Below are 50,560 nucleotides of genomic sequence, written 5' to 3' on the forward strand. Positions count from 1 at the left end.
GGCTGTGTGGTGAACGGTCCGGGTGAGGCCCGTGAGGCCGATCTCGGTGTGGCCTCGGGTAATGGCAAGGGGCAGATCTTCGTGAAGGGCGAGGTGATCAAGACCGTCCCGGAGTCGAAGATCGTGGAGACGCTGATCGAAGAGGCGATGAAGATCGCCGAGCAGATGGAGAAGGACGGCGTGATGTCCGGCGAGCCGTCGGTGTCCGTCGCAGGCTGAGTCCGTCGCAGACCGTGCCCCTCACGGGGCCGTGCCCTTCGCAGACCGTGCCGTTCGCAGACCGTGCCCTTCGCGGGCCGAGTCCGTCCGGTGGCCGACGTGTTCGTCCGCGAGAGCCCCGCTGCCGTACGCCCAGAGCCCCGCTCCGCGCCCTTGCGCCGAGCGGGGCTTTCGGCTGAGAGCGACGATCCACTGGGGCGCCAGGTACAGTGCGGAGATCAGCAGACCGTATGGTGAGGCCCCACGTGTTGACGCAGACCACCACCCGGGTCCTCGAACCCGGTGACCTCGGCGCGGCGCTCGCCGTTCTGGAGAGCGAGCCGGTCGCCAACGCCTTCGTGGCCTCCCGTGTGCAGGTCGCCGGGCTCGACCCGTGGCGCCTGGGCGGCGAGATGTGGGGCTGGTACGCGGACGGCCACCTGCGTTCGCTGTGCTATTCCGGCGCAAACCTCGTGCCGATCTGCGCCACCCCCGAGGCCGTGCGCGCCTTCGCCGACCGGGCCCGCCGCACCGGCCGCCGCTGCTCCTCCATCGTCGGCCCCGCCGAGGCGACCGCCCTGCTGTGGAAGCTTCTGGAGCCGCAGTGGGGCCCGGCCCGCGACGTCCGCTCCCATCAGCCGCTGATGGTCACCGAGCGGATGCCCGACGACATAGTCCCCGACCCGTACGTGCGCCGGATCCGCAAGGACGAGATGGACGTGATCATGCCGGCGTGCGTGGCCATGTTCACCGAGGAGGTCGGCGTCTCCCCGATGGCGGGCGACGGCGGGCTGCTCTACCAGGCGCGAGTGGCCGAACTCGTCGGCTCCGGGCGGTCGTTCGCCCGTATCGAGAACGGCAAAGTGGTCTTCAAGGCCGAGATCGGCGCGGCCACCCCGAGCGCCTGCCAGATCCAGGGCGTCTGGGTCGCCCCCGAGTTCCGCGGCCGGGGCCTGTCGGTCACCGGCATGGCCGCCGTGCTCCGCTACGCGCTCGCCGACGTCTCGCCGGTGGTCAGCCTCTATGTGAACGACTTCAACACGGCGGCGCGCGCCTGCTACCGCCGGGTCGGCTTCCGTGAGACGGGGGCTTTCATGAGCGTGCTGTTCTGACAGTAGGGTGCGGCCATGGCAGCTTCCTTCGGGTCCGCCCCGCAGACCCCCGAGGTGGTCGTCGGACCGCTCGACCTCGCCGCCCGCGTCGACGAGGCGCTGGCCGTGCAGGCGGTCGCGTTCGGGCTCAGCGCGGAGGAGGTCGGCGTGCGCCGCCACATCGTGCTGCGCCACCTCGCCAGCCCCGGCGCCCGCGCCCTGGGCGCGACCATGCCGGACGGCCGGCTCGTCGGCTTCGTCTACGGGATGCCCAACAGCCGTACGCACTGGTGGTCCACGGTCGTGGAACCGTATCTGCGCGGCACCGGTACCGACTGGTGGCTGGACGACTCGTTCGTGATCACCGAACTCCACGTCCACCCCGCCCACCAGGGCCGGGGCGTGGGCCGTGAGCTGATCACCAGGATCACGGACAGCGCGGCGCAGCCGAGGTCCATCCTCTCCGCGATCGACACGGAGAGCCCGGCGCGCGGGCTGTACCGGGCGCTGGGGTACACGGATCTGGCGGGGCAGGTCCACTTTCCCAGTGCGCCTCGGCCGTATGCCGTGATGGGCGCGACTTTGCCGTTGCTCCGCGGCTGAGTGGCTCCGGCCGGGGGTCCGGGGGTTGTCCCACGCACGGGCGGCCGTCGCGAAACCGATTACCGCGCGCGCGTGGCGCACGGATAACCTCCTGACACCACCCTTGTACGTACAGGAGAGATCCCCATGGCAGCCGCCCAGGTCCAGCGCATGTCCCGTCTGATGGTCAAGACACTGCGCGACGACCCGGCGGACGCCGAGACGCTCAGCCACAAGCTGCTCGTGCGCGCCGGATACGTGCGCCGCAACGCGGCCGGCATCTGGACCTGGCTGCCGCTCGGCAAGAAGGTCCTGGACAACATCTCGAACGTCGTGCGCGAGGAGATGGACGCGATCGGCGCCCAGGAGGTGCTGCTCCCCGCGCTGCTGCCCAAGGAGGCGTACGAGGCGAGCGGCCGCTGGGAGGAGTACGGCGACCTGCTGTTCCGGCTCAAGGACCGCAAGGGCGCCGACTACCTCCTCGGGCCCACCCACGAGGAGATCTTCACCCAGACCGTCAAGGACCAGTGCACGTCCTACAAGGACCTGCCGGTGATGCTCTACCAGATCCAGACGAAGTACCGCGACGAGGCGCGCCCCCGCTCCGGTGTGCTGCGCGGCCGCGAGTTCCAGATGAAGGACTCGTACTCCTTCGACACGACGGACGAGGGCCTGGCCGAGTCGTACGCGCTGCACCGCGCCGCCTACCAGAAGATCTTCGCCCGCCTCGGCCTCGACTACCGCATCGTGTCGGCGGTCTCGGGCGCGATGGGCGGCTCGGCGTCGGAGGAGTTCCTGGCCCCGGCCGCGGCCGGCGAGGACACCTTCGTGGACTGCCCCGCGTGCGAGTACGCGGCGAACACGGAGGCGGTGACGTTCGTGGCCACGGCGGCGGACGCGTCCGGCGTCGGGCCGGTGGAGGAGCTGGACACGCCGGACACGCCCACGATCGAGTCGCTGGCGGCCCACCTGGGCGTGCCGGCCTCCGCCACCCTGAAGAACCTCCTGGTCAAGGTGGACGGCGAGATCGTGGCGGTCGGGGTGCCCGGGGACCGCGAGGTGGACCTGGGCAAGCTCGGCGAGCACCTGGCGCCGGCCGTGGTGGAGCTGGTGACGGCCGAGGACTTCGCGGACCGGCCCGACCTCGTACGGGGTTACGTCGGCCCGCAGGGCCTGGAGAAGGTCCGCTACATCGCCGACCCCCGCGTCGCGCCGGGCACGGCGTGGGTGACGGGCGCCAACAAGGCGGACACGCACGCCCGCAGCGTCGTCTGCGGCCGTGACTTCGAGGTCGACGACTACCTCGACGTCGTCGTGGTCGAGGAGGGCGACCCGTGCCCCGCGTGCGGCGCGGGCCTGCGGCTCGACCGGGCGATCGAGATCGGCCACATCTTCCAGCTGGGGCGCAAGTACGCGGACACCTTCCAGCTCGACGTCCTCGGCCAGCAGGGCAAGCCGGTGCGGGTGACGATGGGCTCGTACGGCATCGGCATCTCGCGTGCCGTGGCCGCGCTGGCCGAGCAGACGGCGGACGAGCACGGGCTGTGCTGGCCGGCGGAGATCGCGCCGGCGGACGTCCACGTGGTGGCCGCGGGCAAGGCGCTGCAGACCGAGGTGGCGCTGGAGGCGGCGTCCGCGCTGTCCGAGGCGGGTCTGCGGGTGCTGGTCGACGACCGGGCCGGGGTGTCGCCCGGGGTGAAGTTCACGGACGCGGAGCTGCTGGGCGTCCCGAAGATCCTGGTCGTCGGGCGGCGCGCCGCGGAGGGCGTGGTCGAGCTGAAGGACCGGCGGACGGGCGAGCGGGAAGAGCTGCCGCTGCAGGAGGCGGTGTCGCGCCTGCGCGGTTGATTCCCCACCCCGCCCGTTCCCCTAAACCCTCCGGGGGCGGGTGGGGGTGGAGGTGGTTTTCCCGGGGGCTGCGCCCCCGGACCCCTGGCGGGGGCTGCGCCCCCTGCACCCCGCTACGGGGCTGTGCCCCTGCGGGTGGGTGGGTAGCGGGGCTGCGCCCCTGCCCCCGCTACGTTCGTCTGCGGACCGGTGGGGGCTGGTCGCGCAGTTCCCCGCGCCCCTACAGGAGGGCCCGAAGGGCCCATCCAAGGGGCGCGGGGAACTGCGCGAGCAACCCAGCACGGTCTGCAGACGAACGATGGGGGCTGGGGCGGAGCCCCAGGTGTTTGTGTGGGAGTCGGGCCGCTACAGCCAGCCCGCGAACTCCAGTAGCAGCTCCGCGTCCTGGGCGCGCCCCGCCGCTCGCGCCCGCAAGCCCGACTCCACCGCTCGGAACAGGGTCCAGCCGTGCAGACGGTCGCGGTCGACATCCAGCGCGTCGGCCAGTTTGTTGACGCGGCGGCGGGCCACCGACGGGCCGCTCGGGGCCGCGATCAGGTCCTCGACGCGGTCGCGGACCAGGCGGGCCAGGTCGTAGGCCCGTTCCCCGACCACCGGCTCCGGACCCACCGTCAGCCACGGCGCCCGCTCGCCCGAAAGCACCTTGCTCTGGCGGAAGTTGCCGTGCAGGAGCAGGGATTCGGCGGGCGACGACGTCAAGTTGTCGCGGGCCGCCAGAGCCGCCTCCACCAGTGGCGCCAACTCCGGCTCCACCCCCGCCCGCATCGGCACCGCCTGACGTTCCGTCCGCTGCGCGACCGTCTCGAAGGCGTGCTCCACGGGCGGCTCCACCCACAGTCGCCGTACCGTCCCCGACGCCTCAAGCAGCGCCTTCGCCTCGGGCAGCGAGCGCAGCGACACCTCGGGGTGCAGGCGCTCAAGCAGGAGCGATTCCTCGGTCGAAGGAGCGTCCGCGTCGAGCAGTTGCGCCGCGCCCCAGCCCTTCCAGTGCCGCAGCGCCGCCCGCTCCAACTCCGGACGCGCGGCCGGGGGCGCCAGTTTCAGGGCGGCCGGGGTGCCGTCCTCGCACCGTACGAGAAGGACGAGACCGCTGCGGCCGCCGGGCGCCTGCACCCGCTCCACCGTGAGTCCGCGTCGCGCCGCCGTCGCGTCGGCGAGCTCGGGCAGTTGCCCGAGCCAGCGCGCCGCGACGTCGTTCCCGTACGTCTCGCCGAGCGCGCGTACCAGCCGCTCAGGCGGTTCGAAAGCCATGCGTGCGTTGTCCCTTGATCGGCTACCCGGGCGGGCCCGTACGTTCGGCGAGCCCCGGAAAGGCTACGCTGCCGCCTCGCCACCGCCCCGCGCGCACCGCCGCCTCCCGCAGCGCGGCCGCCGCGTCCCGGCGCAGCGGCCCGCCCGCCGCCCGTACGAGGTCGGAGTAGACGCCCGCCACCCGGTCCTCAAGCTCGGCCGCGAGCCGCACCGCGGCCGCCGCGTCCGGCACCGGGAAGGGCAGCGCGTACGCGGGCGCCGCCGCCACGGGAGTGGCGCCCAGGTCGCGCACGGTCCGGGTGAGCGCGTCGCGCCGGGCGCGGTGGGCCGCGTACGCGTCCCGGGCCTCGGCCGAGCGCGCCTCGGCGACCCGGCCGCCCAGCACTCCGTACCCGTACACCGCCGCGTGCTCGGCGGCGAGCGCGGCCTGCGCCGCCTCCAGGGCCGTCATCGCGCGCCGCCTTCCCGCTGCTGGGTCAGGAGGTAGGCGTGGACCGCGCCCGCCGCGGCGACCGACGCGAGCAGCCGCGCGAGCTCCGGCGGCGCGTCGGCGAGCGCCGCCGTGTGCGCGTCGGAGGTCTGCCGGGCCGCCGTCGCCAGCTCTCGCAGCGCCTCCTCCGGATCGTCCGGGACGGCGGGACGCGGTGCGGGCGCGGCCGTCGTGCGCGGGCCCGACAACGCCTCCACGTGCCGCGTCGCCTCCGCGTGCAGCGGTGCCAGCAGGGGGCGTACCACCGGATGGCGTACCGCCACCGCCTCGTATCGGTCGCGCAGCGCGGCGCTCGCCGTCGAGGTGGTCAGCCGCAGCGCGGCCTCCGCCCGGGCCGCCGCCGCGCGCTCCCGTGCGGCCGGGCCGTCGGAGGGGTCCGAGGAGCAGGCGGCGAGGAGTCCGGCCGCCGCCGCGCCCGTCGCCGCCAGCGCGGTCCTGCGTGTGGTGCCCGCTCCCCGGGTCCCGGTCGCCGTGCGCGGCACTGTGTACTCCCTGCGGGCCGGGGGCCTGGCGGCCGCCTGATGATCACCGCAGGCGAGCGTACCCGCGCCCCGGTCCCCGTGGACGGCAACACCCCCCGGGACCGGATACCCTTTGACCTGACAGCGCGGGCGTATGCCGTACGCGACGTTCCCACAACAGCACACGCGGCCGAGGAGTCACCCGGATGAGCACGACCCAGAGCGAGAGGCTGCGCGGACTGCTGGAACCGCTCGTCAGCGCGAAGGACCTCGATCTTGAGGAGATCGAGTTGTCCCGGGCCGGCCGCCGCCGCATGCTGCGGATCGTCGTCGACTCCGACGAAGGCGTGGAGCTGGACACCTGTGCCGAGCTGAGCCGTGCCGTCTCCGACGCGCTCGACGAGAGCGACGTCATGGGTGACGAGGAGTACGTCCTCGAAGTCACTTCCCCCGGCGCCGAGCGCCCCCTCTCCGAGCTTCGCCACTACGTGCGCGCCACCGGGCGCCTCGCCCGGCTGACGCTGACCGAGGGCGGCGACCTGGTCGCGCGCATCCTCGGCGCCGACGAGGAGGGCCTCGACCTCGAAGTGCCCGGTGTGAAGGGCCGCAAGGCCACCACCCGCCGCCTCGCGTTCTCCGAGATCGCCAAGGCGCGGGTCGAAATCGAGTTCAACCGCAAGGACAAGAAGGAAGAGGAGGCGTAGCCATGGACATCGACATGAGTGCCCTGCGGGGTTTGGTACGGGAGAAGGAGATCTCCTTCGACCTGCTGGTCGAGGCCATCGAGTCGGCCCTCCTCATCGCCTACCACCGCACCGAGGGAAGCTTCCGCCGCGCGCGCGTGCAGCTCGACCGCGAGAACGGTCATGTGACCGTGTGGGCGAAGGAAGACCCGGCCGACCTGGAAGAGGGCCAGGAGGCCAAGGAGTTCGACGACACCCCGACCGGTTTCGGCCGGATCGCCGCCACCACCGCCAAGCAGGTCATCCTGCAGCGGCTGCGCGACGCCGAGGACGACATCACCTTCGGTGAGTTCGCCGGGCGCGAGGGCGACGTGATCACCGGTGTGGTCCAGCAGGGCAAGGACCCCAAGAACGTGCTGGTCGACATCGGCAAGATGGAGGCCATGCTGCCGGTGCAGGAGCAGGTGCCCGGCGAGGAGTACACCCACGGACTGCGTCTTCGTACGTACGTCGTTCGGGTGGCGAAGGGTGTGCGCGGTCCGTCCGTGACGCTGTCGCGCACCCACCCCAATCTGGTGAAGAAGCTCTTCGCTCTGGAGGTCCCGGAGATCGCGGACGGTTCGGTGGAGATCGCCGCCATCGCCCGTGAGGCCGGTCACCGTACGAAGATCGCGGTGCGCTCGACCCGCAGTGGCCTGAACGCGAAGGGCGCCTGCATCGGCCCGATGGGCGGCCGGGTGCGCAACGTGATGGCCGAGCTGCACGGCGAGAAGATCGACATCGTCGACTGGTCGGACGACCCGGCCGAGATGGTGGCGAACGCGCTGTCCCCGGCGCGGGTCTCCCGGGTCGAGGTCGTGGACCTCGCGGCCCGTTCCGCGCGGGTGACCGTGCCGGACTACCAGCTCTCGCTGGCCATCGGCAAGGAGGGCCAGAACGCCCGCCTCGCCGCGCGGCTCACCGGCTGGCGCATCGACATCCGGCCGGACACGGAGCAGCCCGCCGACCAGGACTGAACAGACGGCGACGACGGGGTCCGGGAATAGCGCCGGGCCCCTCTGCTGTTGCCGTCATGGCGATCTTTTAGGACAACAGCCGTTCGATTTTTGCCCCAAAGGGGTGAGGTCGGTGCGGGGAGGTAGACTTAAACGTGTCTGGCCGGACGCATGCCCGCGCATGCCCTGAGCGAACCTGTGTGGGATGCCGGGAGCGAGCGGCCAAGTGCGATCTGCTGCGCATCGTGGCGGTCGAGGGCGTTTGCGTCCCCGATCCTCGCGGTACGCTGCCCGGCCGGGGTGCGTACGTACACCCCGCCTCGGTCTGTCTCGACCTGGCGGTTCGCCGCCGGGCCTTCTCCCGGGCCTTCAAGGCCAAGGAGCTGCTCGACAGCGAGGCCGTGCGTCAGCACGTCGAGCAGGCAGCACCGGTCGACAGCGCAACACCGTAAGAAGAAGTACGGCACGGAACACCGTGCGGTCAGGTACCTCGCGAGTTGGAAGTAGGTCGAGATTGCGATGAGCACTCGATGAGTACGCGATGAGTACGCCCATGAAGTAGCGACGGTCCGGCGGTAACCCGGACCTAAAAGGAGCGAAGTGGCTAAGGTCCGGGTATACGAACTCGCCAAGGAGTTCGGGGTTGAGAGCAAGGTCGTCATGGCCAAGCTCCAAGAACTCGGTGAATTCGTCCGTTCGGCGTCCTCGACGATCGAGGCGCCGGTTGTACGCAAGCTGACCGACGCTTTGCAGGGGCCCGGTGGCAACGCCGGCAAGTCCGCTGCCAAGCCCGGCGCGCCCCGCAAGGCGACGCCTGCCAAGCCCGCCGCGCCCTCCCCGGCGCAGGCGGCACGTCCCGCTGCCCCCAAGCCCGGCGCCCCGGCCCCCAAGCCGGCCGCCGCCGAGGCCCCCAAGAGCAGCACCCCCTCCACGGCGCCGGCCCCCGGCCCGCGCCCTGGTCCCAAGCCCGCGCCGGCCAAGCCCGCCCCGGCGGCGCCGGTTCCGGCCGCCGAGTTCTCGGCTCCGGCCGCTCAGGCCCCCGCGCCGCAGCAGCAGGCCCCGCGTCCCGCGGGTGCCACTCCCGGCCCGCGTCCGGCCGCCCGTCCCGCCGCCTCCGGTGGCCAGGGCGAGCGCCGCGACGAGCGTCAGGGCGGCGAGCGTCAGGGTGCCCGTCCGGGCGCCCCGCGTCCGCAGGGTCAGGGCGCCCCGCGACCGGGCGGTGCCCGTCCGGCCGGTCCCCGTCCCGGCAACAACCCCTTCACCTCCGGCGGCTCCACCGGCATGGCGCGCCCGCAGGCGCCCCGTCCCGGCGGCGGCGCGCCGCGTCCCGGCGGCGCCGGTGCCCCCGGTGGTGCCCCGCGTCCGCAGGGCGGCCCCGGCGGCGCCCCGCGTCCCCAGGGCGGCGCTCCGCGCCCGACCCCCGGCGGCATGCCCCGTCCGCAGGGCGGCGCCCCGCGTCCGGGCGGTGCCCCCGGCGGTAACCGTCCGAACCCCGGCATGATGCCGCAGCGTCCCGCCGCGGGCCCGCGTCCCGGCGGTGGCCCCGGCGGCCGCGGTCCCGGTGGCCCCGGTGGCCGTCCGGGCGGCGCCGGTCGCCCGGCGGGCGGCGGCTTCGCCGGCCGTCCGGCCGGTCCCGGCGGCGGCGGTCGTCCCGGTGGCGGCGGCGGCTTCGGCGGTCGTCCCGGCGGTGGCGGCGGCGCTCCCGGTGGTGGCGGCGGCTTCGGCGGCGGTCGTCCCGGCTTCGGTGGTCGTCCCGGCGGCCCCGGTGGCCGTGGTGGCACGCAGGGTGCCTTCGGCCGTCCCGGCGGGCCCGCCCGTCGTGGTCGCAAGTCGAAGCGTCAGAGGCGCCAGGAGTACGAGGCCATGCAGGCCCCGTCGGTCGGCGGCGTGATGCTGCCCCGCGGCAACGGCGAGACCGTTCGCCTGTCGCGCGGTGCGTCCCTCACCGACTTCGCGGAGAAGATCAACGCCAACCCGGCGTCGCTCGTCGCCGTGATGATGAACCTCGGCGAGATGGTCACTGCCACGCAGTCCGTCTCCGACGAGACCCTCCAGCTCCTCGCCGGCGAGATGAACTACACGGTTCAGATCGTCAGCCCGGAGGAGGAGGACCGCGAGCTCCTTGAGGGCTTCGACATCGAGTTCGGCGAGGACGAGGGTGGCGAGGAGTTCCTCGTCGCGCGTCCGCCGGTCGTGACCGTCATGGGTCACGTCGACCACGGTAAGACCCGACTGCTCGACGCCATCCGCAAGACGAACGTCGTCGCGGGCGAGGCCGGCGGCATCACGCAGCACATCGGTGCGTACCAGGTCGGTACCGAGGTCAACGGCGAAGACCGCAAGATCACCTTCATCGACACCCCGGGTCACGAGGCGTTCACCGCCATGCGTGCCCGTGGTGCGAAGTCGACCGACATCGCGATCCTCGTGGTCGCGGCCAACGACGGCGTCATGCCGCAGACGATCGAGGCGCTCAACCACGCCAAGGCCGCCGGCGTCCCGATCGTCGTCGCGGTCAACAAGATCGACGTCGAGGGCGCGGACCCGGTCAAGGTGCGCGGTCAGCTGACCGAGTTCGGTCTGGTGGCCGAGGAGTACGGCGGCGACACGATGTTCGTCGACATCTCCGCCAAGCAGGGTCTGCACATCGACTCGCTGCTTGAGGCCGTCGTCCTCACCGCCGACGCCTCGCTCGACCTGCGGGCCAACCCGGAGCAGGACGCTCAGGGTATTGCGATCGAGTCCCACCTCGACCGCGGCCGCGGTGCCGTCGCGACCGTCCTCGTCCAGCGCGGAACGCTGCGCGTGGGCGACACGATGGTCGTGGGCGACGCCTACGGCCGAGTCCGCGCGATGCTCGACGACAAGGGCAACAACGTCGAGGAAGCGGGTCCGTCGACCCCCGTCCTGGTCCTGGGTCTCACCAACGTCCCCGGCGCCGGCGACAACTTCCTGGTCGTCGACGAGGACCGTACGGCCCGTCAGATCGCCGAGAAGCGGGCGGCGCGCGAGCGCAACGCCAACTTCGCCAAGCGCACCCGCCGGGTGTCCCTCGAGGACCTCGACTCGGTGCTCAAGGCCGGTCTGGTCCAGGAACTCAACCTCATCATCAAGGGCGACGCGTCCGGTGCGGTCGAGGCTCTCGAGTCCTCGCTGCTCCAGCTCGACGTCGGTGAAGAGGTCGACATCCGGGTCCTGCACCGCGGTGTGGGTGCGGTCACCGAGTCCGACATCGACCTGGCGATGGGCTCCGACGCCATCGTCATCGGCTACAACGTCCGTGCGGCCGGCCGTGCCGCGCAGATGGCGGAGCGCGAGGGCGTCGACGTCCGGTACTACTCGGTGATCTACCAGGCCATCGAGGAGATCGAGGCGGCCCTCAAGGGCATGCTCAAGCCGGAGTACGAGGAGGTCGAGCTCGGCACCGCGGAGATCCGCGAGGTCTTCCGCTCGTCCAAGCTCGGCAACATCGCGGGTGTTCTCATCCGCTCCGGCGAGGTCAAGCGGAACACGAAGGCCCGCCTCATCCGCGACGGCAAGGTCATCGCGGAGAGCCTCAACATCGAGGGTCTGCGCCGCTTCAAGGACGACGTCACCGAGATCCGCGAAGGCTTCGAGGGCGGTATCAACCTCGGAAACTTCAACGACATCAAGATCGACGACGTCATCGCGACGTACGAGATGCGCGAGAAGCCGCGAGGCTGATCGTCACCTTCGGTCGGGGCCGGTCGGCGGAGATTATTTCCGTCGATCGGCCCCGGCCGTTGCGTGTACGGTTCTGGTGTCCCCGCCAAGTGGTCGGCGGGGTCACCTACCCCGGACCGGCGGGATATCCGGACACCTATGTATGTGGGGACGCTGTCCTTCGATCTGCTCCTCGGCGACGTACGGTCGCTGAAGGAAAAACGCTCCGTCGTCCGGCCGATCGTCGCCGAGCTCCAGCGCAAGTTCGCGGTGAGCGTGGCGGAGGTCGGTGACCAGGACCTCCATCGCAGGGCCGAGATCAGCCTGGCGGTGGTCTCCGGTGACACGGGGCACCTCACGGACGTACTCGACCGGTGCGAGCGCATGGTCGCCGCCCGGCCCGAGGTGGAGCTGCTGTCGGTGCGCAGAAGGCTCCACAGTGACGAAGACTGAATTCTGAATTTGAGCAAGGCAAAGAAGGAGAAGGACCAGTGGCCGACAACGCGCGGGCGAAGAAGCTGGCGGACCTCATCCGGGAAGTGGTCGCCCAGAAGCTGCAGCGCGGCATCAAGGACCCGCGCCTCGGTACGCATGTGACCATCACGGACACCCGGGTCACCGGCGACCTGCGGGAGGCCACGGTCTTCTACACGGTCTACGGCGACGACGAGGACCGGGCCAGCGCGGCCGCGGGCCTGGAGAGCGCCAAGGGCATCCTGCGCTCCGCGGTCGGGGCGGCGGCGGGCACCAAGTTCACGCCGACCCTGACGTTCGTGGCGGACGCGCTGCCGGAGAACGCCAAGACGATCGAGGACCTGCTCGACAAGGCGCGGGCCTCGGACGCCGCGGTGCGCGAGGTCTCCTCGGGCGCCAAGTACGCCGGCGACGCCGACCCGTACAAGAAGCCCGGTGACGAGGACGACGAGGGTACCGCCGCCGAATGAGCCAGAACCGGACGCCGGACGGACTTGTCATTGTGGACAAGCCGTCCGGCTTCACTTCGCACGACGTCGTGGCCAAGATGCGCGGGATCGCCAAGACCCGCCGGGTCGGCCACGCCGGAACGCTGGACCCGATGGCGACGGGCGTGCTCGTCCTGGGCGTCGAGCGGGCCACCAAACTGCTCGGGCACCTCGCCCTGACCGAGAAGGAGTACCTCGGTACGATCCGGCTCGGCCAGGACACCGTCACCGACGACGCCGAGGGCGAGATCACCTCGTCCACGGACGCCTCCAAGGTGACCCGCGAGGGCATCGACGCCGGTGTCGCCGCGCTGACCGGCGCCATCATGCAGGTGCCGTCGAAGGTCTCCGCGATCAAGATCGACGGCAAGCGCTCCTACGCGCGCGTGCGCGGCGGCGAGGACTTCGAGATCCCGGCCCGGCCGGTCACGGTGTCCTCCTTCCGGGTGTACGACGTGCGCGAGGCCGTGGCCGAGGACGGCACGCCCGTCGTCGACCTGGTGGTCTCCGTCGTCTGCTCGTCGGGCACCTACATCCGCGCCCTCGCCCGTGACCTGGGCGCCGGGCTCGGCGTCGGCGGCCATCTGACGGCGCTGCGGCGCACCCGGGTCGGTCCGTACGGCCTGGACGCCGCGAAGACGCTCGACCAGCTCCAGGAGGAGCTGACCGTGATGCCGGTCGCCGAGGCGGCCGACGCGGCGTTCGCCCGCTGGGACGTGGACGAGCGGCGCGCCGGGCTGCTGCTCAACGGCGTACGCCTGGACATGCCCGAGGTGTACGAGAGCGGCAAGCCGGTCGCCGTGTTCGGCCCCGACAGCCGGCTGCTCGCGCTGGTGGAGAGCCAGCGGGGCAAGGCGAAGAGCCTGGCGGTCTTCGGCTAGGCGGTGCGCTGAGATTCAGTGGGGGGCCGGGACTCGTCCCGGCCCCTTAAACGTGTGGCGGGCTCTTTACGAGCCCGCCACGCCGCTTTTCACCCGTGCGAGCGGGCGCTCGGAGTCGAGAACGGGTGCACTCGGGGGCGCAGTCGTCTCGCGTTCTTCTCGGGCGGATCATCCCAGAACTACCGTTTCGGACATGGGACGCGGGGACGGCGACGGGGGCCGGGAGACGCTGGTGCGGATCTGTGATCTGGCGGGACGCACCCGGGGGACCGGCTTCGCGGCCGACGACCGGGGCACCGTCATCACCAGCCACGAGGCCGTGGACGGGCTCGCCAGGGTGGTGCTGCACGCCCCCGGCGAGCGCACCTGCCTCGCCGAGGCCGACGCCGTCACCCCGCTGCCGGAGGCCGGTCTCGCCCTGGTGCGGACCGAGGGCCTTCAGGTGCGGCCGCTGCCGGTCGCCGCGCGCGAACACGTCGGCGCGGGTACGTACGTACGGATCGCCGCGCACGGCTGGCGCGAGGCGCGGGTGCTGGGCGAGGCGCCCGTGACGTACACGGCCACCGACCGCTTCCATCTCCTCGGCGCGGCCCTTGAGCTCGCGATCGGCACCGAGGGCGCCGACGCGCTGCGCCTGGGCGGTGAGGCGGCCGGCGGGCCGGTTCTGGACGCGGCGACCGGGGCGGTCCTCGGGGTGCTCGGCACCGCGCTGCACGCGGCGCACCGGGCGGCCGGGTTCGCGGTGCCGCTGCGCCGCGACGGGGGCCCGCTCGAAGAGCTGCTGCGGCGCAACGCCGCGACCGTACCGGCGTACGGCGAAGACCTGAACCTGGCGGGCGCGCTCCAGCTCACCGCCACCTCGGTGGGCTCGGTCGGCGGCCCCAGCAGCTGGCAGGACCCGGTCGAACGGCGGCTCACGGTACGGCAGTTCGGCGACTTCGCGGCCGGGGACGCCTTCGTCCTCGGTCTGGTCGGCGATCCTGGCACCGGCCGCACCACCGAGCTCACGGCGCTGGCCGCCCGGCGCGCCCAAGGCGCCGAGCCCGCCCCGACGCTGTGGCTGCGCGGCGCCGATCTGCGCGCGGGCGACGCCTCGCTCGCCGACGCCGTGGCGCGGGCGCTGGCCCAGGCGGGCCGGATCGTCGCGGCCGCGGGCGCGCCCGGCGAGATGACCTGCGCCACCCCGGACCGGGTGGCCCGGCTCGCGCGGGACGCCGGGCGCCCCCTGCTCGTCCTGCTCGACGGGCCCGAGGAGATGCCGCCCGTGCTCGCGCACCGGCTGACCGAGTGGACGGCCGGTACGGCGGCGTGGCTGCGGGCGGCGGGGGCGCGGCTGGTGGTGGCGTGCCGGCCCGAGCACTGGGAGCAGGCCGGGGCGCTGTATCCGCCCGACGCGCTGCATCCGGCCGAGGCGCCCCGGCTGCCCGCCGCCGTGCTGATCGGCGATCTGTCCCGCAAGGAGGCCGCGCGCGCCCGCGAGCGGTACGGCATCCCCGACGGCGCGCTCGCCGAGCGGGCGAGCCGCCATCCGCTGACGCTGCGGCTCTTCGCCGAGGTGCGCGAGGCGCTGCCGGGGGAGGTGGCGGGCCGGCCCGGGCGCGAGGACGTCTTCGCCGCGCATCTGGACCTGATGTGCCTGCGGATCGCGGTACGGGTCGCGGCCGCCCGGCGGCCCCCGCCGCGCGGCACGGCGGTGCGCCGACTCGCCGCGCGCGTGGCGGGCCGGGTGCACGAGGCGGCCCGGCGCTGTCTGGGCCCCGGTCAGGGTGAGCTCGACCGCGAGAACTTCGAGGAGATCTTCCCCTGGCGCACCGGCTGGGCGTCGGCGGTGCTCACCGAGGGCCTGCTCGTCCCGGCGGGCGAGGGCTACCGCTTCGCACACGAGGAGCTGGCCGACTGGATGCAGGCCGCCCACCTGGACCTGGACGGGGCCCTGCACACGCTGGTGCACCGCTGGTGCGACGAGGTGGCCGACGCCACCGGACCGCACGCCCCGGGCCGGCTGCCGTCCCGCCGGGGCAGCGCCCCGGCCGCCCCGGGCCGCGAACTGGCCTACGTGCCGCCCCCACCGGGAGCCCGTACGGCGCCCGCGCCCGGCGACGACGCGCCCCCGGAGGACCACGTGGAGCCGCTGCCCGTGCCCCGGCACCGCATCGGGCCCGTACTGCAGGCGCTGCTCCTGCTCGACCGGGAGCACGGTCCCGCCCGGCTCGCGCCCCGCCTTGAGCGGCTGGTGGACGCGCTCGACCGGCTTCCGGCCGACAAGGACGGGGGCCGGGCGGACGACGCGCGCTGGTGGGCCGTGCGGCTGCTCGGGCAGACGCTCCTGAAGGTGCCGGAGCCACGGGCGTACCTCTCGGTGCTGCGGCTGCTCGCGGACCGGATCAGCGAGCGGTCGGTGCGCGAGGGCGGGCCCCGGCGCCTCGGCGGGCTCGGCGAGTTCGGGCCCTGGTTCTGGCAGCGGGTGCGGGTCGGCGACGACCGGCGCATCGAGCTGCTGCGCCGCCTGGTGCCCGCCGACGGGGCGCCGGGCGAGGCGCCCGAGTGGGAGCGCTACCTGGACGCGGTGGACCGGCGGCTCGCGGCCGAGCCCCGGGCCGTACAGCCGCTGCTGTGCCGGTGGTTCACCGACGAGCGGCCGCTGCCCGCGCCGCCCGGCTCCGACCTGTGCCCCACCGTCGCGGGCGCGGCCCAGGCCCTGCTGTACGCGCGCCGGTCGCTGGCCGTCGACGATCTCACCGAGGCGCTGGTCGCCACCGCGCATATCCGCGCCGACGAACTGCTCGCCGCGCTCGCGGAGGACGAGCCGTCCGCGCTCTGCCGGGCCGTGGACCGCTGGGCGCACGACGACCGTCCCGAGCGGCGGGTGGCGGCCGCCGCCTACGGGCCGCGCGTCGCGCCGTACGTCACCACCGGCGCCGACCGCGATCTGCTGCGCTACGCGGCCCTCGCCCTGCTGGCCCGGTCCGCCGACACGCCGCTGCACGGCGCGGCGCTCGGCCTGCTGGTGCGCGATCCGCGCAGCCGCTCCCGCTATCTCGACAAGACGCTCGCCCGGTACGGGGGCGGCGACCCGCGGCTGCCCAGCTCCGCGCTGGTCGCCGCGCTCACCACCCACCCCGAGCCGGTGCTCGCCGCCTTCCGGGCGCGGCTGTTCCAGCCGGGGGAGGGCGCGGCCGAGGTGCTGCGGGCGCTCGCCGAGATCAACACGCCCGCGCTCGCGCGCCGCGCGGCCGCGCTGGTACGCGAGTACGCGGCGCGCCGCCCCGAGGGCGCGGCCTGCACCGCCGCGTTCGTGGAACGCCGTCTGGAGTACGGACCGGCGGCGCGGGCCGTGCTGTTCCCGTTGGTCACCTCCGTGCTGCGGGATTGTCAACCGCAGGTGCGCCGGGCGCTCGCGCCGGTGCTCGCGGCCCCCGGCAGCCGCACCTCGCGCCCGCTGCGGGCCGAGCTCCTGGACGTACTCCTGGCGTTCGAGCGGTACGAGTCGCGGGACGGGGGCGTGCTGGACGCGCTGCTGCGGGCCGCCGCGCTGGGGGCCGGGCAGCGCCCCGAGGCGCGCACCCGCGACCTGGTCCACCGCACCGGGCTGCTGCTCGTGCGCACCCCGGAGGGGGCCGCCTGTTTCGACCGGCAGATCGTCGAGCTGTCCAGGGAAGTACCGGAATTCGCCGTTCAGGTAGCGGGGTGGCTGGTCCAGGCGCCGCACGAGTGGGCGGCGGTGATCGGGCCGAGCACCCGCCGCACGGTCGAGACACTTGCTGTGCCCATGCCGATGCGGGCCGCGCACGCCGGGCATGGCAGTCTTAGACCTGCGTGAGACGTTCTCTCATGCGCACACGGGTTCGGATTTCGGGCGAGTTTCGGGCGAGGAGCGGTCACAGTGCAGCGCTGGCGTGGCTTGGAGGACATTCCCCAGGACTGGGGACGCAGCGTCGTCACCATCGGCTCCTACGACGGGGTGCACCGCGGGCATCAGCTGATCATCGGGCGGGCCGTGGCACGCGCCCGCGAGCTCGGCATCCCGTCGGTCGTGGTGACCTTCGACCCGCACCCCAGCGAGGTCGTACGCCCCGGCAGCCACCCGCCGCTGCTCGCCCCGCACCACCGGCGCGCCGAGCTGATGGCGGAGCTGGGCGTGGACGCGCTGCTCGTCCTCCCCTTCACCAGCGAGTTCTCGAAGCTGCCGCCCGCCGAGTTCGTCGTCAAGGTGCTCGTCGACAAGCTCCACGCGCGCGTGGTCGTCGAGGGCCCCAACTTCCGCTTCGGCCACAAGGCCGCGGGCAATGTGGAGTTCCTGGCCGAGCTGGGCGAGACGTACGACTACGAGGTGGACGTCATCGACCTCTTCGTCAGCGGCGAGGCGGGCGGCGGTCTGCCGTTCTCCTCGACGCTGACCCGGCGCCTTGTCGCCGAGGGCGATGTGGCGGGCGCCGCCGAGATCCTGGGCCGCCCGCACCGCGTCGAGGGCGTCGTCGTACGCGGCGCCCAGCGCGGCCGCGAGCTCGGCTACCCGACGGCGAACGTCGAGACCCTGCCGCACACCGCGATCCCGGCGGACGGCGTGTACGCGGGCTGGCTCACCGCGGACGGCGAGCGGATGCCGGCGGCGATCTCGGTCGGCACGAACCCGCAGTTCGACGGCACCGAGCGGACGGTCGAGGCGTACGCGATCGACCGCGTCGGGCTCGATCTGTACGGGCTGCACGTGGCGGTGGACTTCCTCGCGTATGTGCGGGGGCAGGAGAAGTTCGAGTCGATCGAGGCGCTGCTGGAAGCGATCGCGCGCGATGTGAAGCGGTCGAGCGAGCTCATCGAGGCCGTGGAGGGCTAGGGCCTGTCCGGTGGATCTTGCCTGGGACGTGGGGGTGTGGCACGCCCATCTGCCGCGTTGTCGTCGGTTGCCGACGCTCCGCGTCGCCGCCCTCCTCCGCCTTGCAGCATTGGGGTCTCCCCTGCTCGAACGAGGTTGAGAGCTTGGGGAAGCACCACACCCCCACTCACCAGCACCGAAACGGCGGCCCGGACCGAAGGCGGCCAGATCCACCGGACAGGCCCTAGCCGCCCGGCGCCGAAAGCGGAGGCCGGGGCGCGTAAGGAACGCGCTGCGATCCGGTCAAACGCTGGTCAATGATCGACCAGAAACCGCTCAAGACCTGGCATCCATTACCTGATGGATGAGGGTTTTGGGCGGTTTTTGTTGTCTGGGCGGCGCCGCCCGCCGCATAGGTTGAGACGCGATTTCCAGCAAAGCGGAGGGAGGAAGCGCATGGCCGAACAGGCCGTGTCCCGCATCCTCGGCATAGTCGGCGTCGACGCCGCGAAGAGCGCGCAGCCGGGCGTACCGCCGTACCACACGCCGGTGTTCGTGCCGGCCCATCCGCGCTATCCGGCCGACGGCTCGGCCCCGCGTATCGACTTCGAGCTGCTGCGCCCGCCCGCCGGACCGCCGGTCCCGGTGGCGTTCAGCACCCTGCCGAAGCTGGTCGACGCGCTCGGCCCGATGCAGCCGTGGATCGCCGTCTCGATCGGCCCGTTCGCGGAGGCCATGCGCGATGCCCGGCTGCCGAAGCTGCGCCTCGACCCGCAGGTCGCTCCAGGCGGCCCCAGATGGCGGTCGGAGGACCTGGAGCGTATGTACGGAGAGGACGAGGCGGGGGCATGAGCGCGGATGTGAAGGTCATCCTGGCGGATCTCGACGCGATGGCGTCGACGTTCCACAAGGAGGCCGGTGTCTACCGGGGGATGCACCAGAACGTGAAGCCCGCGGTGGCTGGTTCGGGTGACGCCGGGTGCGATGCGGCGATCAAGGCGATGGCCGACCTCATAGCGGGCCTGCACGACAAGCTGTCGGACCGGCTGGACGACAACAGCGACAAGGTCAAGTACGCGCACGACTCGATGCAGCGCAATGACATCGACGTACACGGTCTCTTCGAAGACCTGGTGTGAGGGGCACGCGGTGACCGAGAGCTGGGTGGGCGGGGACATCGGCGGCATCCGCGCGATGGGCGACGCCTACAAGAACGCCAAGCACGACCTCGAATCGATCGTGAAGCCGCTGGGTGAGGTTGTCGACAAGCTGGCCAAGGACGCGGCCTGGCAGGGCGACGCGGCCGAGTCGTTCCGCGCCAAGTGGACCACGGACGCGCTGACGGCGGGCGGGTTCGCGGAACTCGTCCACGCGACCGGTGAGATCCTGACGACGCTGGCCGACCATCTCTCCGCCGCGGAGAGCGCGTTGCAGAACGCCGAGGACGTCGCCGTGAAGGCGGGCGTCCCGATGCAGGCCAAGGGCGTCCCGGGCCAGCTGGTGACCGGCGAGCCGAAGAGCGACAAGGAGCAGAAGGCGGCCGACGCGCTCCGCGACTACGGGACCGTGCGCGACGAGATCCTGCACACGGCCCAGCAGGCGCGCCTGGACGCGGCCGACGCGCTGCAGAAGCTGTATGCGGAGGACACCGCGGAGGTGTCGCCCGGTGACAAGATCACCATCGCCGACTATCTGCGCGGGCTGTACGCGTACGACTCGGAGCGCACGCGGGTCAAGGGCAAGGATGCTGCCAAGGCCCTCGATGCCGCCAAGAAGGAGGCGGAGGACGCGAAGAGCGACCTTCGGACCGAGCGCAAGGACTGGCAGAAGCAGGGCAAGACGCTGCCGAAGGACTCCCCGGCCAGGCTCGCCTACAAGGACGCGCTGACCAAGCTGGACGGCCTGGAGACCGACATCGCCCGCGCGGAACAGGGTAGTTCGGCCCTTCCCTACGACCACGCGCTCAACGTGAAGGTCGCGGACGCGGCGGACGCGCTGAAGCTCGGCAAGGGCCTGGAGAAGCTGCCGGACTTCCTCAAGGAGATCCCGGTGGTGGACGTCGCGGCGGCGAGCGTCTGCGGAATCCTGGAGGCGAAGGGCGACCACGACAAGGGCTGGTCGTGGACGCACTCGGTGGTCGTGGACGGCGGGGCCAACCTGGGCGGGCTGGCGGTGGGCGCGGGCCTCACGACGCTCGGGGTCGCGGCGGCGGCCACTTGCGAGGTCACCGTGCCGGTGGCCGTGGTCGCAGGAGTCGGGGGCTTTCTCGTGATCGGCGCGACCGACCTGCTGGACGAGGGGTTCCACGAGCACTGGGGCGAGGACATCCACGACCACGGGGTCATCGGCGGAATCTGGCACGGCAGCGGCAATGTCCTGTCGCACACCGGCAAGGACGTGGTGCGACTCGCTGATGACGCGGGGAACCTCGGGAAGAAGGCGTGGAATGGGTTCAAGGGTCTCTTCTGAGCCGACCGCTGTGGTCAAGCTGCCCATCGTGGGCACGAGTTGGTACCGGCGCGGGGTGGGCTACTGGCTGCGGAGGGTCGTATGGAGCGGCACCGCGCTGTTGACGATGGTCCTGATGTTCGGGCTCCTGCTCGGCGCGTTCGGCAGTACCGTCGACGGCCTGTCCGGCGTCTGGCCGCTGGTCCTGTGGATCGCGATGTGTGCGGCGTGCGTCGGAGCGGCCATCTGGGGCTGGATCTACGCACGCCGCCAGATGCGTGCGAAGCACGCCGAGCCGTCTTCGCCCGAGGAGGCCTGGAAGCGCCACAAGGAGAGCGGGCAGCAGGTGGGCAGCGCGCTCAGCAGCCCCTGGCGGGCCATGGTGCTCCTCGCACCCTTCATGGCACCGCTGTTCGCCTGGATGATCGGGCTGCTGTGCGCGAGTGTGTTCATACGCGAACTGCCTGCGGAGGCCCGCGCGCGCCGGGCGATGGCCTCGCGCACCTAGGGGCGCGGGGCTGTGTCGATTTTGCGGCTCCGCCGCGTGGGCACGACCAGCCACGCACGGTCCGCAGCCGAAGTAACGCCCGAAGGGCCGTACCGTCACGACGACGGTACGGCCCTTCGAAGCTGTGCCAACGGCTACTGCTGAGGCGGCTGCTGCCAGCCCTGGGGCGGCTGCTGGCCGCCGTACGGCTGGGGCGGTTGCGGCTGCTGGGGCGCGTACGGCTGCGGCTGCGGCTGCGGCTGGCCCGGGAACGGCTGGCCCGGGGCGTACTGGCCCGGCGGCATCTGCTGGCCCGGCATCGGCGGAGCCATGTGCGGCGGAGGGTTGATCCCGTCCCCCGTCCACAGCCCTTGCTGCTGCTGTGCCCGTACGAAGTCCTCGGCCACCAGCGCCGACAGATGGAAGTACGCCTCGCGCGTCTTCGGCCGCATCATGTCGAGGTCGACCTCCGCGCCCGCCGCCAGGTGCTCGTCGAACGGGACCACGACGACCCCGCGGCAGCGCGTCTGGAAGTGCTGGACGATGTCGTCCACCTTGATCATCTTGCCGGTCTCGCGGACCCCCGAGATGACCGTGAGGGAGCGCTGGACCAGGTCCGCGTACCCGTGTGCGGAGAGCCAGTCCAGCGTCGTGGACGCGCTCGACGCGCCGTCCACCGACGGGGTCGAGATGATGATCAACTGGTCGGCCAGGTCGAGGACTCCGCGCATCGCGGAGTACAGCAGACCCGTACCCGAGTCGGTGAGGATGATCGGGTACTGCTTGCCCAGGACGTCTATGGCCCGCCGGTAGTCCTCGTCGTTGAAGGTCGTGGACACGGCCGGGTCGACGTCGTTGGCGATGATCTCCAGACCCGACGGCGCCTGCGAGGTGAACCGGCGGATGTCCATGTACGAGTTGAGGTACGGGATCGCCTGGACCAGGTCGCGGATGGTGGCGCCGGTCTCGCGACGCACGCGGCGGCCGAGTGTACCGGCGTCCGGGTTGGCGTCGATCGCCAGGATCTTGTCCTGCCGCTCGGTGGCCAGCGTCGCGCCGAGCGCGGTCGTGGTCGTCGTCTTGCCGACGCCGCCCTTGAGGGAGATGACCGCGATGCGGTAGCAGGAGAGGACCGGGGTACGGATGAGGTTGAGCTTCTGCTGCCGCTCGGCCTCCTCCTTCTTGCCGCCGAACTTGAAGCGCGAATTACCGCCCGGGTTGCGGCTGCTCTTCGCCTTCTGCTTGTTGTTGCGCAGCAGCCGGTCGGAGGAGAGCTCCACGGCGGCCGTGTACCCCAGCGGCGCGCCCGGCACGGAACGCTCCCGCTGGTCGTGCGCCACGGGGGAGGGCCACCCGACCCCGGACCGCGGGTCCACGGGCCCGGCCGGCGGCTGCGCCTGCGGCAGCGGCTGGGGCAGGGCCTGGGGGTGTGGCTGGGCCTGCGGCTGCTGCTGGTGCGACGGCTGCTGTGCGACGGCCGGAGGCTGCGCCTGCTGGTGCGGTACGGGGAGGTGGGGCGCGGCGGGAACACCCTGCGGCGGTACCGCGTAGACGTCCTGGGGCGGGACGGGGGTGCCCTGCGCCGGAGTCGGGGTGCGCTGCGGGAATCCGTAACCGCCTTGTGGGGCAGGGGAGTTGGGGTCGCCCGCCGGGTTCGGCGCCGGGGCCGGGGCCTGGAAGTTGGCGGTGGCCGGGTCGCCGGGGGTGCCCGGCTGCGGGAAGCCGTAGCCGCCCTGCGGGGAGGGGGCGGGCGGGGTCGGGATGCCCGGAGCCGGAGGCTGGGGGAATCCGTAACCGCCTTGCGGGGCAGGGGAGTTGGCGTTGGTGTCACCGGGGGTGCCCGGCTGCGGGAAGCCGTAGCCACCCTGGGGCGCAGTCGTCGGCGCCCCAGGCTGCGCCAGGGGGAAGCCGTCCTGCGTACCGGTCGGCGGTACGGGCTGCGGCGCGGCCGCGTGGCCCGTCGGCGCCGGGAGGTTCGGGGTGCCCGGGGGCGGGGGCTGGTTGCCCTGCGGCAGCGGCCATGTGGGCTGCCCCGCCTGCGGCAGGGGCTGCGCGGCGGGCGCCGGGACGGGCCACTGCGGCGCCGCAGTGGGCGCGGCGGGCTGGAACGCGGGCGGCAGCGGCGGAAGGCCGGGCTGCACAGTGCCCTGCGGGGCCTGCGCGGGCTGCTGGGCGGGTGCGGCGGCCCACGGCTGCTCGGCGGGCGCGACCGGGGCGGCCCCGGCGAGCGGAGCCGGAGCGTCCTGCGGTACGGCATCGGCCGGAACGTCCCTGGGCGCCGCGTCCGCGCTCGGCCGGGCCGCGACGGCGTCCACGGGCTCGGCGGTCGGTTCGGCGTCCGCCGGAACGGCGTCGTGAGGAAGGGAGTTGACCGGCGCGGCGTCGGCCGGGACGGAGTCGTCGGGTGAGGCGTCCGCCGGAACGGAGTCGTTCGGAACGGAATCCGCCGGTGCGGCGTCGCTCGGCTCAGCGGGCTCGGACACGACGGGCTGGGCCGCGTCGGCTTCGGCCGAGGCGGCCTCGTCCGAGGCGGCGGGCGCCTCGACCGCCTCCGCGTCCACCGCAGCCACGGGCTCGGCGTCGGCGGCCGCGTCCTCGGCGTCCGGCGTACGGTCGGAGTGCTCCGGACCGTGGCCGTCGCCCTCCCCGTCGCCCGCCTCATCCCGTACGACGGCGACAGCCTCACCGGCGTCCGGCACAGAAGCAGTAGCGGTCGCGGCAGAGGCGGACGCGTCGGCCTCCGCAGCGGCGGAGCCGGAGCCGGACTCGGCATCGGCCGTCGACTCCGTCGCCGCCAGCCGCTCCGCGAGCTCCCGCTTCAGCGCACCCGGCGAGAACCGCATCGTCGCGCCGCTCTCGATCTCCCCACCCCCGAAGGGCTGAGGCCCGCCCCCCTGAGCGCCATCCACCGGAGCCGTAGCCGGAGCCGCAGCCGGGACCCCAGTCGCGGCCGGGGCCGGGGGCGGCACCACGCCCTGGTCCGGGAACGCCGTCGAGCCCGACGCCTGAACCGGGACCGACCCCTCGCCCGGCACCGGGGTCGGCGCCACGGCCTGGTCCGGGAACGGAGCGGTGCCCGGCACCGGGGTCGCGCCCGCGGGCGGCGGCGTGGTCGACCAGTTCGGCTGGAAGCCGCCACTGGAGGGCAGCCCGGGCACGCTCACCGGCGCACCGGCGGGCGGCGGCGGAGGCGGCGTCGCCGAGTCCGCGCTCGGCGTGGCGTTCTGCGTGTACCAGGCCGGCGGGGTGTAGTCGATGGTGAACTCACCCGTGGGCTCGGGATCGGCGTCGGACCGATTCTCGTCGCGCGCGTTCCCGCCGGTGCGGAACTGGTCCTGATCGCTGTTCACCGGATTCCTTTCGTTCGCAGGCCGTCTCAGCCTAATCGCCGTCGCCACCGCATCGGCAGGCCCGGCCACCCCTCACCGACTGTCCCCTCCATCACGTCCTGCCCGCAGGCAGCCGTCAAGTGACAGCAGGGCATCGTGATGTGGCCGGAGCGTGAACGAACCGTTCACAGAACCGATCGGGCCCAGTCGCCTTGCTCAGTCGCGCCGCCCAGTCGTCCCACCTGCGTCGGCGGTACCGCGTACCCGCGTACCGCTCAGTCCATCCGCCGTGCGGAGCCCAGCAGTCCGGTCTCCGCGTCCGTGGCCTGGGTCATCACGAACTGGCGGTCGCGGGCGCTGCACCACAGTGTCACGCCGTCCGCGAGGGTCGACAGGGCCTCGGTCTCCGCCTGCGGAAGATTCATGATCCGCCCGATCTGGGCGGCCTCGTCGGGCGAGACCCGCTGCACACCGACCAGGTCCGACTTCTCCAGCAACCGGGGCGCCACCGGGCTCAGATACGGGAGCAGCGTCACCACCGACTGCCAGGGCGCCGAGACCACGCGTCCGCGCGGCGGCCGCATGCCGCAGTCACGGATGACCACGACGGGCGAGCCCGCGGAGGCGCCCTGTGGCGGCACCCGGCCCACGTCGTGCAGCGCGATGCACTGCTGGCCGCCGCCCGCCGCCTGGGCGAGCGCCGTCCAGGACGGGCCCCGGCCGGTCTCGACGGTGACGCGCGCGCCCGTGGCCGCCGCCCGCAGCGCGAGCACCTGCGCGGTCCAGAGCCCGCCGATCAGCGTCACGTCGTACGCCGTCGGGCGGTTGATGCCGAGCACCGAGGGGCGGCCCGACGCGTCGACGCCGATGACCACGCCGTCGTCGCCGACCGGCAGGGCCAGCGACTCCAACTGGTCCGCGGCCAGCGCGTGCCGGTCGCGGCGCGGCCCGATGAGCCCGAAGCCCATCCGGGCCCGCCCCTTGCGCACGTCCGGAGCGGACACGGCACCAGGGGTACCGGGAACGCCAGGGGACGACGCGGAGACGGGAACGGAAGCAGAGGGGAAGACCGGCGAGGTCGTCATCAGCGCGCGCCTCCCAGCGGCAGCGTGGCCAGCATGCCCGGCAGCTGTTCGCGGTCCAGGCGCACCAGGCCCGTCTTCACACCGCGCGCGGTGCGCTCCAGTTCGCGGCGGGCGGTGACCAGTTCCTCGTCGCTGCGGCCGGTTATCCGGACGTGTCCGGTGAGCGTGACCTCCTGGCGGTCACCGGCGGCCAGCGTCAGGCTGAACGTGGTGGCGAGCGCGGGAAGAGAGGTGAGCAGGGCGACCAGCTGCGGCATCGAGGCTCCGCCGCCGCCCAGTTGGGGCCAGCGCCCCACCCAGTACGTCGTGTGGCGGCGGTCGTCGCAGCGCCAGGTCCGGGCCGTCTCCTGGGTGCGCCGCCCCGGTGTGCCCGCGCGGCCCGCCTGGGTGATGGCCATCGGATTGGCGCAGGTCGAGGTGGCGATGGCGCCGGTCAGCTCCTGCTCGGTCAGGACCGTCGTACGGAACCCCGCCCCGGTCAGCCGGCTGGCCAGCTGGTCCGCCGCGCGCACCAGGCACTTCTGCGCGCCGGTGAGCCCGCCGCCGCGCGCCGCCACCGCTTCGGGGCAGAGCTCGGGGTCGAGCTTCAGCGCGATCCAGGTGATGCGGACCGCGGGCGATCCCGTCTGGGCCTGCAGCGGTGCGTAGTTGCGGGCGGCCACCGACTGCGACGGCAGATGCGGGGCCGGTGCGGGCTGGGTGTGCTGCACTATCTGCGCCGACTCCAGACGGATGCCGTCGACGTCCAGCGCGTCCCGTACGAGAGCGAGCGGCAGTGGCCGGGCGCCCCGGTCGGGGCGCAGGGCGGTGCCGTCCAGCTCGATCTGGAGCAGCGCGGTCAGGAAGGTGCCGTCGCCGACCATGCCGACCGGACGGCGGTCGCGGTCGCCGAACGTGTAGGTCCGCAGCGCCGGGTCGCACTCGACCGCGGGCGCGAAGCCCGGTTCCGTACCGGCCGGGACCGGCAGGCTCGCGGCCCTGCGCGTACGCGCGCGCAGCGCCAGTACCGTGCCCAGCCACTCGGGCAGCGAACGCCGGTGCCGGCGCACCACCGCGAGCAGGACGAGCAGCACGGCGACCACACCGGCGGGCACCAGCATCATGGTGTTGATCACCCACGCGACCAGCAGCACGGCGGCGGCCAGTTCCACCAGCACGAGTTGTTGCAGTCGGAACGAGCCGAAGTGTCCGGGCCGGGCCTTGAGACGGGGCGCGGAGGCTCCCGGGGCAGGGGCCGACGGACCGGCGGCGGCAGACCGCACCCGCGTCGCGGACGCCATCACTCCACCACCACCCAATCGTGCGCAAGCACCCAAAACATCCGGATTCCCCCAGCTCGGCAAGGGGGCTTGACGGCGGCTTCACCCTACCCGCCCCGCAGGCACCCTCGGTCAACAGGCATAGTAGGGGGCCGGTCTGACAATCGAGCCCCGGGGACCGCAGGACCAGGTCCGCCCCCGGGGCTACGCGGGGAGAGACAGAGGCGCATGGCATCACGGCGGGACGAGCTCAACGCGTACACCTTTGCGAAGAAGCGCACGGTGGCGGCGTTTCTGCAACCGTCTCCCACCGGCACGGAAGAAGGCGCCCCGCGTCCGCTGAAGGCCATCGTGCCGAGCGTGATCGTGGCCGCGCTCTGCCTCGCCGGTTTCGGCGCCTGGGGGATGTTCAAGCCCAAGGCGCCGCAGGGCTGGGACACCCCGGGGGCCAAGGTGATCGTCGGCAAGCAGTCGACGACCCGCTATGTCGTCCTGTCGACCGGCAAGGGCAAGGACAAGAAGACCCTGCTGCACCCGGTGCTCAACCTGGCCTCGGCACGACTGCTCCTGGATCCGCAGAAGTTCGACGTCATCCAGGTCAGCGACGACATCCTGGACTCGGGCAAGCTCGCGCGCGGCCCGATCCTCGGCATCCCCTATGCCCCGGACCGGCTCCCGGCCGCGAGCGAGGCCGGCAAGGCCAAGCGCTGGGCGGTCTGCGAGCAGCCGGGCGGCGGCAAGGACTCGGTCCAGAAGGCGTCCTTCGTCTTCGCCGACCGCGACTTCAAACTGACCGACGGCAAGCAGCGCCTGACCGACGGCCAGGTCATGTACGTACGGAACCTGAAGACCGACGCCCGCTACATAGTGGACGCCAAGGGCACCAAGTACCTGGTGAAGGGCGCCCCGGGCGATCTGCTCGCCCGTACCCTCTTCGGCGCGGACGAGCAGCCGCAGCCGGTCACCGACGACTGGCTGGCCACGCTCGACGACGGCACCCCGGTCGACTTCCCGGCCGTCCCGGGGCAGATGGGTGCCCGCGCGGCCACCGGCGGCGGCCTGTCGGCGGACGAGGACAAGGTCGGCATGGTGCTGCGCGCGCAGACCGGCGCGGGCCCTCAGCAGTACGTAGTACTGCAGGGCAAGGTCCAGCCCGTCTCCGACTTCACGGCGTGGCTGCTGCTCAACTCGCCGCAGACCAAGACGCTCGGCATGCGCGGCGAGGTCAAGGACGTCGACGCGGCGTCGATCGCTCCGAAGACGGAGTTTTTCGGCGCGGCGAACAACTGGCCCGAGAAGAAGGCGACTCAGGTCAACGCGGGCGCGGGCACCGCCGCTTCGGGCGCCAGGAGCACGGTGTGCAGCGTGCTGCGCTCGGTCGACGACAAGGGCGGCACCACGCTCTCCACCTGGGCGGGCACCGAGTACCCGGCGGCCATCACCGCGGGCGGCACCAGCACCTATGTCACCCCCGGCACCGGCCTCCTGTACACCCAGGTGCAGGGCAAGCAGACCAAGCCCGACGGTTCGCTCTTTCTGGTGACCGACACCGGTCTTCGGTACGCGGTCCAGGCGAACGGCGACAGCGACGCCGCCCGCTCCGACATCGGCGCGGGCGACCAGCAGAAGCCGGACGACGGCCGCCCCGAGCCGAGCCAGGCGCAGCAGCGCCTCGGCTACGAGAAGGTCACCCCGGCCCTGGTGCCCATGAAGTGGTCGGATTTCCTGTCCAAGGGCCCGCGGCTCGACACCAACAGCGCCCGCCAGCCCCAGGGCTCGTAGGGGAGGACTTCCGTGTTGCAGTACAAGAAGCCGCTCCTTGCGGGTGTGGTGGCGGCCGTGGCCGGTCTCACGCTCGTACCGCCCGCGTACGCCGATACCGCGCCGCCCCGCGACGGCCTCGGGATCAACGGCAGCGGTGAGTGCACCTTCCCGATGAAGGAGCAGATCGAGGGCCTGCCATGGGCGCTCCAGCGGGTGCAGTTCGACCAGTTGTGGCAGGAGACCAAGGGCAAGGGCGTACGGGTCGCGGTCATCGACACGGGTGTCGACATCGCCAACCCGCAGCTCAAGCCCGCCGTGGACGCCAAGAGCGGCGCGGACTACCTCAAGCCCGAGAAGGACGGCACGGGCGAGCAGAACGACAAGCGGGGCAAGACCGGCGGCACGGTCGACGAGGTCGGCCACGGCACCAAGGTCGCCGGCATCATCGCGGCGCGCCCGCGCAAGGGCACCGGTTTCGTCGGCCTGGCCCCCGAGGCGACGATCATCCCGATCCGCCAGAACGACGAGAAGAACAGCGGCAAGACCGACACGATGGCGCAGGCGATCGACCACGCCATCGCCGAGAACGCCAACGTCATCAACATCTCGCAGGACACCACCGAGCCGATGTCGCTCAACTCGCCGCTGGCGCAGGCCGTGCGGCGGGCGCTGGCGAAGGACATCGTGGTGGTCGCCTCGGCGGGCAACAACGGTACGGACGGCCAGCTCAAGGACACGTTCCCGGCCGCCTTCCCGGGCGTGCTCGCCGTCGCCTCCTCGGACCGCAACAACGAACGCGCGGTGTTCTCGCAGCCGGGCACGTTCGTCGGGGTCGCCGCCCCCGGCGTCGACATCGTCTCGACGGTGCCGGGCAACGGCCAGTGCTCGGACAACGGGACCAGCTTCTCCGCTCCTTATGTGGCCGGGGTCGCGGCGCTGCTGCGCGCCAGGTACCCGAAGTGGTCGGCCGCGCAGATCGTCGCGCGGATCGAACAGACAGCGGAACGTTCCGTCAACGGCCACGACAACTTCGTGGGCTGGGGCGTGGTCGACCCGGTCCGCGCGGTGACCGACGACTCGCCCCCGGAGGCGGTCGCGCACCCCGACCCGGGCCCGCCCAAGCCCCCGGCCCCGGACGTGGCCGCGCTCGCCCTGTCCGAGACGCCGCAGCAGCGCAACGAGCGGTACGCCACGTACGCGTTGGGCATCGGCGCCCTGCTCGTCGCGGTGGTCGCGGGTACGGCGACGGTGATCCGGGACGCGCGGCGCCGCGGTGTGCGCAAGGTGAACGGGGCGTCCGGATGAGGTGCGACGAGGTGCGACGGGCTTCGACGGGGTTCCCGGACGACTGTGACGATTCTGAGTACTAATACTCATGGGCACGGAATCGGGAGTGACTAGAGTGATCAGGTGAGCGGTTGCGCCCTTCGCGGGCGTGACGACACGCGAGAGCGTGGAGCTCAACAGCGGCACAGGCAGTACCAACGGGGATTTACGGGGAGGAAACAGTGGCCGAGCCGAACGGCACCACCGGCGGCGGCAACGGTGAGCGGGGCGGCAAGCCGGACCTGGGAGTCGACGGCGTCAGCCTGGCCGACTTCAAGGGCCGGATGGACGAGCTGCTGCGCTCCCTGGACAAGTCCCCGGCCCGGCACACCAAGATCGCCGACCAGCGCGTCCAGCCCGCGTCCTACGGCACGGGGTTCGCGGCGGCGGATGAGCTGCACAAGGCGTACGACAAGGTGCGGACGAACCTGGAGCGGCTCAGCAAGATCTTCGGCGACCAGATCGAGGGCATGGGCATCGCCGTGCACATCGCCGACAAGGGGTACGGCGGCATCGACGTCGACGAGGCGCAGCGGTACCAGGCGATCCGCAAGGAGACCGAGAAGTACTACGAGTCTCCGGGGGCGGGCCAGGACGACGGCAAGGGCAAGGGCCCGGACCCGGCGAACAAGGGCACCGACGCCGGTACCGACACCGGAACCGGCCAGGACGGCAACAGCGGACACGGCAAGGACGCCGACTCCGGCGGACTGAAGTAAGGGGGAGCGACGATGGCAACGGACGAGTTCGAGGGCATGTCGCTGGAGGCCCTCAACGCGATGCTGGCCTCGGCCAATCCGGCCGAACTGGCGGGCGCGTCGCACGCGTTGGGCGCCGCCGCGCCCGACATCGCGAACATCGCGCGGGACCTGCGCTGGTACATCGAGCAGGTCAAGTGGCACGGCGCCGGTGGCGACGCGTTCCGCGAGTGGGGCCGCGGCATGGTGTCGGAGACCCTGGTGCTGAGCGAGTACGCGGCGGTCGTCGGCCAGGAGATGGGCCGCGCGGGCCAGGCCCTGCACGAGGCGAAGGCGGCGGTCCCGGCGACGGACGCCATGTGCTACGCCGACCCCGAGAAGGAGAAGGCCCGGCTGGCGGCGGTGGCGCCGAAGACGAACGAGGCGATCAACCAGCTGAACCGGTTGTCGTCGTTCTACAACGCGTCACGGGACCGGATCGCGGCGCAGCCGGAGCCGAGGTTCGCAGCGTTGCCGGACACCGGCACCAGGGTGACCGACACCGAGCAGCGCTATGGCGCGGCCGGTTCCGGAACCAGCGCTGCCAACAGCAGCTCTGGCGGGCATGCCGGCGCGACGACCACAGGCGGGCATGGGTATGCCACGACGGGCGCGGCAACGCCGTCGTCGCACACGTCGGTTGCCCGGACCGCAGTCGCCGCCCCGCACGAGTCGGCGGGTACCGCCATCGATTCCGTGAAGATGGCTCCGCCCCCGGAGACCACGACGCGGCCCACCCTGCCCACTGGGCCCACGCCCGTGCAGGGGCAGACGCCAGTTCTCACCCCGCCGCCGGTCCTGCCCGGTCCGCTCGGCAAGAGCGGCCTGGAGCGGCCGTCGACGATGACCCGCGTCGGCGTGCCCGGCGAGGGCCCGTCCAGCGGCCGCTCGACCGGAGGTCTGCGCGGTCCGGGTATCGCTCGTCCGAGTGGTCTGCCGGGCACCGCTCGCGGTGTCACCCCCGAGGGCATCACCGGCGGGCGTCCCATGCCGACGACCGGCCGTGGCACGTCGCCCCGGCTCCCGATGGGCACGGTCGTCGGCGAGGAGCGGGCCGGGACCGGGATGGGTCGTCCGCCGATGGGCGGCATGGGGCACGGCCCCGGCGGCGCGCCGCGTGGAGCCACGGGTATGGGCGGTCGCAGGCTGGCCTCAGAGCCCGGTGGAACTGTTGGGGCTCCGCGTGCGTCTTCTGCCGGGCGTGGCGAATTCACCCCCGGTGGTACGGGGTTGGTGAACGGCAACAAGCGAGGCACGGACCGGCGTCGTTCCACATCGTCCAGCGCGCCCGACTACCTGGTCGAGGACGAGGAGACGTGGGCGATGGACCACCGCAAGGTCGTCCCGCCGGTCGTCGACTGACGTACGCAAACCATCACCGCTTCAAGGAGTCCGCAGTCCCATGTTCAGCTCAGCCCGCGCAGTGCGCAGCCGCTCGGCACTTCTCGGTGCCGGCGTGGCTGCCGCGCTGGCCTGCTCGGTCGGCACGGCGCCGGTGGCGCTGGCCGACGACATGCGGTCCAAGCAGTGGTACCTGGACGCGATGGACGCGGACGCCATGTGGAAGGTCAGCACCGGCAAGGGCATCACGGTCGCGGTGATCGACACCGGCGTCCGGTCCGAGCCGGAACTGACCGGACGGGTGCTTGACGGCCGTGACCTCACGGCCTCCGGTAGTGCCCGGAAGGATACCGATGGACACGGGACGTCCATGGCCGTGACCATCGTCGGCAGTGGCGCTGACGGCGGAGTCAAGGGTCTGGCGCCGGACGCGAAGATCCTGCCCATCAAGTCGGCAACCGGACAGAATGAGTTCGGCGAGATGCTCACGATCGCCAAGGGCATCCGCTATGCGGCGGACTCGGACGCCCGTGTCATCAACATTTCGCGTGTCGGCAAGTCACCCACCGACAGCGATAAGCAGGGGCTGTCATCAGCCGTCAACTATGCTCTGGCCAAGGGGAAGTTGATCTTCGCTGGCTCCGGTAACGACGGGGACAAGGGCAACCCGATCGAGTACCCGGCCGCGACCCCCGGCGTCGTTGCGGTCGGCTCGATCGGTGTCGACGGCAAGCTGTCGAAGTTCTCCAGTACCGGCAGCCACCTCGGACTTGCCGCGCCCGGCGACAAGATCCCGGCGCACTGCAGTGACGGCAACGGCTACTGCGAGGCAAACGGCACCAGTTTCGCCACCGCAATCACCTCCGCCACAGCCGCCCTCATCTGGTCCGCCCACCCCGACTGGACCGGGAACCAGGTGTTGCGCGTGATGATGGAGACCGCCGGGCACAACGGCAAGGTGCCCAGCCAGTACATCGGCTACGGCACCGTCAGGCCCGCCCAGGTGTTGCTCAAGGGCAACGGCGACCCCGGACCCGCCGACATCAACCCGCTGCTCGCCGCCCGAGGCGGTGGCGGGACCACTACTTCCCCCTCTCCAGCAGCAAAGGGGGCAGGCGACGGCGTACAGGAGAAGCCGGGGAGCGGCGAACAGCGCGCCTCGGCCGGGGAGTCGAAGGACTCCACGCCCTGGACGGCCGTCGCCATCATCGCCGCAGCCGTCGTCGCCATCGGCGGCGCCGTCGCGGCGGTACGTGTACGCAACAAGCGAGCCCGGGCGTAATCACTCGCTCGGACACTCACGAGAGGGAAGACAATGAGTACCAACCCCGGTGGTCAGAGCATTGGCTACGACGCCGTCACCAAGGCCAAGAACGCCATTGAGGAAACCGCTCACGACATGAGCCTGCAGATCCGCGTGCTGGCCGACGCGATCGCCACGGTCGGTGCCGGGTGGACCGGTTCCGGTGCCACGCAGTTCACCACCGCGCAGGACACGCTGAACCGGCGCCACGACGACATCCGCCGCAAGCTGGACGTCCTCTACAACGCCGTGGTCGGCACGAAGAACCTCAACTCGCAGAACGACGAAGACGTCGATGCCGCGTTCCGGGCGATCAACGCGCAGGGCGGGGCCACCAGCGGCGGTGTGCCCAACACCTCCGGTCTGAACAGCCTGTAGAGGCAGCCGCACCACCCGCACGCACCACCCCGCGTACGTACACACTTCAGACTTCACGAGGAGCAGACATGGGCGACACCAATCCCGACCTCAAGATCCGGTATGAGAGCGTCCAGGGGATCGCGGACAGCATCCGCGGCATCTCCAAGCGCATCATGGACGACCTGGCCCGCATGGAGGCGGCCGTGAAGGTCGTCGCGGACACCTGGGACGGCGAGGCGCACGGTGCGTACCTGAAGGTCCAGAAGGACTACAAGGCCGACGCCCACGACATCCAGCAGACGCTGGAGAAGATCGCCAAGACGATCGAGCACGGTAAGGGCAGCTACCACGCGACCGACCTCAAGGCGTCCCGCCTGTTCACCGAGGCGTACTGACCCCTCGGGCGGTAGAGCGGTAGAGACGTACACGAAAGGGGGTCACGCCCGGTGTCGGGCGTGACCCCCTTTGGTATGCCGTCAGAAGCGATCAGCCGTCGCCGGAACCGATCAGCGCAGGTCGAACTCGCCGTCGCGGGCCCCGAGGACGAACGCCGTCCACTCCGCCTCCGTGTACCGCAGCACGGTCTCCGGGTCGGTCGAGGACCGCATCGCCACCGCGCCGCCGGGCAGATGGGCGATCTCCACCCGTTCCTCCGCCTCCTCGGTCCCGGGCGCGCTCACCCATTCCACGCCCGAGATGTCCAGGGCGTACAGCTCGTCCTTCTCACGTTCGCTGCCCATCAAGCACGTTCCCTTCGAAGTCCACTGGGCGCCAGCGTAGTTGGAACCGGGGGCGCCGCACGAGCGGTTCTCGTACGTCGCCCCCGGTTCCGGGCGGTCACTTCTCCGGCAGCCAGCCCAGCTGCACCAGCGGCGTGCCCCGCTTGCGGGAGACGAAGTAGCCGCGGCCCTGCGGCATCGGGCGCGGGCGGACGTTGCCCAGGACGTCGCCCTCGCTCGGGTCGCCGGACAGCACCACGCCCTGGGCGCCGAGTTCCTTGATGCGCTGCATGAAGGACTCGTACATGGAGCGCGACGCGCCCGCCGAGCTGCGGGCGATGATGAAGCGCACGCCCACGTCCCGCGAGAACGGCAGGTTCTCCACCATCACCGACAGCGGGTTGCCCGCGTTCGTCGAGACCAGCTCGTAGTCGTCGATGATGATGAACACCTGCGGGCCGGTCCACCAGGAGCGGTCGCGCAGCTGCTGCGGGGTGACGTCGGCGGGCGGCTGGCGGCGGACCATCAGGTCCGCGAGCGCGTTCATGTGCATCTCCAACGCGCTGGAGATGGGCGCGTATTCGAGCAGATGCGTCTCGGGGACGACGTCGAGCAGCGAGCGGCGGTAGTCGCCGACCACGATCTTGGCCTCGTCCGGCGAGTAGCGCTCGGAGATCTTCTGGGCGAGGTGGCGCAGCAGCGCCGTCTTGCCCGACTCGCTCTCGCCGAAGACCAGGAAGAACGGGTCCGTCTCGAAGTCGACGAACACCGGCTCCAGATTGGTCTCGTCGATGCCGATCGCCACACCGTGCTGCGGGAACTCGAAGCCCTTGGGGAGCTGGTCGGCGGGGAGCTTGCGGGGGAGCAGACGCACGGTCGGGGCCGCCGGGCCCTGCCACGCCTCGCTCACCAGGCGGACGAACGACTCCGTGGCCTCGGACAGCGAGTCCGCATCGTGCGAGCCGTCCACGCGCGGCAGCGCCGACATGAAGTGCAGCTTCTCCGCGACCTGGCCGCGACCGGGCATGCCCACCGGCACGTTGGCCGCCACCCGGCGGTCGAACTCGGAGTCCATCGAGTCACCGAGCCGCAGCTCCAGGCGGCCCAGGACCTGGTCCTTGAGCGAGGCCCGCACCTCCATGTAGCGGGAGGCGGTCAGCACCACGTGGATGCCGTAGCCCAGGCCCCGGCTCGCGATGTCCTGGACGACGCCGTCCAGCATCTCGTAGTCGCCGCGGAAGGCGCCCCAGCCGTCGATGACCAGGAACACGTCGCCCCAGGCCTCGCCCGCCAGATCACCGGCCGCGCGGCGGCGCCGGTAGGTGGCGATGGAGTCGATGCCGTTGGCCCGGAAGAACTCCTCGCGCCGGTTGAGCACGCCCGCGACCTCCGCGACCGTACGCCGCACCCGCTCGGGGTCGAGGCGGGAGGCGACACCGCCCACGTGCGGCAGCCCGGCGATCGCCGACAGACCGCCACCGCCGAAGTCCAGCCCGTAGAACTGCACTTCGTGCGGGGTGTGGGTCAGCGCGAACGACGCGATCAGGGTGCGCAGCAGCGTCGACTTGCCGGACTGCGGGCCGCCGACGACCAGCATGTGGCCGGCCGCGCCCGAGAAGTCGCGGTACAGCACCTCGCGGCGCTGCTCGAAGGGCTTGTCGATGAGGCCGAGCGGCACGATCAGACCGCCGGGGCGGGTGTACTCCGTCGCGTTGAGACCGCGCTCGGCCGTCGTCGCGATCCCCGGCAGCAGCTGGTCGAGCGAGGGCGCGTCGTCGAGCGGCGGCAGCCACACCTGGTGGGCGGGCACGCCCTGGCCCTCCAGGCGCCGCACGATCACATCGAGGACGGTGTCCGCCAGCGCGTCGTCCTCGGTCGAGCGGTTGAGGAGCGCCGGGTCGGGCGCCGCGTACACGACCGGCACCGGGGCCGCCGTGAACACCGCGGGGCGCCGCTCGATCGGCAGCGGCCCGATCGACAGGTCCGAGCCGCCCGAGCGGTAGGTGCCCGAGACGTACGCCGCCTTGAAGCGGACCATCTCGTCCGTGCCGAACTTGAGGTAGCCGGAGCCCGGCACCGACGGCAGGTGGTAGGCGTCGGGCACACCGAGCGCGGTGCGCGACTCGGCCGCCGAGAAGGTGCGCAGACCCACGCGGTACGAGAGATACGTGTCGAGGCCGCGCAGCTTGCCCTCCTCCAGGCGCTGCGAGGCGAGCAGCAGATGCACACCCAGCGAGCGGCCGATGCGGCCGATCTGGATGAACATGTCGATGAAGTCGGGCTTGGCGGTGAGGAGTTCGGAGAACTCGTCGATCACCAGGACCAGCGAGGCCAGCGGCTCCAGCGGGGCGCCCGCCGCGCGCGCCTTCTCGTAGTCGTGCATGTTGGCGTAGTTGCCCGCCGAGCGCAGCAGCTCCTGGCGGCGCTGGAGCTCGCCGCGGATCGCGTCGCCCATGCGGTCGACCAGGGTGAGGTCGTCCGCGAGGTTGGTGATGACCGCCGCCACGTGCGGCATGTGCGACATGCCGGTGAAGGTCGCGCCGCCCTTGAAGTCGGCGAGGACGAAGTTGAGCGTCTCCGAGGTGTGGGTGACCGCGAGGCCCAGCACCAGGGTGCGCAGCAGCTCCGACTTGCCGGAGCCGGTGGCGCCCACGCACAGGCCGTGCGGGCCCATGCCCTCCTGCGCCGCCTCCTTGAGGTCCAGCATCACCGGCTGGCCGTCCTCGCCCACACCGATCGGCACCCGCAGCCGCTCGGCCGTCGAGCGCGGCCGCCAGGTCCGGGCGACGTCGATGGAGCCCGCGTCGCCCAGGTTCAGCAGATCCGTGAAGTCCAGGTTGGCGAGCAGCGGCTCGTCGTCGTCACCGCCGCCCATCTGCAGCGGCGCGAGCTGGCGGGCCAGCGCCTCGGCGGCCGGCAGTGACATCTGGTCGGGCACACCCTCGTACGCCATCCCGAAGCCCGACTCCAGGCGCAGCCGGCCCGGGCGCACCACCACGGACAGGCCGCCGCGCGGCTCGTCGAGCTCGCCCGGCACCACCTCGATGATGGTGACGCCCTGAAGTCCCTCGGCCGCCGCGAACAGCGAGTCCGGCGGCACTATCCCGCCGTCCAGGACGACCACGAGGTGCGGCTGGTCCAGGACCGGCTGGTTGTCGCGGCTGAACCGGGGCCGCCCGTCCAGACGGCTGTGCAGCAGCAGTTCCAGCTCGCCCAGGTCGTCGCCGAACAGCCGCTTCGTACCGGCCCCGTCGACCTGGCCGGGCAGCTGGGTGTGCGGCAGCCACTTCGTCCAGTCCCAGCGCGGGACCGCGCCCGGCGCCGCCACCACGGCGACCATCAGGTCGTCGGGGGAGTGCAGCGTCACCAGCTGCGCGACCAGCGCGCGCGTGGCCGACTGGGCCGCGTCCACGTCGCCGGAGACCGTCACGTGGTAGAAGGCGCGCATCGAGACCGCCATCGGCAGCCCGTCCAACGAGCCGTGCACCGCGAGGAACTGCTGCATCGCGCCCGCGCACAGCGGCTCCAGCTCGTCCACCGGCGCCGTCTCGGGCGCTATCAGCGGCGTCGACAACTGCTGGGCGCCGAGCCCGATCCGGGCCTGCCCGAAGTCGTTGTCGCCGAGCCGGCGCTCCCAGACCCGCGAGCCCTCCGCGACCACCGACCACAGCTGCTCGGGGGCGGGGTGCAGATACAGCTGCGCGTCGCGCTGCTTGCGCGCGGTCTTGCGCACCGTACGCCGGGTCTGCGCGAGGTACTTGAGGTAGTCGCGCCGGACATCTGCCATTTGCCCCTGCGCACCCTTGCGGAACTTCACGAGCTGCGCGATGACCATGGACAGCGTCGACACCAGCATCAGCGCGCCCATGATCTTCATGAACGGCGCCGAGTTGGGCATGAAGAAGAACACCACGGACGAGCCCATGCCGAGCATCGGCAGGAGCTGCATCAGCATGGACTCCTGCTGCCCGCGCGGCAGCTCCGGCGGGGCCTCCAGCCGCAGTTCGTCCGAGGAGACATCGGGCGGCAGGGACCGCGGCGGGCGTTTGACGACGATCTGGCTCACCGGAGCATCAATCCCTCAATACGGACGGGTCATTCGGCACCGGCGCCCCCGTGGCGACAGTCTCCCTCCGCGCGACGGTGATCCTACTTGCAGCCTGTGACACCGGAGCCCGGTAGGGTGGCGCGCGCAGTGTGCGCAACCGCGAATCAGGGGGTCCGTAAGCGTGAGTACGACGGCGGCGACAGGCTTCTGCCGGGTCACAGTGGTGGCGCCCGACAGTCGCATCGATGTGGCTCTCCCGGAGGACATCGCCGTTGCCGACGTCTATCCGGAGATCCTCCGGCTCACCGGGCAGACCCAGCCGGCGGGCGCCCCGACCGGCTACCACCTCGTACGGCGTGACGGCACCGTCCTCGACGGCGCCCGCACCCTCGCGGCCCAGCAGGTCCTCGACGGCGAGCTGCTGAGCCTGCGCCCGTTCGCCGAGTCGCTGCCGCCGGCCGTCTTCGACGACGTCTCGGACGCCGTCGCCTCGGCCGTCACCCGCGACCGCCATCTGTGGAGCGACGACCTGCTGCGCGGCGCCGGCCTCGTCGGCGGCGTGCTGCTGCTCGTCCTGATGGGCTTCGTCCTCTGGTACGCCGACCCGGTCGACCACGTCATGCACGGGCTGCCCGGCATCATCGCGGGCTCGGCGGGCCTGCTGCTCACCGCCTTCGCCGGGGTGCGCGCCCGGGTCTACTCCGACCGGTCCAGCGCCGTGGCCCTGGGCCTGGGAGCGCTGCCGCTGCTGCTGATCGCGGGCTCCGGGATCATCGGCCCGGACCACGGCGACGGCCCCGGCAAGCTCCAGTTCCTGCTCGGCTGTGTGACCGTCCTGGTCGCCTCGGTGACCCTCGTCGCCCTCACCCCGAGCGGCGACGCCCCGTTCGTCGCGGCCACCTTCCTCGCCGCCACCGGCACCCTCGCCACGTTCGTGGCGATCCTGACCGAGTCCAGCGCCACCCGTACGGCCGCGGTGTGCGCGCCCGTCGCCATCGGCCTGGTCGCCTTCCTGCCGAGCCTGTCCGCCCGCTTCGCCCGGCTGCCCATCGGCTACGCCTCCCCGCGCAGCGCCACCGACGACTTCGGCGCCGAGCCGAACGCCGCCCCCGAGGCCCGCCCCGTCGACGCCGAGCGCATCGCCGCCCAGGCCCGGCGCGGCCACGAGATGCTGCTCGGCCTGGTCGGCGGCTGCGCGGCCGTGGTGGTCGGCTCCGCCGCCGTCCTCGGCTTCTCGCACAGTGTGTACGGACAGCTGCTCGCCCTGACCTCGGGCCTGGCGATGCTGCTGCGCGCCCGTCTGTTCCGCTACACCTCGCAGGTCGCCTGCGTCCTGGTGGCCGGCATCGCCGCGATCGCCCTGCTGGTCCTGGGCATGTCCCTGAACCCGCCCGGCGATCTGCTGTACGAATTCGTCCGCTACGGCGACCGCGGCTCGCTCGACATCCGTACGATCTGGCTCTCCGCGGCCGTGGCCGCAGGCGCCGCCCTGATCACCGCCATAGGGCTGATCATTCCGAAGAAGGGCCTCTCGCCGTTCTGGGGCCGCACCCTGGACCTCGCCGAGGGCGCCGTCCTGCTCTCGCTCGTCCCGCTCTGCCTGGCCGTCCTCGACGTCTTCAACCAGGCCCGCTCGCTCACCAGCGGCTGACCGGGGCCCTCGCGGACCCGCCGGACACGCCCGGGGGTCCGCGAACCCCTCGAATGGACGAGTCCCCGCGTACTGGTACGCTGTGTGACGGCCGTTTGTGTACGCGTCTTCGGATTCTTCTGGAGGCTGCGCCCAGCGGATCCCCGCCTCCCGAGTAACGGAAGCTCCCCTGAGACCAAGACCAGGGGCACTCGGTGGCACATCAAGACTACGAGGAGTACCGAGTGTCTCTCGACGCCGCTACGAAGAAGCAGATCATGTCCGAGTTCGGCCAGAAGGAGGGCGACACCGGCTCCCCCGAGGTCCAGGTCGCCATGCTCTCCCGCCGCATCTCGGACCTGACCGAGCACCTCAAGACCCACAAGCACGACCACCACTCCCGTCGTGGTCTGCTGATCCTGGTCGGCCAGCGCCGCCGCCTGCTGCAGTACCTGGCCAAGAAGGACATCCAGCGCTTCCGTGCGCTGGTCGACCGCCTGGGCATCCGCCGCGGTGCGGCCGGCGGCGCCAAGTAAGTCGCCGTGAAGGGAGCGGTTCCCACCTATTAGGGGGCCGCTCCCTTTGCTGTACGTGCGGGACGTACCGGACGCTCAGTAGTCTGGTCGTACAACGCAACACACAATGAGCGAGAAGCCTCCTCCCCGCCGCCGGTCCTCGGTAGTGGCTCCCGGGGAGACAACGCCCCCGGGTGCTTCGATCGAAGACCGGCCCGCAGCCAAGGAGTGCTTCTCCGCCACACCGTCCCCCTGCCACACGGGCCCGGGGACGAAAGACGATGAGTGGAGAAAACGCTAGTGGAGAACGAGACCCACTACGCCGAGGCCGTTATCGACAACGGTTCCTTCGGCACCCGCACCATCCGCTTCGAGACGGGCCGGCTGGCCAAGCAGGCCGCCGGTTCCGCCGTGGCGTACCTGGACGACGACACGATGGTCCTTTCGGCCACCACCGCGTCCAAGAAGCCCAAGGACCAGCTCGACTTCTTCCCCCTGACGGTGGACGTCGAGGAGCGGATGTACGCGGCCGGCAAGATCCCCGGCTCCTTCTTCCGCCGTGAGGGCCGGCCCTCCGAGGACGCGATCCTCACCTGCCGCCTGATCGACCGCCCGCTGCGCCCGTCCTTCAAGAAGGGCCTGCGCAACGAGATCCAGGTCGTCGCCACGATCATGGCGCTCAACCCGGACCACCTCTACGACGTGGTCGCGATCAACGCCGCCTCCTGCTCCACGCAGCTGGCCGGCCTGCCCTTCTCCGGCCCGATCGGCGGCGTCCGCGTCGCGCTGATCAACGGCCAGTGGGTGGCGTTCCCGACGCACACCGAGCTCGAGGACGCCGTCTTCGACATGGTCGTCGCGGGCCGCGCCCTGGAGGACGGCGACGTCGCGATCATGATGGTCGAGGCCGAGGCCACCGAGAAGACCATCCAGCTGGTCAAGGGCGGCGCCGAGGCGCCGACCGAGGAGGTCGTCGCCGCCGGTCTGGACGCCGCGAAGCCCTTCATCAAGGTGCTCTGCAAGGCCCAGGCCGAGCTCGCCGCCAAGGCCGCCAAGCCGACCGGCGAGTTCCCGGTCTTCCTCGACTACCAGGACGACGTCCTGGAGGCGCTGACCGCCGCGGTCAAGGGCGAGCTCGCCCAGGCGCTCACCATCGCGGGCAAGCAGGACCGCGAGGCCGAGCTGGACCGCGTCAAGGAGCTCGCGGGCGAGAAGCTGCTCCCGGCCTTCGAGGGCCGCGAGAAGGAGATCTCCGCCGCGTACCGCGCGCTGACCAAGAAGCTGGTCCGCGAGCGCGTCATCAAGGACAAGGTCCGCATCGACGGCCGTGGCATCACGGACATCCGTACGCTCGCGGCCGAGGTCGAGGCCATCCCGCGCGTGCACGGCTCGGCGCTGTTCGAGCGTGGCGAGACCCAGATCCTGGGCGTCACCACCCTGAACATGCTCCGGATGGAGCAGCAGCTGGACACCCTTTCCCCGGTGACCCGCAAGCGCTACATGCACAACTACAACTTCCCGCCGTACTCCGTCGGCGAGACCGGCCGCGTGGGCTCGCCCAAGCGCCGCGAGATCGGCCACGGCGCGCTCGCCGAGCGCGCCATCCTGCCGGTCCTGCCGACCCGCGAGGAGTTCCCCTACGCGATCCGTCAGGTGTCCGAGGCCCTCGGCTCCAACGGCTCGACGTCGATGGGCTCGGTCTGCGCCTCCACCATGTCGCTGCTGAACGCCGGTGTGCCGCTCAAGGCCCCCGTCGCCGGTATCGCCATGGGCCTGATCTCCCAGGAGATCGACGGCAAGACGCACTACGTCGCCCTCACCGACATCCTCGGTGCGGAGGACGCCTTCGGCGACATGGACTTCAAGGTCGCCGGTACCAAGGAGTTCGTCACCGCCCTCCAGCTCGACACCAAGCTGGACGGCATCCCGGCCTCCGTCCTGGCCGCGGCCCTCAAGCAGGCCCGCGACGCCCGCCTCCACATCCTCGACGTGATGATGGAAGCGATCGACACGCCGGACGAGATGTCCCCGAACGCCCCGCGGATCATCACCGTCAAGATCCCGGTGGACAAGATCGGTGAGGTCATCGGCCCCAAGGGCAAGATGATCAACCAGATCCAGGAGGACACCGGCGCCGAGATCACGATCGAGGACGACGGCACCATCTACATCGGTGCCCAGGTCGGCTCGCAGGCCGAGGCCGCCCGCGCCACGATCAACGGCATCGCCAACCCGACCATGCCGGAGGTCGGCGAGCGCTACCTGGGTACGGTCGTCAAGACCACCACCTTCGGTGCGTTCGTGTCCCTGCTCCCGGGCAAGGACGGCCTGCTGCACATCTCGCAGATCCGCAAGCTCGCCGGTGGCAAGCGCGTGGAGAACGTCGAGGACGTGCTCGCGGTCGGCTCCAAGGTCCAGGTCGAGATCGCGGAGATCGACTCCCGCGGCAAGCTCTCCCTGATCCCGGTCGTCGAGGGCGAAGAGGACGAGAAGAAGGACGACACCGACAAGTGACGTCCCGTAGCTCCAAGGCGACGGCCCGCACCTCTTCGGAGGCGCGGGCCGTCGCCCGTACCCAAACGCTTCTGCCGGGCCGCAACGGCATCGGCACCGTCCGCCGTACGACCCTGCCCGGCGGCCTGCGGGTCGTCACCGAGACCCTGCCGTCCGTACGGTCGGCGACCTTCGGCATCTGGGTCCAGGTCGGCTCGCGCGACGAGACGCCCACGCTCAACGGCGCCACGCACTATCTGGAGCACCTCCTGTTCAAGGGCACGCGCAAGCGCAGTGCCCTCGACATCTCCGCCGCGCTCGACGCGGTCGGCGGCGAGATGAACGCCTTCACGGCGAAGGAGTACACCTGCTACTACGCGCGCGTGCTCGACACCGACCTGCCGCTGGCCATCGACGTCGTCTGCGACATGCTGACCGGCTCCCTCATCCTCGAAGAGGATGTGGACGCCGAGCGCGGAGTGATCCTCGAAGAGATCGCGATGACCGAGGACGACCCGGGCGACTGCGTGCACGACCTGTTCGCGCACACCATGCTCGGCGACACCCCGCTGGGCCGCCCGGTCCTCGGCACGGTCGACACGATCAACACCCTGACCCGGCCGCAGATCGCGCGCTTCTACAAGAAGCACTACGACCCGCGCCACCTGGTCGTGGCGGCCGCCGGAAACGTCGACCACGCCACCGTCGTACGCCAGGTCCGCAAGGCGTTCGAGAAGGCCGGCGCGCTCTCGCGCACGGACGCGGTCCCCCTCGCCCCGCGCGCCGGCGCCCGCGCCCTGAAGACGGCGGGCCGCGTCGAACTGCTGAACCGGCGCACCGAGCAGGCCCATGTCGTCCTCGGCATGCCGGGCCTGGCCCGCACCGACGAGCGCCGCTGGGCGCTCGGCGTGCTGAACACGGCCCTCGGCGGCGGCATGTCCTCGCGTCTCTTCCAGGAGGTACGCGAGAAGCGGGGCCTCGCCTACAGCGTGTACTCGTACACCTCGGGCTTCGCGGACTGCGGCCTCTTCGGTGTCTACGCGGGCTGCCGTCCCAACCAGGTCCACGACGTCCTGAAGATCTGCCGCGACGAACTGGACCGGGTCGCCACGGACGGTCTGACCGACGACGAGATCGGGCGCGCGGTCGGCCAGCTCTCCGGCTCGACCGTCCTGGGCCTTGAGGACACGGGCGCGCTGATGAACCGCATCGGTAAGAGCGAGCTGTGCTGGGGCACCCAGATGTCGGTCGACGACATGCTGGCCAAGATAGCCGCGGTCACCCCGGACGAGGTCCGTGAGGTGGCCCGTGATGTGCTGGGACAGCGTCCCTCGCTGTCCGTCATAGGCCCGCTGAAGGACAAGCAGGCCGACCGCCTCCATGAAGCGGTCTCCTGACCCGTACGCAATCCGTACGTACGTGTACGCAAGGACGTGAGGAAGCAAGCATGAGCAAGCTGCGCGTGGCGGTTCTCGGCGCGAAGGGCCGCATCGGCTCCGAAGCGGTACGGGCCGTGGAAGCGGCCGAGGACATGGAGCTGGTGGCGGCTCTCGGCCGGGGCGACAAGCTGGAGACGCTCGCGGACGCGGGCGCCCAGGTGGTGGTCGAACTGACCACCCCCGCCTCGGTGATGGGCAACCTCGACTTCTGTGTGCGCCACGGCATGCACGCGGTCGTCGGCACCACCGGATGGACCGAGGACCGCCTCGCGCAGCTCACCACCTGGCTGGACGGCTCGCCGTCCACCGGGGTGCTCATCGCCCCGAACTTCTCCATCGGGGCCGTCCTCACGATGAAGTTCGCGCAGCTCGCCGCGCCCTACTTCGAGTCCGTCGAGGTCGTCGAGCTGCACCACCCGAACAAGGTGGACGCGCCGTCCGGCACGGCGACGCGCACCGCGCAGCTGATCGCGGCGGCGCGCGCCGAGGCGGGCGTCGCGCCCGCGCCGGACGCCACGGTGACGGCGCTGGACGGGGCGCGCGGCGCCGACGTCGACGGCGTCCCGGTCCATGCCATCCGGCTGCGCGGTCTGCTCGCCCACCAGGAGGTCCTGCTCGGCGCCGAGGGCGAGACGCTGACGATCCGTCATGACTCGCTCCACCACAGCAGCTTCATGCCGGGCATCCTGCTCGGCGCGCGCCGCGTGGTGACCACTCCGGGCCTGACCTTCGGCCTGGAACACTTCCTCGACCTGAACTGAGCTGGACTGCCGGTCATGCGCGCAAAGATCACTTACTTCGTCACGGCTGCCGTCCTGGTCTTCTATTTCGTCCTGGTCGGCAGCCGGGGCGTCATGCTCATCCAGGACGGCAAGCCGATCACCGTCACCATGGGGATCGCCGTCCTCGTGCTGCCGCTGATCGGCGTCTGGTTCCTGTGGGCGAACACCCGGTTCGTGACCCGGGCGAACGCGCTTGCGGCCGAGCTGGACGCGGAGGGCGGCCTGCCGGTCGACGAACTGGTCCGCACGGCCGGCGGCCGGATCGACCGCGCCTCGGCCGACGCCGTCTTCGCCCGCCGCAAGGAGGAGACGGAGGACTCCCCGGACGACTGGCGCTGCTGGTTCCGGCTTGCGGTGGCCTACCAGGACGCCCGCGACACACCACGCGCGCGCAAGGCGATGCAGCGGGCGATCAACCTCCGCGAGGGCAAGCCGGTCTAGCGGCCCGAAGGCCCCGCCTCAGCGGCGGTACTCGTCGCCCCACGCCTCGACCGTGTCGGCGGCCCGGTCGAAGGCTTCGACGCGGGACAGGAAGTCCGCGTTGTGGTCCGTGAGCAGCACCGGGAACCGTGCTCCGCCCCGCGTGGCGGCGAGCAGCGCCTGTCCCTGCACGGTCCGGGGCAGACCGAGCCACCGCACCGGCTGCTGCACCGTCCGTACGCCCTCGACCTTCTGCCACGAGACGGTGGACGTCCGGAAGAAGCCCACCCGGCGCAGCCCGGCCCGGCTGACCCACACGCCCACCCGCAGCAGCCGCAGCGCCGACGCGATCACCAGCAGGGCGACGGCCAGCACCGCGACCGCGGCGGCCGGCCCGCCGGTGAAGGCGATGATCACCGCGGAGAGCAGCACGAACGACGCGAGGAGCAGCAGCACCGCGGCCGCGCCGACCCGCCAGGGGCCCGGCCGGTAGGGGCGGCGCCAGCGATCGTGGTCGTCGAAGGGCAGCGTGACATCGTCGGCGGTCGCATCGAATGCGCGGTCGGCCGTCAGGAAAGGCAGGGGCACGACTGATCCTCACTCACAAGCACGCTCGATTGGCTGTGCCCGGTGAGGCTACCCAGGAGGCCGTCGTACGACCACTTCCGGGGGGCCGGACGAGTCAGCGGCCGTCCGCGGCCTGGGAGTGCTGGGTCTGGCCCGGCGACTGGCTCGACTCCATCGCGGGCAGGCCGAACAGGAGCGAGCCCGCGAGCCCGGCCACCACGGTGAGCCCGATCAGCGTACGGCCCACTATTCGGCCGGCACCGGCGCGCTCGCGGGGCGGCGGGGTGACGTTGCTGCGGAACTGTTCGGCTTCGGCGACGAACGCGAAGGGGACGGACCGGACGGACTCATGCCGGCGCAACATGAGGGGCTGCTCCTTGTCTGTGTGTGTCTACGTGTGTCTGCGTGTGTCTGCGTGTGTGTGGTGCGAAGTCTGTGTGTGGGGTCCGTGTGTGACGCGGACCATGTGGGTCTACTGGTACAGACGCTCGAAGTTGCCGATTGGTGCCCGAATTCCCCGAATTGCCGAAGAAGTTCGTGACGGTTCGTCAGGGAGGGCGTTGTCAGTGCCGGGCCGTAGAGTGGTCGGCGCCGTTATCGACCTGGAAGGACCCGCCGGTGACCGACACCCCCGCCGCAGACCTCAAGCCCAGCTTCCGCAGTGATGTCACCGTCGAGTTGGTGAAGCACACCGCCGGCGACTCCGACGTGCTGTGGGCGGCTCGCGTCTCGACCGCCGGCGAGCAGTCCCTGGAGGAGCTCCAGAAGGACCCCGAGCGCTCCAAGGGCCTGATCAACTACCTGATGCGGGACCGCCACGGCAGCCCCTTCGAGCACAATTCGATGACGTTCTTCATCAGCGCCCCGATCTTCGTCTTCCGCGAGTTCATGCGGCACCGGGTGGGCTGGTCGTACAACGAGGAGTCGGGCCGCTACCGGGAGCTCCAGCCGGTCTTCTACGTCCCGGGCGCCGAGCGCAAGCTCGTCCAGCAGGGCCGCCCCGGCAAGTACGAGTTCGTCGACGGCACCGAGGCCCAGCAGGAGGTCACGGGCCGCGCCATGGAGGACTCGTACCGCCAGGCGTACGAGGCGTACCAGGAGATGCTGGCGGCCGGTGTAGCCCGCGAGGTCGCCCGTGCCGTCCTGCCGGTCGGCCTCTACTCGTCGATGTACGCGACGTGCAACGCCCGCTCCCTGATGCACTTCCTGGGCCTGCGCACGCAGCACGAGCTGGCGAAGGTGCCGTCGTTCCCGCAGCGGGAGATCGAGATGGTCGGCGAGAAGATGGAGGAGCACTGGGCGAAGCTCATGCCCCTCACGTACGCCGCCTTCAACGCCAACGGCCGCGTCGCCCCCTAAGTGATGTCGCCCTCGCACGAGGGTGAAGCAAGAGGGCGAATCCGCCCCTACGGGCACAGATGTGCTGATACCTCGCGGAAAGTGTCCGTATTGCGGCGTTTCGCGTAGTTCATCTAGGCTGATCAAACGGACCCGGCACTGCTTGAACCCCCGAGCAGGCAGTGCCGGGCTCCCTCTGCCACGTCCCCCGAGGGGACACCGGGCGCTGAGCAGCGAGTAGCGTGTTACCCATGGCTCCGATCTCCACTCCGCAGACCCCCTTCGGGCGGGTCCTCACCGCCATGGTCACGCCCTTCACGGCGGACGGCGCACTCGACCTCGACGGCGCGCAGCGGCTCGCCGCCCACCTGGTCGACGCAGGTAACGACGGACTGATCGTCAACGGCACCACCGGCGAGTCCCCGACCACCAGCGACGCGGAGAAAGACCAGCTCGTACGGGCCGTACTGGAAGCGGTCGGAGACCGGGCCCACGTCGTCGCCGGGATCGGCACCAACGACACGCACCACACCCTGGAGCTGGCCCGCGCGGCCGAGCGGGCCGGCGCACACGGCCTGCTCGCCGTCACGCCGTACTACAACAAGCCCCCGCAGGAGGGCTTGTACCGGCACTTCTCGGCCATCGCCGACGCCACCGAGCTCCCGGTGATGCTCTACGACATCCCCGGCCGCAGCGGTGTGCCGATCGACACCGAAACCCTGGTGCGCCTCGCCGAGCACCCGCGTATCGTCGCCAACAAGGACGCCAAGGGCGACCTGGGCCGTGCCAGCTGGGCCATCGCCCGCTCCGGCCTCGCCTGGTACTCCGGCGACGACATGCTCAACCTGCCGCTGCTCTCGGTCGGCGCGGTCGGCTTCGTCTCGGTGGTCGGCCATGTGGTCACCCCCGAGCTGCGCTCGCTCCTCGACGCCTATGTCTCGGGCAACGTGCAGAAGGCCACCGAGATCCACCAGAAGCTGCTGCCGGTGTACACGGGCATGTTCCGTACGCAGGGCGTCATGACCACCAAGGCCGCGCTCGCCCTCCAGGGCCTGCCCGGCGGACCGCTGCGGCTGCCGATGATCGGGCTGACGGCGGAGGAAACCGCCCAGCTCAAGATCGATCTTGCCGCCGGCGGGGTACAGCTGTAACCACAGACTTCACAACTGAATACGAAGAACCAACAGACAACAGCAAGTGCACGAATGTCATGCGCGCCACGTGCCTTACAGGTACGTGGCGTGTGTGGTGAGGAGAGTCTTTTGAGTCATCCGCATCCCGAACTCGGCACCCCGCCGAAGCTTGCCAAGAACGGCCTGCGCGTCACCCCGCTCGGCGGTCTCGGCGAAATCGGCCGGAACATGACGGTCTTCGAGTACGGCGGACGCCTGCTCATCGTCGACTGCGGCGTGCTCTTCCCCGAGGAGGAGCAGCCCGGCGTCGACCTGATCCTGCCGGACTTCAGCAGCATCAGGGACCGCCTCGACGACGTCGAGGGCATCGTGCTCACGCACGGCCACGAGGACCACATCGGCGGCGTCCCGTACCTGCTCCGCGAGAAGCCGGACATCCCGCTGATCGGCTCCAAGCTGACCCTCGCGCTGATCGAGGCCAAGCTCCAGGAGCACCGCATCCGCCCGTACACGCTGGAGGTCGCCGAGGGCGACCGCGAGCGCCTGGGCCCCTTCGACTGCGAGTTCATCGCGGTCAACCACTCCATCCCGGACGCCCTCGCGGTCGCCATCCGCACCCCCGCGGGCATGGCCGTCCACACCGGCGACTTCAAGATGGACCAGCTCCCGCTGGACCGCCGCCTGACCGACCTCCCCACCTTCGCGAAGCTGGGCGAGGAGGGCATCGACCTGCTGTTGGTGGACTCCACCAACGCCGAGGTCCCCGGCTTCGTGCCGCCCGAGCGCGACATCTCGAACGTCCTGCGCACGGTCTTCGCGAACGCCCAGAAGCGCATCATCGTGGCCAGCTTCGCCAGCCACGTGCACCGCATCCAGCAGATCCTGGACGCCGCCCACGAGTACGGCCGTCGGGTCGCCTTCGTCGGCCGCTCCATGGTCCGCAACATGGGCATCGCCCGTGACCTGGGCTATCTGAAGGTCCCGGCCGGACTCGTCGTCGACGTCAAGACGCTGGACGATCTGCCGGACGACGAGGTCGTGCTGGTCTGCACCGGCTCCCAGGGCGAGCCGATGGCGGCCCTGTCCCGGATGGCCAACCGCGACCACCAGATCCGGATCGTCCAGGGCGACACCGTGATCCTGGCGTCGTCCCTGATCCCGGGCAACGAGAACGCGGTCTACCGCGTCATCAACGGCCTGACCCGCTGGGGCGCGAACGTCGTCCACAAGGGCAACGCCAAGGTGCACGTCTCGGGCCACGCCTCGGCCGGCGAGCTGCTGTACTTCTACAACATCTGCAAGCCGAAGAACCTGATGCCGGTGCACGGCGAATGGCGCCACCTGCGGGCCAACGCCGAGCTCGGCGCGCTGACGGGTGTGCCCAAGAACCACATCGTCATCGCCGAAGACGGCGTGGTCGTCGACCTGGTCGACGGCTCGGCCCGGATCGTCGGCAAGGTCCAGGCGGGTTACGTGTACGTGGACGGCCTCTCGGTCGGCGACGTCACCGAGGCCTCGCTCAAGGACCGCCGCATCCTCGGCGACGAGGGCATCATCTCGGTCTTCGTGGTGGTCGACTCGACCAGCGGGAAGATCGTGAGCGGCCCGACCATCCAGGCGCGCGGTTCCGGCATCGAGGACTCGGCGTTCACGCCGGCGCTCTCGAAGATCGAAGAGGCGCTGAACAAGTCCGCCCAGGACGGCGTCGTCGAGCCGCACCAGCTCCAGCAGCTGATCCGCCGCTCGGTCGGCAAGTGGGTCTCGGACACGTACCGTCGCCGCCCGATGATCCTCCCGGTGGTCGTAGAGGTCTGACGGACCGTCTGACACCACCGGCGTACGCCCGGAGCGGGGCCCCTCGATTTGCGTCGGGGCGCCCCGCTCCAGTACGTTTACATCTCCTCCAGACGGGAACCCGACACCTTCGCGTGTCGCCCGCGTCATCGACGCGGGAGCCGGGAACCGGATGGGATCGGAAAATCCGACATCAGAATCTCTGATAAAGTCGGAGCCGCCGGAAAGGGAAAGCGCGAAAGCGAAAACCCCGGAAAGCAAATCCCGCCGACACGGGAATCGGACACGAAAGAGTCTGATAGAG

At 71.5% G+C, this 50,560-nt stretch carries 43 protein-coding genes; 33 read left to right on the top strand and 10 right to left on the bottom strand.

Annotation, left to right across the window (positions count from 1 at the left end; translation table 11 throughout):
• From ACGFRG_RS35380 to ACGFRG_RS35395, 4 genes are all read left to right on the top strand, one after another.
• A partial coding sequence (locus ACGFRG_RS35380) for a flavodoxin-dependent (E)-4-hydroxy-3-methylbut-2-enyl-diphosphate synthase (RefSeq protein WP_393270698.1) occupies positions 1-219 on the top strand: 219 nt, incomplete at its 5' end.
• A gap of 248 nt (positions 220-467) precedes the next feature.
• On the top strand, positions 468-1,310 hold the full coding sequence (locus ACGFRG_RS35385) for a GNAT family N-acetyltransferase (RefSeq protein WP_361425437.1): 843 nt from the start codon (positions 468-470) through the stop codon (positions 1,308-1,310).
• A 15-nt stretch (positions 1,311-1,325) separates the two neighbouring features.
• Positions 1,326-1,892 (top strand): GNAT family N-acetyltransferase, encoded by a 567-nt coding sequence (locus ACGFRG_RS35390; protein ID WP_361424999.1) that lies wholly within the window; start codon positions 1,326-1,328, stop codon positions 1,890-1,892.
• Positions 1,893-2,018: 126 nt separating this feature from the next.
• Positions 2,019-3,719 carry a proline--tRNA ligase gene (locus ACGFRG_RS35395; RefSeq protein ID WP_393270702.1) on the top strand — a complete coding sequence of 567 codons (1,701 nt, stop codon included), beginning with the start codon at positions 2,019-2,021 and terminating at the stop codon, positions 3,717-3,719.
• A 345-nt stretch (positions 3,720-4,064) separates the two neighbouring features.
• Here ACGFRG_RS35395 and ACGFRG_RS35400 read toward each other — a convergent pair whose 3' ends face one another.
• From ACGFRG_RS35400 to ACGFRG_RS35410, 3 genes are read right to left on the bottom strand one after another with little or no spacing between them, the layout of a single operon-like run.
• The gene (locus tag ACGFRG_RS35400) at positions 4,065-4,970 is read right to left on the bottom strand and encodes an aminoglycoside phosphotransferase family protein (RefSeq protein ID WP_393270705.1); all 906 of its coding nucleotides are present in this window, start codon (positions 4,968-4,970) and stop codon (positions 4,065-4,067) included.
• A gap of 22 nt (positions 4,971-4,992) precedes the next feature.
• A complete protein-coding gene (locus ACGFRG_RS35405) occupies positions 4,993-5,421 on the bottom strand; it encodes a ferritin-like domain-containing protein (RefSeq protein ID WP_361433996.1) in 429 nt (142 codons plus the stop codon).
• Complete coding sequence (locus ACGFRG_RS35410; protein ID WP_361433994.1) at positions 5,418-5,942, bottom strand: hypothetical protein; 525 nt, start codon at positions 5,940-5,942, stop codon at positions 5,418-5,420. Before ACGFRG_RS35410 ends, ACGFRG_RS35405 begins: the two co-directional genes overlap by 4 nt.
• A 185-nt stretch (positions 5,943-6,127) precedes the next feature.
• Here ACGFRG_RS35410 and rimP point away from each other — a divergent pair, with 185 nt between their 5' ends.
• The 13 genes from rimP (at position 6,128) to ACGFRG_RS35475 (ending at position 20,895) form a co-directional block, all read left to right on the top strand.
• Entirely contained in the window at positions 6,128-6,625 is a 498-nt protein-coding gene (gene rimP, locus ACGFRG_RS35415; protein ID WP_361433992.1) for a ribosome maturation factor RimP, read from the top strand.
• 2 nt (positions 6,626-6,627) lie between these two features.
• Positions 6,628-7,620: a transcription termination factor NusA gene (nusA, locus tag ACGFRG_RS35420; protein WP_361433990.1), complete on the top strand. Its 993-nt coding sequence runs from the start codon at positions 6,628-6,630 to the stop codon at positions 7,618-7,620.
• A 134-nt stretch (positions 7,621-7,754) separates the two neighbouring features.
• A complete protein-coding gene (locus tag ACGFRG_RS35425; protein ID WP_361433988.1) occupies positions 7,755-8,051 on the top strand; it encodes a YlxR family protein in 297 nt (98 codons plus the stop codon).
• Positions 8,052-8,199: 148 nt separating this feature from the next.
• A complete protein-coding gene (infB, locus tag ACGFRG_RS35430; RefSeq protein ID WP_361433986.1) occupies positions 8,200-11,304 on the top strand; it encodes a translation initiation factor IF-2 in 3,105 nt (1,034 codons plus the stop codon).
• Between the two features lie 138 nt (positions 11,305-11,442).
• Entirely contained in the window at positions 11,443-11,736 is a 294-nt protein-coding gene (locus ACGFRG_RS35435) for a DUF503 domain-containing protein (protein WP_393270711.1), read from the top strand.
• A 38-nt stretch (positions 11,737-11,774) separates the two neighbouring features.
• Positions 11,775-12,227, top strand: coding sequence for a 30S ribosome-binding factor RbfA (gene rbfA, locus ACGFRG_RS35440; protein WP_067164900.1), 453 nt, complete (start codon positions 11,775-11,777; stop codon positions 12,225-12,227).
• The gene (truB, locus tag ACGFRG_RS35445) at positions 12,224-13,126 is read left to right on the top strand and encodes a tRNA pseudouridine(55) synthase TruB (RefSeq protein ID WP_361433982.1); all 903 of its coding nucleotides are present in this window, start codon (positions 12,224-12,226) and stop codon (positions 13,124-13,126) included. Before rbfA ends, truB begins: the two co-directional genes overlap by 4 nt.
• Positions 13,127-13,319: 193 nt before the next feature.
• Entirely contained in the window at positions 13,320-16,946 is a 3,627-nt protein-coding gene (locus ACGFRG_RS35450) for a trypsin-like peptidase domain-containing protein (protein WP_393270716.1), read from the top strand.
• 63 nt (positions 16,947-17,009) lie between these two features.
• Complete coding sequence (locus tag ACGFRG_RS35455) at positions 17,010-17,960, top strand: bifunctional riboflavin kinase/FAD synthetase (protein ID WP_361433978.1); 951 nt, start codon at positions 17,010-17,012, stop codon at positions 17,958-17,960.
• 435 nt (positions 17,961-18,395) lie between these two features.
• Complete coding sequence (locus tag ACGFRG_RS35460) at positions 18,396-18,791, top strand: SAV_915 family protein (RefSeq protein ID WP_393270719.1); 396 nt, start codon at positions 18,396-18,398, stop codon at positions 18,789-18,791.
• On the top strand, positions 18,788-19,078 hold the full coding sequence (locus tag ACGFRG_RS35465; protein ID WP_393270722.1) for a DUF6317 family protein: 291 nt from the start codon (positions 18,788-18,790) through the stop codon (positions 19,076-19,078). Before ACGFRG_RS35460 ends, ACGFRG_RS35465 begins: the two co-directional genes overlap by 4 nt.
• 10 nt (positions 19,079-19,088) lie before the next feature.
• Entirely contained in the window at positions 19,089-20,408 is a 1,320-nt protein-coding gene (locus ACGFRG_RS35470) for a WXG100 family type VII secretion target (protein ID WP_393270725.1), read from the top strand.
• Positions 20,386-20,895 (top strand): hypothetical protein, encoded by a 510-nt coding sequence (locus ACGFRG_RS35475; RefSeq protein ID WP_393270728.1) that lies wholly within the window; start codon positions 20,386-20,388, stop codon positions 20,893-20,895. The genes ACGFRG_RS35470 and ACGFRG_RS35475 overlap by 23 nt, the downstream gene beginning before the upstream one ends.
• Before the next feature lie 134 nt (positions 20,896-21,029).
• Here ACGFRG_RS35475 and ACGFRG_RS35480 read toward each other — a convergent pair whose 3' ends face one another.
• The 3 genes from ACGFRG_RS35480 to eccE all read right to left on the bottom strand — a co-directional run bounded on the left by ACGFRG_RS35480 (position 21,030) and on the right by eccE (position 26,568).
• Positions 21,030-24,224 (bottom strand): SCO5717 family growth-regulating ATPase, encoded by a 3,195-nt coding sequence (locus ACGFRG_RS35480; RefSeq protein ID WP_393270731.1) that lies wholly within the window; start codon positions 24,222-24,224, stop codon positions 21,030-21,032.
• 254 nt (positions 24,225-24,478) lie between these two features.
• Positions 24,479-25,171, bottom strand: coding sequence for a hypothetical protein (locus ACGFRG_RS35485; protein WP_361433236.1), 693 nt, complete (start codon positions 25,169-25,171; stop codon positions 24,479-24,481).
• A 116-nt stretch (positions 25,172-25,287) separates the two neighbouring features.
• Positions 25,288-26,568, bottom strand: coding sequence for a type VII secretion protein EccE (eccE, locus tag ACGFRG_RS35490; RefSeq protein ID WP_361433189.1), 1,281 nt, complete (start codon positions 26,566-26,568; stop codon positions 25,288-25,290).
• A 207-nt stretch (positions 26,569-26,775) separates the two neighbouring features.
• Here eccE and eccB point away from each other — a divergent pair, with 207 nt between their 5' ends.
• From eccB to ACGFRG_RS35525, 7 genes are all read left to right on the top strand, one after another.
• On the top strand, positions 26,776-28,329 hold the full coding sequence (gene eccB, locus ACGFRG_RS35495; protein ID WP_361433191.1) for a type VII secretion protein EccB: 1,554 nt from the start codon (positions 26,776-26,778) through the stop codon (positions 28,327-28,329).
• Positions 28,330-28,341: 12 nt separating this feature from the next.
• Positions 28,342-29,616: a type VII secretion-associated serine protease mycosin gene (gene mycP / locus ACGFRG_RS35500; RefSeq protein ID WP_361433193.1), complete on the top strand. Its 1,275-nt coding sequence runs from the start codon at positions 28,342-28,344 to the stop codon at positions 29,614-29,616.
• 203 nt (positions 29,617-29,819) lie between these two features.
• Positions 29,820-30,356: a hypothetical protein gene (locus ACGFRG_RS35505; protein WP_361433195.1), complete on the top strand. Its 537-nt coding sequence runs from the start codon at positions 29,820-29,822 to the stop codon at positions 30,354-30,356.
• 12 nt (positions 30,357-30,368) lie between these two features.
• Positions 30,369-31,736, top strand: a complete 1,368-nt coding sequence (locus ACGFRG_RS35510; RefSeq protein WP_393270735.1) for a WXG100 family type VII secretion target — start codon at positions 30,369-30,371, stop codon at positions 31,734-31,736.
• Between the two features lie 40 nt (positions 31,737-31,776).
• Positions 31,777-32,997 carry a type VII secretion-associated serine protease mycosin gene (gene mycP / locus ACGFRG_RS35515; RefSeq protein WP_393270738.1) on the top strand — a complete coding sequence of 407 codons (1,221 nt, stop codon included), beginning with the start codon at positions 31,777-31,779 and terminating at the stop codon, positions 32,995-32,997.
• A 33-nt stretch (positions 32,998-33,030) separates the two neighbouring features.
• Complete coding sequence (locus ACGFRG_RS35520) at positions 33,031-33,396, top strand: WXG100 family type VII secretion target (RefSeq protein WP_361433202.1); 366 nt, start codon at positions 33,031-33,033, stop codon at positions 33,394-33,396.
• Between the two features lie 68 nt (positions 33,397-33,464).
• The gene (locus ACGFRG_RS35525; RefSeq protein ID WP_361433204.1) at positions 33,465-33,773 is read left to right on the top strand and encodes a WXG100 family type VII secretion target; all 309 of its coding nucleotides are present in this window, start codon (positions 33,465-33,467) and stop codon (positions 33,771-33,773) included.
• Positions 33,774-33,884: 111 nt separating this feature from the next.
• On the opposite strand, the gene ACGFRG_RS35530 is transcribed toward ACGFRG_RS35525, so the two are convergent.
• A complete protein-coding gene (locus tag ACGFRG_RS35530) occupies positions 33,885-34,118 on the bottom strand; it encodes a DUF397 domain-containing protein (protein WP_393270742.1) in 234 nt (77 codons plus the stop codon).
• A gap of 97 nt (positions 34,119-34,215) precedes the next feature.
• Positions 34,216-38,163, bottom strand: coding sequence for a type VII secretion protein EccCa (gene eccCa / locus ACGFRG_RS35535; protein ID WP_393270745.1), 3,948 nt, complete (start codon positions 38,161-38,163; stop codon positions 34,216-34,218).
• A 163-nt stretch (positions 38,164-38,326) separates the two neighbouring features.
• Here eccCa and eccD point away from each other — a divergent pair, with 163 nt between their 5' ends.
• The 6 genes from eccD (at position 38,327) to ACGFRG_RS35565 (ending at position 45,445) form a co-directional block, all read left to right on the top strand.
• Entirely contained in the window at positions 38,327-39,796 is a 1,470-nt protein-coding gene (gene eccD / locus ACGFRG_RS35540) for a type VII secretion integral membrane protein EccD (protein WP_393270748.1), read from the top strand.
• A gap of 224 nt (positions 39,797-40,020) precedes the next feature.
• On the top strand, positions 40,021-40,311 hold the full coding sequence (rpsO, locus tag ACGFRG_RS35545; protein WP_067164948.1) for a 30S ribosomal protein S15: 291 nt from the start codon (positions 40,021-40,023) through the stop codon (positions 40,309-40,311).
• A 279-nt stretch (positions 40,312-40,590) separates the two neighbouring features.
• Positions 40,591-42,804 (top strand): polyribonucleotide nucleotidyltransferase, encoded by a 2,214-nt coding sequence (locus ACGFRG_RS35550; protein WP_393270751.1) that lies wholly within the window; start codon positions 40,591-40,593, stop codon positions 42,802-42,804.
• Positions 42,801-44,180: a pitrilysin family protein gene (locus ACGFRG_RS35555; protein WP_361433218.1), complete on the top strand. Its 1,380-nt coding sequence runs from the start codon at positions 42,801-42,803 to the stop codon at positions 44,178-44,180. Before ACGFRG_RS35550 ends, ACGFRG_RS35555 begins: the two co-directional genes overlap by 4 nt.
• Positions 44,181-44,230: 50 nt before the next feature.
• Positions 44,231-44,983, top strand: a complete 753-nt coding sequence (dapB, locus tag ACGFRG_RS35560) for a 4-hydroxy-tetrahydrodipicolinate reductase (RefSeq protein WP_393270755.1) — start codon at positions 44,231-44,233, stop codon at positions 44,981-44,983.
• A 15-nt stretch (positions 44,984-44,998) separates the two neighbouring features.
• A complete protein-coding gene (locus tag ACGFRG_RS35565; RefSeq protein ID WP_361433222.1) occupies positions 44,999-45,445 on the top strand; it encodes a hypothetical protein in 447 nt (148 codons plus the stop codon).
• Positions 45,446-45,463: 18 nt separating this feature from the next.
• On the opposite strand, the gene ACGFRG_RS35570 is transcribed toward ACGFRG_RS35565, so the two are convergent.
• Positions 45,464-46,012: a hypothetical protein gene (locus ACGFRG_RS35570; RefSeq protein WP_361433225.1), complete on the bottom strand. Its 549-nt coding sequence runs from the start codon at positions 46,010-46,012 to the stop codon at positions 45,464-45,466.
• 94 nt (positions 46,013-46,106) lie between these two features.
• Positions 46,107-46,355, bottom strand: a complete 249-nt coding sequence (locus ACGFRG_RS35575; RefSeq protein ID WP_361433227.1) for a hypothetical protein — start codon at positions 46,353-46,355, stop codon at positions 46,107-46,109.
• A 254-nt stretch (positions 46,356-46,609) separates the two neighbouring features.
• Between ACGFRG_RS35575 and thyX the strand changes: the two genes are divergently transcribed.
• The 3 genes from thyX (at position 46,610) to ACGFRG_RS35590 (ending at position 50,277) form a co-directional block, all read left to right on the top strand.
• A complete protein-coding gene (gene thyX / locus ACGFRG_RS35580) occupies positions 46,610-47,350 on the top strand; it encodes an FAD-dependent thymidylate synthase (protein ID WP_361433229.1) in 741 nt (246 codons plus the stop codon).
• A 230-nt stretch (positions 47,351-47,580) separates the two neighbouring features.
• The gene (gene dapA / locus ACGFRG_RS35585; protein WP_361433231.1) at positions 47,581-48,480 is read left to right on the top strand and encodes a 4-hydroxy-tetrahydrodipicolinate synthase; all 900 of its coding nucleotides are present in this window, start codon (positions 47,581-47,583) and stop codon (positions 48,478-48,480) included.
• 111 nt (positions 48,481-48,591) lie between these two features.
• Positions 48,592-50,277 carry a ribonuclease J gene (locus tag ACGFRG_RS35590; protein ID WP_361433233.1) on the top strand — a complete coding sequence of 562 codons (1,686 nt, stop codon included), beginning with the start codon at positions 48,592-48,594 and terminating at the stop codon, positions 50,275-50,277.
• Positions 50,278-50,560 lie beyond the last annotated feature (283 nt).

Source organism: Streptomyces sp. NPDC048696, assembly GCF_043198895.1.
GTDB lineage: Bacteria > Actinomycetota > Actinomycetes > Streptomycetales > Streptomycetaceae > Streptomyces.

What these genes read in the sequence shown, in the direction of transcription:
- ACGFRG_RS35390 (WP_361424999.1), top strand. Translation starts at nt 1,326, where the DNA reads ATGGCAGCTTCCTTCGGGTCCGCCCCGCAGACCCCCGAGGTGGTCGTC.
- ACGFRG_RS35395 (WP_393270702.1), top strand. Translation starts at nt 2,019, where the DNA reads ATGGCAGCCGCCCAGGTCCAGCGCATGTCCCGTCTGATGGTCAAGACA.
- ACGFRG_RS35400 (WP_393270705.1), bottom strand. Translation starts at nt 4,970, where the DNA reads ATGGCTTTCGAACCGCCTGAGCGGCTGGTACGCGCGCTCGGCGAGACG.
- ACGFRG_RS35405 (WP_361433996.1), bottom strand. Translation starts at nt 5,421, where the DNA reads ATGACGGCCCTGGAGGCGGCGCAGGCCGCGCTCGCCGCCGAGCACGCG.
- rimP (WP_361433992.1), top strand. Translation starts at nt 6,128, where the DNA reads ATGAGCACGACCCAGAGCGAGAGGCTGCGCGGACTGCTGGAACCGCTC.
- nusA (WP_361433990.1), top strand. Translation starts at nt 6,628, where the DNA reads ATGGACATCGACATGAGTGCCCTGCGGGGTTTGGTACGGGAGAAGGAG.
- ACGFRG_RS35435 (WP_393270711.1), top strand. Translation starts at nt 11,443, where the DNA reads ATGTATGTGGGGACGCTGTCCTTCGATCTGCTCCTCGGCGACGTACGG.
- truB (WP_361433982.1), top strand. Translation starts at nt 12,224, where the DNA reads ATGAGCCAGAACCGGACGCCGGACGGACTTGTCATTGTGGACAAGCCG.
- ACGFRG_RS35450 (WP_393270716.1), top strand. Translation starts at nt 13,320, where the DNA reads ATGGGACGCGGGGACGGCGACGGGGGCCGGGAGACGCTGGTGCGGATC.
- ACGFRG_RS35460 (WP_393270719.1), top strand. Translation starts at nt 18,396, where the DNA reads ATGGCCGAACAGGCCGTGTCCCGCATCCTCGGCATAGTCGGCGTCGAC.
- ACGFRG_RS35465 (WP_393270722.1), top strand. Translation starts at nt 18,788, where the DNA reads ATGAGCGCGGATGTGAAGGTCATCCTGGCGGATCTCGACGCGATGGCG.
- ACGFRG_RS35475 (WP_393270728.1), top strand. Translation starts at nt 20,386, where the DNA reads ATGGGTTCAAGGGTCTCTTCTGAGCCGACCGCTGTGGTCAAGCTGCCC.
- ACGFRG_RS35485 (WP_361433236.1), bottom strand. Translation starts at nt 25,171, where the DNA reads ATGGGCTTCGGGCTCATCGGGCCGCGCCGCGACCGGCACGCGCTGGCC.
- eccE (WP_361433189.1), bottom strand. Translation starts at nt 26,568, where the DNA reads ATGGCGTCCGCGACGCGGGTGCGGTCTGCCGCCGCCGGTCCGTCGGCC.
- eccB (WP_361433191.1), top strand. Translation starts at nt 26,776, where the DNA reads ATGGCATCACGGCGGGACGAGCTCAACGCGTACACCTTTGCGAAGAAG.
- ACGFRG_RS35510 (WP_393270735.1), top strand. Translation starts at nt 30,369, where the DNA reads ATGGCAACGGACGAGTTCGAGGGCATGTCGCTGGAGGCCCTCAACGCG.
- mycP (WP_393270738.1), top strand. Translation starts at nt 31,777, where the DNA reads ATGTTCAGCTCAGCCCGCGCAGTGCGCAGCCGCTCGGCACTTCTCGGT.
- ACGFRG_RS35520 (WP_361433202.1), top strand. Translation starts at nt 33,031, where the DNA reads ATGAGTACCAACCCCGGTGGTCAGAGCATTGGCTACGACGCCGTCACC.
- ACGFRG_RS35525 (WP_361433204.1), top strand. Translation starts at nt 33,465, where the DNA reads ATGGGCGACACCAATCCCGACCTCAAGATCCGGTATGAGAGCGTCCAG.
- ACGFRG_RS35530 (WP_393270742.1), bottom strand. Translation starts at nt 34,118, where the DNA reads ATGGGCAGCGAACGTGAGAAGGACGAGCTGTACGCCCTGGACATCTCG.
- dapB (WP_393270755.1), top strand. Translation starts at nt 44,231, where the DNA reads ATGAGCAAGCTGCGCGTGGCGGTTCTCGGCGCGAAGGGCCGCATCGGC.
- ACGFRG_RS35565 (WP_361433222.1), top strand. Translation starts at nt 44,999, where the DNA reads ATGCGCGCAAAGATCACTTACTTCGTCACGGCTGCCGTCCTGGTCTTC.
- ACGFRG_RS35575 (WP_361433227.1), bottom strand. Translation starts at nt 46,355, where the DNA reads ATGTTGCGCCGGCATGAGTCCGTCCGGTCCGTCCCCTTCGCGTTCGTC.
- dapA (WP_361433231.1), top strand. Translation starts at nt 47,581, where the DNA reads ATGGCTCCGATCTCCACTCCGCAGACCCCCTTCGGGCGGGTCCTCACC.